General features: G+C 31.7%; 43 protein-coding genes (1 of these 43 only partly in view). 38 read left to right on the plus strand and 5 right to left on the minus strand.

The genetic code is table 11. The features are described from left to right. The 16 genes from ACX6CF_RS18675 to ACX6CF_RS18750 all read left to right on the plus strand — a co-directional run. A protein-coding gene (locus ACX6CF_RS18675; protein WP_458786884.1) for a substrate-binding domain-containing protein crosses the window boundary here: on the plus strand, positions 1-639 show its 3' portion. Its footprint begins 333 nt before the window's first position; 639 of the gene's 972 nt are visible here — the last part of the coding sequence; the start codon falls outside the window, past its left edge; the stop codon is at positions 637-639. A 60-nt stretch (positions 640-699) separates the two neighbouring features. Beyond that, a complete protein-coding gene (gene deoC, locus ACX6CF_RS18680) occupies positions 700-1,347 on the plus strand; it encodes a deoxyribose-phosphate aldolase (RefSeq protein WP_458786885.1) in 648 nt (215 codons plus the stop codon). 199 nt (positions 1,348-1,546) lie between these two features. Beyond that, positions 1,547-3,340 (plus strand): sensor histidine kinase, encoded by a 1,794-nt coding sequence (locus tag ACX6CF_RS18685; protein WP_458786886.1) that lies wholly within the window; start codon positions 1,547-1,549, stop codon positions 3,338-3,340. Positions 3,341-3,355: 15 nt separating this feature from the next. Next, entirely contained in the window at positions 3,356-4,171 is an 816-nt protein-coding gene (locus tag ACX6CF_RS18690) for a response regulator transcription factor (RefSeq protein WP_458786887.1), read from the plus strand. 266 nt (positions 4,172-4,437) lie between these two features. Continuing rightward, a complete protein-coding gene (locus ACX6CF_RS18695) occupies positions 4,438-5,775 on the plus strand; it encodes an ABC transporter substrate-binding protein (protein WP_458786888.1) in 1,338 nt (445 codons plus the stop codon). A 239-nt stretch (positions 5,776-6,014) separates the two neighbouring features. Continuing rightward, positions 6,015-6,890, plus strand: a complete 876-nt coding sequence (locus tag ACX6CF_RS18700) for a carbohydrate ABC transporter permease (RefSeq protein ID WP_458786889.1) — start codon at positions 6,015-6,017, stop codon at positions 6,888-6,890. A gap of 35 nt (positions 6,891-6,925) precedes the next feature. Further along, on the plus strand, positions 6,926-7,783 hold the full coding sequence (locus ACX6CF_RS18705; protein ID WP_458786890.1) for a carbohydrate ABC transporter permease: 858 nt from the start codon (positions 6,926-6,928) through the stop codon (positions 7,781-7,783). 59 nt (positions 7,784-7,842) lie between these two features. Further along, complete coding sequence (locus ACX6CF_RS18710) at positions 7,843-9,264, plus strand: phosphoglucomutase/phosphomannomutase family protein (RefSeq protein WP_458786891.1); 1,422 nt, start codon at positions 7,843-7,845, stop codon at positions 9,262-9,264. Between the two features lie 101 nt (positions 9,265-9,365). Beyond that, positions 9,366-10,976, plus strand: a complete 1,611-nt coding sequence (locus tag ACX6CF_RS18715) for a glycoside hydrolase family 3 protein (protein ID WP_458786892.1) — start codon at positions 9,366-9,368, stop codon at positions 10,974-10,976. A 71-nt stretch (positions 10,977-11,047) separates the two neighbouring features. Continuing rightward, positions 11,048-13,660, plus strand: coding sequence for a GH36-type glycosyl hydrolase domain-containing protein (locus ACX6CF_RS18720; protein ID WP_458786893.1), 2,613 nt, complete (start codon positions 11,048-11,050; stop codon positions 13,658-13,660). 400 nt (positions 13,661-14,060) lie between these two features. Continuing rightward, positions 14,061-15,530: a hypothetical protein gene (locus ACX6CF_RS18725; protein ID WP_458786894.1), complete on the plus strand. Its 1,470-nt coding sequence runs from the start codon at positions 14,061-14,063 to the stop codon at positions 15,528-15,530. A 15-nt stretch (positions 15,531-15,545) separates the two neighbouring features. After that, entirely contained in the window at positions 15,546-16,193 is a 648-nt protein-coding gene (locus tag ACX6CF_RS18730) for a hypothetical protein (RefSeq protein ID WP_458786895.1), read from the plus strand. Between the two features lie 158 nt (positions 16,194-16,351). Beyond that, positions 16,352-16,786 (plus strand): hypothetical protein, encoded by a 435-nt coding sequence (locus ACX6CF_RS18735; protein WP_458786896.1) that lies wholly within the window; start codon positions 16,352-16,354, stop codon positions 16,784-16,786. 948 nt (positions 16,787-17,734) lie between these two features. Next, positions 17,735-20,497 carry an AAA domain-containing protein gene (locus tag ACX6CF_RS18740; protein WP_458786897.1) on the plus strand — a complete coding sequence of 921 codons (2,763 nt, stop codon included), beginning with the start codon at positions 17,735-17,737 and terminating at the stop codon, positions 20,495-20,497. 428 nt (positions 20,498-20,925) lie between these two features. After that, complete coding sequence (locus tag ACX6CF_RS18745; protein ID WP_458786898.1) at positions 20,926-21,825, plus strand: helix-turn-helix transcriptional regulator; 900 nt, start codon at positions 20,926-20,928, stop codon at positions 21,823-21,825. A gap of 71 nt (positions 21,826-21,896) precedes the next feature. Further along, the gene (locus tag ACX6CF_RS18750) at positions 21,897-22,607 is read left to right on the plus strand and encodes a pyridoxamine 5'-phosphate oxidase family protein (RefSeq protein ID WP_458786899.1); all 711 of its coding nucleotides are present in this window, start codon (positions 21,897-21,899) and stop codon (positions 22,605-22,607) included. Positions 22,608-22,669: 62 nt separating this feature from the next. Here the strand turns inward: ACX6CF_RS18750 and ACX6CF_RS18755 are convergent, their stop codons facing one another. Further along, positions 22,670-23,815 carry an ROK family protein gene (locus ACX6CF_RS18755; RefSeq protein WP_458786900.1) on the minus strand — a complete coding sequence of 382 codons (1,146 nt, stop codon included), beginning with the start codon at positions 23,813-23,815 and terminating at the stop codon, positions 22,670-22,672. A gap of 420 nt (positions 23,816-24,235) precedes the next feature. On the opposite strand from ACX6CF_RS18755, the gene ACX6CF_RS18760 reads away from it, so the two are divergent. From ACX6CF_RS18760 to ACX6CF_RS18820, 13 genes are all read left to right on the plus strand, one after another. Further along, a complete protein-coding gene (locus ACX6CF_RS18760) occupies positions 24,236-24,862 on the plus strand; it encodes a hypothetical protein (RefSeq protein WP_458786901.1) in 627 nt (208 codons plus the stop codon). Next, the gene (locus tag ACX6CF_RS18765; protein WP_458786902.1) at positions 24,850-26,334 is read left to right on the plus strand and encodes a sodium:solute symporter family protein; all 1,485 of its coding nucleotides are present in this window, start codon (positions 24,850-24,852) and stop codon (positions 26,332-26,334) included. The genes ACX6CF_RS18760 and ACX6CF_RS18765 overlap by 13 nt, the downstream gene beginning before the upstream one ends. Positions 26,335-26,404: 70 nt before the next feature. Further along, the gene (locus ACX6CF_RS18770) at positions 26,405-27,631 is read left to right on the plus strand and encodes an AGE family epimerase/isomerase (protein WP_458786903.1); all 1,227 of its coding nucleotides are present in this window, start codon (positions 26,405-26,407) and stop codon (positions 27,629-27,631) included. Between the two features lie 2 nt (positions 27,632-27,633). Beyond that, on the plus strand, positions 27,634-28,890 hold the full coding sequence (locus tag ACX6CF_RS18775) for a neutral/alkaline non-lysosomal ceramidase N-terminal domain-containing protein (protein ID WP_458786904.1): 1,257 nt from the start codon (positions 27,634-27,636) through the stop codon (positions 28,888-28,890). A 3-nt stretch (positions 28,891-28,893) separates the two neighbouring features. Then, on the plus strand, positions 28,894-29,646 hold the full coding sequence (locus ACX6CF_RS18780) for a sugar isomerase domain-containing protein (RefSeq protein ID WP_458786905.1): 753 nt from the start codon (positions 28,894-28,896) through the stop codon (positions 29,644-29,646). Continuing rightward, complete coding sequence (gene nagA / locus ACX6CF_RS18785; RefSeq protein ID WP_458786906.1) at positions 29,647-30,831, plus strand: N-acetylglucosamine-6-phosphate deacetylase; 1,185 nt, start codon at positions 29,647-29,649, stop codon at positions 30,829-30,831. Between the two features lie 14 nt (positions 30,832-30,845). Beyond that, on the plus strand, positions 30,846-31,598 hold the full coding sequence (locus ACX6CF_RS18790; protein WP_458786907.1) for a 6-phosphogluconolactonase: 753 nt from the start codon (positions 30,846-30,848) through the stop codon (positions 31,596-31,598). Between the two features lie 347 nt (positions 31,599-31,945). Next, complete coding sequence (locus ACX6CF_RS18795; protein WP_458786908.1) at positions 31,946-32,137, plus strand: elgicin/penisin family lantibiotic; 192 nt, start codon at positions 31,946-31,948, stop codon at positions 32,135-32,137. Positions 32,138-32,299: 162 nt separating this feature from the next. Next, positions 32,300-35,449 (plus strand): lantibiotic dehydratase, encoded by a 3,150-nt coding sequence (locus ACX6CF_RS18800; protein WP_458786909.1) that lies wholly within the window; start codon positions 32,300-32,302, stop codon positions 35,447-35,449. A gap of 5 nt (positions 35,450-35,454) precedes the next feature. Then, a complete protein-coding gene (locus ACX6CF_RS18805; RefSeq protein WP_458786910.1) occupies positions 35,455-37,323 on the plus strand; it encodes an ABC transporter ATP-binding protein in 1,869 nt (622 codons plus the stop codon). After that, the gene (locus ACX6CF_RS18810) at positions 37,298-38,635 is read left to right on the plus strand and encodes a lanthionine synthetase C family protein (protein WP_458786911.1); all 1,338 of its coding nucleotides are present in this window, start codon (positions 37,298-37,300) and stop codon (positions 38,633-38,635) included. Before ACX6CF_RS18805 ends, ACX6CF_RS18810 begins: the two co-directional genes overlap by 26 nt. 274 nt (positions 38,636-38,909) lie before the next feature. Further along, positions 38,910-40,385 carry an alkaline phosphatase gene (locus ACX6CF_RS18815; RefSeq protein ID WP_458786912.1) on the plus strand — a complete coding sequence of 492 codons (1,476 nt, stop codon included), beginning with the start codon at positions 38,910-38,912 and terminating at the stop codon, positions 40,383-40,385. A 126-nt stretch (positions 40,386-40,511) separates the two neighbouring features. After that, entirely contained in the window at positions 40,512-41,633 is a 1,122-nt protein-coding gene (locus ACX6CF_RS18820; RefSeq protein WP_458786913.1) for a YibE/F family protein, read from the plus strand. A gap of 82 nt (positions 41,634-41,715) precedes the next feature. Here the strand turns inward: ACX6CF_RS18820 and ACX6CF_RS18825 are convergent, their stop codons facing one another. Together ACX6CF_RS18825 and ACX6CF_RS18830 are read right to left on the minus strand one after the other, a co-directional pair. Beyond that, entirely contained in the window at positions 41,716-42,138 is a 423-nt protein-coding gene (locus ACX6CF_RS18825) for a hypothetical protein (protein ID WP_458786914.1), read from the minus strand. Between the two features lie 94 nt (positions 42,139-42,232). Next, positions 42,233-44,020 carry an aminopeptidase P family protein gene (locus ACX6CF_RS18830; protein ID WP_458786915.1) on the minus strand — a complete coding sequence of 596 codons (1,788 nt, stop codon included), beginning with the start codon at positions 44,018-44,020 and terminating at the stop codon, positions 42,233-42,235. Between the two features lie 237 nt (positions 44,021-44,257). Here ACX6CF_RS18830 and ACX6CF_RS18835 point away from each other — a divergent pair, with 237 nt between their 5' ends. Beyond that, on the plus strand, positions 44,258-44,551 hold the full coding sequence (locus tag ACX6CF_RS18835) for a hypothetical protein (protein ID WP_458786916.1): 294 nt from the start codon (positions 44,258-44,260) through the stop codon (positions 44,549-44,551). A 108-nt stretch (positions 44,552-44,659) separates the two neighbouring features. Here ACX6CF_RS18835 and hcp read toward each other — a convergent pair whose 3' ends face one another. Then, complete coding sequence (gene hcp, locus ACX6CF_RS18840; protein ID WP_458786917.1) at positions 44,660-46,309, minus strand: hydroxylamine reductase; 1,650 nt, start codon at positions 46,307-46,309, stop codon at positions 44,660-44,662. Between the two features lie 175 nt (positions 46,310-46,484). Between hcp and ACX6CF_RS18845 the strand changes: the two genes are divergently transcribed. The 5 genes from ACX6CF_RS18845 to ACX6CF_RS18865 all read left to right on the plus strand — a co-directional run bounded on the left by ACX6CF_RS18845 (position 46,485) and on the right by ACX6CF_RS18865 (position 52,794). Continuing rightward, entirely contained in the window at positions 46,485-47,138 is a 654-nt protein-coding gene (locus ACX6CF_RS18845; protein WP_458786918.1) for an SGNH/GDSL hydrolase family protein, read from the plus strand. Positions 47,139-47,283: 145 nt separating this feature from the next. Then, complete coding sequence (locus ACX6CF_RS18850) at positions 47,284-49,371, plus strand: sigma-54 interaction domain-containing protein (protein WP_458786919.1); 2,088 nt, start codon at positions 47,284-47,286, stop codon at positions 49,369-49,371. A 404-nt stretch (positions 49,372-49,775) separates the two neighbouring features. After that, positions 49,776-50,951 carry a MalY/PatB family protein gene (locus tag ACX6CF_RS18855; protein WP_458786920.1) on the plus strand — a complete coding sequence of 392 codons (1,176 nt, stop codon included), beginning with the start codon at positions 49,776-49,778 and terminating at the stop codon, positions 50,949-50,951. Between the two features lie 96 nt (positions 50,952-51,047). After that, a complete protein-coding gene (locus ACX6CF_RS18860) occupies positions 51,048-52,280 on the plus strand; it encodes a dicarboxylate/amino acid:cation symporter (protein ID WP_458786921.1) in 1,233 nt (410 codons plus the stop codon). A 145-nt stretch (positions 52,281-52,425) separates the two neighbouring features. Then, positions 52,426-52,794 (plus strand): RidA family protein, encoded by a 369-nt coding sequence (locus ACX6CF_RS18865; protein WP_458786922.1) that lies wholly within the window; start codon positions 52,426-52,428, stop codon positions 52,792-52,794. Here the strand turns inward: ACX6CF_RS18865 and rpoN are convergent, their stop codons facing one another. Beyond that, a complete protein-coding gene (gene rpoN / locus ACX6CF_RS18870; protein WP_458786923.1) occupies positions 52,795-54,162 on the minus strand; it encodes an RNA polymerase factor sigma-54 in 1,368 nt (455 codons plus the stop codon). It lies immediately after the preceding gene. Positions 54,163-54,322: 160 nt separating this feature from the next. Between rpoN and ACX6CF_RS18875 the strand changes: the two genes are divergently transcribed. The 3 genes from ACX6CF_RS18875 to ACX6CF_RS18885 all read left to right on the plus strand — a co-directional run bounded on the left by ACX6CF_RS18875 (position 54,323) and on the right by ACX6CF_RS18885 (position 57,508). Next, a complete protein-coding gene (locus ACX6CF_RS18875; RefSeq protein WP_458786924.1) occupies positions 54,323-55,594 on the plus strand; it encodes an L-cysteine desulfidase family protein in 1,272 nt (423 codons plus the stop codon). Between the two features lie 89 nt (positions 55,595-55,683). Further along, on the plus strand, positions 55,684-57,000 hold the full coding sequence (locus ACX6CF_RS18880) for an L-cysteine desulfidase family protein (protein ID WP_458786925.1): 1,317 nt from the start codon (positions 55,684-55,686) through the stop codon (positions 56,998-57,000). A 19-nt stretch (positions 57,001-57,019) separates the two neighbouring features. Beyond that, the gene (locus tag ACX6CF_RS18885; protein ID WP_458786926.1) at positions 57,020-57,508 is read left to right on the plus strand and encodes a GNAT family N-acetyltransferase; all 489 of its coding nucleotides are present in this window, start codon (positions 57,020-57,022) and stop codon (positions 57,506-57,508) included. Positions 57,509-57,671: the final 163 nt, after the last annotated feature.

Here is a 57,671-nt window from a genome sequence, read left to right on the forward strand (position 1 = left end):
GTAGCCGCAATTGAAACAGCTAATGAAAAAAAAGTACCTGTCATTACAATCGATAGAGATGCAAAAGGCGGAGAAGTTGTAGCACATATGGGATTCAATGCAATCCATTCTGGCAATATTGCAGGAGAATATTTAGTTGATGTACTTAAAGGAAAAGGTAAAATAGTTGAGATCATGGGTATAATGGGTACTAACGTTGCTCAAGACAGAAGCAAAGGATTCAATGAAATAGTAGATAAGACAGAAGGATTTGAAGTTGTTGCTACTCAAAGTGCTAATTTTGATAGAGCTGAAGCAATGAAAGTTATGGAAAACATTTTACAAGCCAATGCTGAGATTGATGGAGTATACGCAGCTAATGATGAAATGGTTCTAGGTGCTCTAGAAGCTATTGAAGCAGCTGGAAGATTAGATGACATAGTTTTAATTGGTTGTGATGCTATTGATCCATCATTAGAAGCTATAAGAGGCGACAAATTAGAAGCAACAATTGCTGAACCACCTTTCTTCTTAGGAAAAAATGCAGTATTAATGGGATTAGATTATCTTAATGGAGAAGAAATAGAAGAAAATATCATATTAGATTCAACATTAGTAACTAAAGACAATGTTGATGATATAGTAACTAAAGAAGATTAATAATCAAAGTTAAAAGTACTTAGAATAGCTTAATGAATCTAGTACTAAAAGGAGATTACAATGAATTTATCAAAATATATAGATCATACAATATTAAAACCAAATGCTAGTGAAGCAGATGTTAAGAGAATATGTGATGAAGCTAAAAAATACAATTTCGCTTCTGTATGCATTAATCCTTCTTACGTAAAATTTGTGGCAGAATCATTAAAAGAAACTGATGTCATGACTTGTACAGTAATAGGCTTTCCTCTAGGAGCAACGCCAAAAGAGGTAAAAGCTTTTGAAACAGCAGATGCCATTAAAAATGGTGCAGATGAAGTAGATATGGTTATTAACATAGGTTGTCTAAAAAGTAAAAAATATGAAGAAGTAGAAGAAGATATCAAAGCCGTAGTGAATGCTGCTGAAGGAAAAGCTTATGTAAAAGTTATCATCGAAACATGTCTCCTAACAGATGAAGAGAAAGTAAAAGCTTGTGAATTATCTGTAAAAGCTGGAGCAGATTTTGTTAAAACTTCAACTGGATTCAGTACAGGTGGTGCAACACTTGAAGATGTCAAATTGATGAAAGAAACTGTAGGCGAGAAAGCAAAAGTAAAAGCATCTGGTGGAGTAAGAGATTATGAAACTGCTGTAGCTATGATTGAAGCAGGAGCTGATAGAATAGGTACAAGTTCTGGAGTAGCTTTTGTTAGTGAAAAGTAATAAAGTATACACATAAATAGTGATAAAAAGCTGGTAGGATTTTATATCTTATCAGCTTTTTTCTGTATTTTATGCAGATTTTTGTCATATTATTATGTTATTTACTTGATTTTTTATGATGGTTGTTATTATAATAAAGTAAGATATAAGATTAAAAATTTATAATATTATGCATAAATATTAGGTGAGGAGAAAATAAGTGAAAAATATTGCGGATGGTTTCCATAATATAGCCATTAAGAAAAAAATAATAGTACTTGGACTAATTATGATATTATATCCTATTATATTAGTTATTATATTTGGTATGTACAATAACGAAAAAATAATAAAAGATCGTTTTGTAAGTTATGTTGAAAATGATGTCATGAATGCTAAGGTCAGGATGTCTAATGATCTTGATTTCATGGAACAGATATTTCAGGAAGTCCTTTATAATATTGATGCTTACGATTTATTCAGGTCCAAGCCAAAAGTTATTGATATTAATAATACCATGCTTGATTATAAATTCCAAAAAGACATGAATAAATATCTAAAATCAACTATATTTGCTAAGCAAGAATTTGATTTAGTCACCATGCAGTTCCTAAGTGATGACAGTGTTTATTATGCCGCCAAAGAAAAAGGGCTGGTTGATATAGGAAAAATTCCAAAAGAAAAATTCAAGGAAGTAACAAAAGACAATAATCAAGTATTATACTATTTTGATAAAGAAGATAATGGGCAATATATATATTTGGTACGCTCCATATATGATATCAACAGTTTTGAAAAGATTGGTATAATGTCATTTCGAATTGATAATAACTATCTACAAGAAATTCTGAGCCATACATATAGAGAACCAGCTGAATCAACTTATTTATATACCTATGATGGTGATAAAATCGTATATGCTGGCAGAAATTATAATAATGAAATTGTAGAAAACAAGAAAATATATCTTAATGAGAAAGGGACATATGAACATACTATCAACGGAAATAACTATTATGTAATTGTTGAAAACATAGATGATGTCAATCTGAAAATAATTAGTGTAATAACTACAGACATGCTGATATCAGATACTAGGAAGGTATTTGATCTTATCATAATCCTGTGTATCGTTAGTATGCCTATATATATCATCATAGCAAATATGATATATAGTGAAATAATATCACCATTTAATTTATTGGTATCTAAGATGAAAGATATTGAAAAAGGAGAATTAAACACAAGTATAGATATTATAAGAAAGAACGAAATAGGTTATCTGTATAATTCATTCAATAGTATGGCTAAGAAACTGAAGTATCTTGTTGAATGTGTTTATGAAGAAGAAATAGCAAGGAAAAATGCAGAGATATCAGCTTTACAATCACAGATTAATCCTCATTTTCTATATAATACTTTAGAGACTATCAATTGGAAAGCACAATTATTAGGAGAGCAGGATATTGCAGAAATGGTACAAGCATTATCTAAGCTTATGGATGCCAATATGAACAGAAGTGGAGAAAAATTCTCTACTATAGAACAAGAGATACTATATATGGACAGTTACTTATTCTTAATACAAAAAAGATTCGGAAAGAAAATAGAATACAATAAAATCATTGATAAAAAAACACTAAAAGAAAAATTACCAAAACTAATTATTCAGCCTTTAGTTGAAAATGCTATAAAACATGGTATTGAACCTGTAGGCAGAGGTAAAATAATATTACGTATAACTGAGAAAGATGAAAAATTGATAATAGAAGTAGAAGATAATGGAGCAGGTATAGAAATACCAAGACTACAATCTATCAATATTGAGTTGAGTGAAAATAGATATATTGCAGAAGAACAAGAAAATTCCAAGAGTATAGGGCTTAAGAATGTTTATAGAAGACTGTTGCTTATATATGGGAAAAAGGCACAGATTTCCATAGAAAGTACATATACAGAAGGTACAAAAGTGACACTTAAGGTTCCAAAAACAGTATCACCTACAAACAATTAAAAGGAGGAGTTTTCAATGTATAAAATATTGCTTATTGACGACGAAGAAATAATAATTGAAGGATTAAAAAAACTTGTTCCATGGGATGAAATTGAATGTGAAGTAGTTGGTGTTGCGGAAGATGGTAAAGAAGGTTTAGAATTAGCTAATGAGTTAAAACCGGATATTATTATATCTGATATTCAGATGCCAAAATTATCAGGGCTAGAGATGATCAAGAAGATAAAGGAAAAATGTAAAGACACAAAATTCATCATATTAACTGGATATAGAGAGTTTGAATATGCAAGAGAAGCTCTCACTCTAGGTGTCACTCAATTCTTATTGAAACCAACTAACCTAGAAGATATAAAAAATGCAATATTAGAGGCAATCAATATCTTAGATGATGAAAGGACAAAAGTAAAAGACATAGAGAATCTAAGAAAAAAGCTATACAAATTCAATGCGTTAAGTGACGTTAAAGAGGAAAGTAATGATAATGAAGATGATAAAGTCAGGTTTTTGACAGGACAGGCTATCAAATATATTAAAGAGAATTATAGTAGTAAACTAGATTTGCAAACAGTAGCAGACCATTTATACATAAGTTCTTGGTACCTGTGTAAGATATTAAAAAAAGAAGTGGGTAATAGTTTTATAGAATTATTGAATGAAGTTAGAATACAAGAAGCTAAAAAATTATTGACAACTACTAATTATAAAGTATATGAAATCACAGAAATGGTGGGTTATTCAGATACTCCATATTTTTCTAAGACTTTTAAAAAGCATGTGGGTATAACTCCAAACCAATACCGAAATAAAAAATGGGATAAAGATAGCAAGTGATTATTACGGAATCTACAGTTTTTCATAAAAAAGTATGCATTAAAACTGCATGCTTTTTTATGCTATAGGTAAGTTTTTATATAAGAATAAAATGGAATAGTTACTTTTTTTGCATGTTGTCGAAGTTATTAAGGGTATAAATATTATATTAAACAAAATTATACAATAAAGTGCAAGATTGACTTCTAGGAATTGTTTAATGTGCATGATATTATATTACTGTAATAAATATAAAAAAATAATAACAATCAGGGAGGAGTCACATTATGAAAACAGGTTCTAAGATTATGGCGTTATTAATATCAATATCATTATTATGTGTATTGGTTGTAGGTTGTGGTGAGAAGAAGGCTACTGATTCAAATCAAACAACAGTAGAGGATACCAATAATAAAGAACAAGATAATAATGATAATAAAGAAGTAAAAAAAGTGGAATTAAGAATTGCAACTATGTTTGGTGGAACTGATCCATCAACAGGAACATTTGAAGAATCTATAAAAGAATTTATGGAATTACATCCAAATGTTAAGATTAAAAATGAGTCAATGACATCTGTTGGGGACGAATATAGAACAAAAGTAAAAACAGATTTTTCATCAGGTAATGAAGCAGATATTACTTTCTTCTATACAGGTGCAGATGTAAAAGGAATTATTAATAGTAAAAAAGTTATGTCATATGATGAAATATGGAAAGATTTCCCTGAAGTAGGTAAAGACATTACAGATGGAATCAAAAATTCTATTCGTGAAGCAGATGGAAACATATATGCATTACCTTTAACTGGATTCTATGAAGGACTTTTTGTCAACAAAGAATTATTTGATAAGTACAACCTTGATTTACCAACTACATGGGATAAATTCCAAAAAGCTGTTGAAGTACTAAAAGAAAATGATATAGTTCCATTTGCTGGACCAATAGCTCAATCACATTATATGATAGAACATTTTGTATTATCACAAGCTGGTGCTGAAGGTCACTTGGATGTATTAGAAAATGGTGCTCCTGAGGATTGGGTGAAAGCATTCAATAATATTAAAGATCTATATGAAAAAGAAGCTTTTGCAAAAGATTCACTAGTAATGGACATTGAAATGGCTCAAAACTTGTTTAAACAAGAAAAAGCTGCAATGATACTTGAAGGTTCATGGTTCATTGGAGGATGTGAGGACGAATTAAGAGATAAAATGGATGTAATTCCAATGCCAGCTGCTAGTGATAAGATGGATTCAACATCCATTATTGCAGGATTCTCAACTGGATATTATGTAAGTAGAAGTTCATATGAAGATAAAAATAAACAACAAGCAGTTATTGATTTAGTATCTTTCTTAACTTCAGCTGATAAAATTAAAGCTATCGCTGCTGCAAATGGTGGTTCACCATCAGCTAAAGTAGAAGTTGAAGGATTACATGAATTATACATAAAAGGTCATAAAATGGTAGCAAATGCAAAAACATTGAATATGCCTATTGACTCTAGATTATCACCAGAAGCATTTAATGTAATTGTAAAAGATGGAATACCTTTCATAGTTGAAGGTCAAAAAACTCCTGAAGAAGTTCTACAAGCTGTAAAAGAAACTAACGAAAGATAAAGAATCTATAAAAAAACTAAGATAACATAACCAATAGAATTAATAAAGGGGCTGTATTAAATACATTTTACGTTAATATCCCAGTAAGCTAAACATAGTCTATCTTACAAAAGTCGATAGTCATAAAAAATGTATTATGATACAGCCCTTATAAAAATAAATTGAAAATTATGAAATTAATTGATATGGTAATAAATTATCGTAATATATTAGACATAATTAGTTAGGAGGATGCATTAATGAGAGGTAACAGTAGAAGTAGGAATATAATAATAGTTTCATTTTTATTACCTGCATTAATATTTTTAGCTGTTTTCATGTTTTATCCATTCATTATGAACTTTATAAATAGCTTTTATAAATCAGATGGATTTCTAGAATCTACATTCATCGGGCTAGACAACTATAGGAGATTATTAAATGATGATACTATAAAAATAGCTGTTAGGAATACTTATGAAATCATGTTATATGTTTGTGTATTTGAAGTAGGAATAGCTATCATATTAGCTTGTATGGTGGATAGTATAACAAAAGGACAAAAGTTCTTTAGAACAGTTTATTTTTTCCCTATTGTCATATCTGCAACAGCAATAGGTATGATGTTCAAATTAGTCTACTCATACGATGTTGGACTACTTAATTCCATAATGGAAGCATTAGGACAAGAGAGAAGGAATTGGATTACATTAAAATCTGCTGTCAAGATGGTTTCCATTCCCATAGTTTGGCAGTACATAGGATTCTATTTCATAATCATTCTTACAGCAATTAAACAGATTCCAAGAGAATTGTATGAATCGGCACATTTAGATGGCATAAATGGATTTACAAAAACAATTTATATTACATTACCATTGATTAGGAATGTAATAATTACTTGCCTTATTCTTGCTATAAATGGAGTTCTAAAAGTCTTTGACATGGTTCTTGTAATAACTGAAGGAGGACCATTAAATAAATCACAGATATTAGGATTGTATATGTATAAAAAAGCTTTTGCAGATAATACTTTCGGATACGCTGCAACTATTTCAGTACTAATTGTAGTTTTAGGATTATTAACTATTTTCATAGTTAATAAGATATTTAAAAAAGATACTATTACATATTAGTGTTTTATTTATTATAAAGAAAGGATGTAGTACATATGGGCAAGAAAAAAGTTATAGGCATGAAGAAGAAAAAATTTGGTATTGGAACACTCTTAATCTACATATTCTTATCTTTGTTTGCGATAACGACTATTTATCCTATGATATGGGTAGTGCAGAATGCTTTCAAAACATCAAACGATATAATGAATAGTTCATTCACAATGCCAACAAGTCTGTTATGGGATAATTTTAAGACAGCTATTGTAAGAATGAATATATTTAAAGGATATGCAAATAGCTTAATAATCTCTGGATCAGTTGTTATATTCGCAGTGTTTTTGGGTTCATTAGCTTCTTTTGTTCTCGCAAGATTTGAATTCAAAGGACGAAAATTAATAAAAACATTAGTTGTCGGAAGTTTATTGATACCAATATTCGCAACTATATTACCAGTGTTTAGAATGTTATTAGGATGGAGACTCATTGATACTTATAGAGGAGTTATTTTACCACAGATTGCTAATAATCTACCCTTTACTATTATGCTTTTAACAAGTTTTATGGAAACAATTCCAAAAGAACTTGAAGAAGCGGCTATTGTAGAAGGAAGTAGTGCATGGCAGGTATTTTCAAGAATAATTATGCCGATTACAAAACCAGCTATAGCAACTACAGCAACATTTGCTTTCTTATGGTCTTACAACGATCTATTTACTTCATTGATAATAATAAGATCAAAAAGTAAATTCCCTATCAATAGATTATTAACTGAAATAAGTAGTCAGTATGGTACAGATTATGGGTTACTATGTGCGGTAATAGTTCTTATCATAATTCCAGTATTAACAGTTTATATAATAGCTCAAAATCAGATAGTTGAAGGTATGACAGCAGGTGCAGTAAAAGGTTAGAAGTATTAGTTTTAGTAATAGCTACATATAAGAAATAACTTAAAAAGGAGAGTTAGAGTATGGTTCATTTTGGAACTGGTGGCTGGAGAGCTATAATAGGTGACGAATTCATAAAGAGCAATATAGTAAAGGTAGGGCAAGGGATATCTAACATCATAAAAGAAGAATGTATTAATAAAAGCATTGTCATAGGATTTGATAGAAGATTCATATCTGATATATCAGCTAAGTGGTTAGCAGAAGTATTTGCTGGAAACGGTATTAAAGTATACTTTATCAATAAAATAGCACCGACACCTATGATTATGTATAGTGTGAAAACTCTTGAGCTAGATTATGGTATGGCAGTAACCGCTAGTCATAATCCTGCGGAATATAACGGAATAAAGATATTCACAAAAGGCGGTAGGGATGCAACTATTGATGTAACCAATGTAATTGAAACATCAGCTAATGAAATAGAAGAAGATAAGATCATATGGATTCCATTCGAAAAAGGAATAGAAACAGGAATAATACAAAAAATTAATCCACTTAATGACTATGTGGATACAATAATCAACAAATTGGATCTGAAAGCTATTAGGAACAAGAATCTAAAGATTCTACTAGACCCTATGTTTGGGGTATCAAAAACAGCTTTACAGCTTATATTAGTTACAGCACGTTGTGAAATTGATGTAATTCATGATAGACATGATACTATGTTCGGTGGCAGATTACCTTCACCAACAGCTGTCACATTAAAAAGATTACGAGAAATAGTAGTCGATAAAAAATATGATTTGGGTATAGGGACAGATGGGGATGCAGATAGATTAGGTATCATAGATGAGAATGGGAACTTTATACACCCTAATAAGATAATGTCATTGTTATATTATTATTTGTTGAAGTATAAAGGATGGAAAGGTCCAGTTGTCAGAAATGTTGCAACAACACACTTATTAGATGAGATAGCAAAAAAATACGGTGAAAATTGTTATGAGGTACCAGTGGGATTCAAACATGTTAGTTCCAAGATGGAAGAAACAGATGCTGTCATCGGCGGTGAGAGCAGTGGCGGTTTAACAATAAGGGGACATATAAAAGGAAAAGACGGTGTATTTGCAGCAGGTTTACTTGTAGAGATGATAAGCATAACAGGTAAAAGATTAGCCAGAATGTTGGATGAACTTGATAATGAGTTTGGTAGATTTGAGATGGTTGAATTTGACTGCAAATTCGCTAACGAAGATAAAGAGAAGTTAGTGGATATATTATATAAACAAAAAAAGCTTCCAAAATTTAATTATGAAATAGGTGAAGTAAGTTATTTAGATGGAGTAAAGGTATACTTTGAAAACGGAGGATGGTTAATTGCTAGATTTTCAGGTACAGAACCGTTAATACGTATATTCGGAGAAATGGATAATAAAGAAAAAGCCAATGAAATAGTAGATGATATGGTGAAGTTTTTGGGAGTTGCTGATAATAAGTAGAACTTGTAGGTGGTCGGTCATAAGTAATTATTAAATATTCATATTGGGTTATTAAATGAGTATGTTTAATGTGAATTAAAACAAAATTTGAGGTGAGAAATTTGATAGATGTAAACAAGATATTAGCTGAGATGACTCTAAAAGAAAAGATAGCGCAGATGTATATGCAATATTATCAAGGTTATGATGATTTACCTGAAAATCTAAAGGAACTCAATAGAAAAAATCTACTTGGTGGAGTAATATTTTTTTCAGGCAATAATGTTAGAGATATAGAGCAATTACATAATATGACTAAAAAAATTCAATCTTATGCTAAAGAAAATAAATATAACTTACCGTTTTTATTAACTATAGACCAAGAAGGCGGACAGTTGACAGCTATTTTTAACGGTACTACAATTTTCCCTGGTAACATGAGCATGGGATTCGCCAATGATGAAAATTTGGCATATCTTCAAGGAAAACACGTAGGAAAAGAATTAAAATATGCAGGAATAAATATATGTTATGCTCCAGTTCTAGATGTTGATTATGACGTCAAAGAAGGTGTTCCAGTCGTAGATAATAGAAGATTTTCTACAGAACCAGAAGTTGTAGCTGATATGGGTTCAGCATTCATAAAAGGACTTGAAGATGAAGGAATCCTTGCCTGTGGCAAACATTTTCCAGGTATGAGGATTACTAAAGTAGATACTCACTTTCAAGTTGATAGAAACCCATATGATAGAGAAAGATTAGAAGATGTAGAGATATTACCTTTTAAGAAAGCCATAGAAAAAGGTGTAAGTTGTATAATGACACATCATGGTATATTTGAAGCACTGGATGTGGAATATCCAGCATCATTATCTAAAAAAATATTAACATATCTGAGGAAAGATCTTGGGTTCCAGGGATTAATAGTTAGTGATGACTTAATAATGAAAGCTGTACTTAATGAATACGGTGAAAAAGAATCCATTAAACTAGCCATCAATGCAGGAGTGGATTTAATTATATCAACTTGCGCTAGTGAATGGTTTGTAGATTATGTATATGATTGTGTCATCAATGGTGAAATAGAACAATCCCAAATAGAAGAATCTGTGATAAGAATTCTTGAGTATAAGAAAAAAGCAAATGTAGGTGAAATACCAGATAAAAAAGAATACGATAGCAACTATGGGAAAGAACTATCAGCCAAGATAGCAGCAAAAGGATTAATACTATATAAGGGGAACCAAGAAGAACTGCCAATAAGGATAGATAAAGAAGATAAAATAGGTATAGTACTAGGTAATCCAGCTAGACTGGTAATGTCAGATGCTACTAATCTATATGATATATCATTAAGAGATATTATTAAGAAAAAAGGTTATCATAGCAATATAAAAGAGGCAATTATGCCTTGGCATCCTACAGATGAAGAAATCATATCATTAGCAGATGTAGGAATTATATCTGATGTACTAATATTTACTACTGTTAATGCTTATCGCTTTGATAGACAAATTGAAGTACTAAAGGAATTTAGAAAATTTTGTCCTAATAAGAAGGTTATATCCATTGCTACTAGAAGTCCAATGGATGCAAAAATCTTAGCAAAATACTCAGATTATGTGATTATAACAGGTGGTTTAACTCCAAGTATATTAGAAGGAGTCTCTAATGCTATCTTTGGAAAAGAAAAGTTCGGATATAATAGAGCTAAAGAATTTTTTTGTAAGTAAATAACGATAGGTATGAGAAAAAATAAACTAGTCAATTATTTTCTCGTGTCTTAATAAGGAAGAGGAAAACAATGAAAGATATTACTATGATCGTTAAAGGATTTTCAAATGAATATCATAATATAAAAGATAGTAAATCAGGATATACCATCAATAAAATGCCTGGTAATACATATTTTATTGATGATAGTAATATACTGGTGATGCCTAGAGATGATGGAGAATGCAGATATCCTTACGGGCAGAAAGGTTTTAATTTCTGGGCTTATTCTTCTGGATACATGCATTGTAATGAAGGATTATTCTCTCCATTCATAAGGGCATCCGAGGGTGCAGAACCTAAAATAGCTTTTTTTGCAGGAATTAAAGATAATAATAGATATAGAGTTATACCTTTATTATCAGTACCAGTCATTGAGGAAGCTGAACATTTAGAGGTAGAAAGATATACAATATTCACTAAGGGTGCAACGTATTACATGACAGAATACGATAATATGCTATTTGCAGTCAGAGTATTTGTTGATGAGAAAAACAAGGTGTATTTTACAATAACAGCTGATAATAATAATGAAGATAATAAAGAAATATTTATTTCATCTTATCTCAATCCATTCTTGAAGAATGCTATTGTTGAAAACTCTACTGACAGATGGTTCAGGCAGGTTAGTTATATAGATGTAGGGGAGGCCAATAAATTAGGAAGCTTTGTAGTAGAGACATACGAAGAACTGGATAGATCATCTATGAAGGCTAATTATGGTGTTATTAATAGATATTTCAAGTTAGATGAGAATTCAGAACTAATAAAATCTGAACTAACCACTTCTAGATACAAATATGTTGGTGGTATCAGAAAAAGTCTTCATACACCATCTGCATTATATAAGGGTACTTTTGGTGAACATCAACCTATTTGTACTTTTACAGAAACAGCTATTGCAGGAGATTTGATGAAAATAAATATCAAAGAAAACGCTAGGATAGATTTAACTGTTGGTTATACTTTTTCTGATGATGCAAAAAGAAACTTATTGGAGGATTATAATTCTTGTGATGACATTGATGGTTTATTGCAGGAAATTGAACAAGAAGAAAGGGATAGACAATCAAAGCTTAACTTAGCATTTGGAAAAGAGACTAAGGATTCATTGGTAAAACCTTATGTACTTAATTCATTTTTTGAACACCTCAAAAAACAAGTTGAATTTTGTTCAGTTATTAAAGGATACATTCAATTATCAAGCTTTTCCCTGATTGGAATAAGAGATATATTCCAAGCTATAGAAGGACTTTTGTATTGGCAGCCTAAGGTGGCTAGAGATAAAATGCTGGAGGCACTTAATTTCATTGCACCTAATGGAAGATGTCCAAGACAATATTCTCTTCCCAAAAGGGAAGGAGAACCTCCTGCAATGGATTTAAGACCATTTATTGACCAAGGGGTCTGGGTTATAACTGCAATATCAAGTTATTTGAAGTTCACAGGTGATTTTGATTTCTTGGATGAAGTATGCGGTTATTATGAAATCATAGAGGATAAAATTCATAGTGTGCAAAAAAGTAATAAGCAAAGTACTGTTTTACAACATTTATTTGATATTATGGATTACTTGTTGGTCAACAGGGATCATGAAAATACAAAATGTGTGTGTGCGTTATATGGTGATTGGAACGATGCACTTGACGGTTTGGGTGTTAGTAAAGATAAAAGTAAGGAGTACGGAACAGGTGTATCTGTCATGGCAACCTTACAAGTTTACCAAAATATTAATGAGATGATAGAGCTTCTAGAATTATTAGATGCAAATAAATATGAAGATAAGATAAAACAATATAAAAAAGTAAGAATTGAGATTGAGCATGGGTTAAAAGAACATGCTGTCATTTCAAGAGAAGATGTCAAAAAAATAGTTCACGGTTGGGGAGATGAGAAAAGCTATTATGTAGGCAGCTTCAATGACCCTGATGGTGTAGAAAGAGATGGACTTACTTCTAATGCTTTTTGGGTACTTTCTGGTCTGTATGACCAAGATCCAAGTATAGGAAGTACCATTATTAGAGCTTTTGCAAGGCTTGATTCCAAATATGGACTAAAAACATTTGAACCTCATTTTGAGAGAGGAATTAAGGGTGTTGGTAGAATACCTAATTTACCAGCGGGTACAGCAGAAAATGGTGCTTCATATATCCATGCTTCAATGTTTGGTATAATGGCACTATTTAGAATGGGAAGCAGTGAACTAGCATGGGAGCAACTCAACAAATCTCTACCCATAACCCATGATAAGATTTCTTGCTCGCCTTATATAATGCCTAATTCCTATGGTTATAATGAAGAGAAATGCATTGACGGGGAATCAATGCATGATTGGCAGACAGGAAGTTCCAATGTATTGTTAAAGATATTCATTAGATATATACTAGGATTCCAACCTGAATATAAGGGTATATGGATTCAACCATCTAAGAATATACCTTTTGAAAGTTTTGATTTCAGTATTCTGATGGGTGAAACTGAAGTAATAATAAAATATGAGAACAAGGGTTATGATAAGAGGGAATTTTACATAGATGAGGATAGAAAACAGGGGACATATGATAGTATAATGAAACTAGATAAACTTTGGTTAGATAAATCTTTATTGGTTGAAGATAAGATTATTGTTAGGGTAACAGATTAATACTTTTTATTTTTCATAAATCCTACCTTGCTATAAGGGTCTATGTTTTTGTTTGAGATTTACTGTAATGGTATATAAGGATTGTATTGTAGACTCTTTAGCGTAGAGCGGTAAAATTACAAGAATTTGTAATTTCACCGCTCTATTTGTGTTAAGTATATCAATAGAAGTAGTCTCATATTTTAAGGATACACTTATAGTAAATAAGAAATCGTAAGTTGATATTATTAGGTAATAAACTTATAATATCTTTATATAATTCTTAGTAATGAAATTTTATAACATACAAAACATATGTCATAAAAATATGTATTCTATCCCATAAATCATGTCGTTCGTCAGGATTTGTTGAAAATTAATTATAGAAAGATATAATAATGAAAGATGGAAGGAGCTAATCATGGGACAAACAAAATACAATTTGAATACTTTATCTGAAAAAGAAAACGACATAATAGAAGTAAATAAAAGAATAGACTATATTTTTGATAGATTCAAAATTATTAAGAATTCTGTTGACACTGATATCATAAGAAGAGATAATATTAGTAACCAATTTAATACTTTGGTAAATGATTTTCAAAATCTTATAGAAAATACTTATAATACAAGTCAAATTATTAATAAGGCAATAACGGAATATAGTGATGGTGAACAACAGATACAAAATCTTCTTAATGGATTATTAGGTATAAATAATAATTCATGTGGAACAGAGATGAATGAAATAAAACATAAGGAAGTAAATATGAGTGGGGGCAGTATTTTACAAAACTGGTTTGAAAAATTATATGATCAATTTATAAGTAAAGTAACTCATATAAAGAGGTTTTTTGAGGATAATGGAATTTGTGTAAATAATAAAGATTACTCAAAGACAGTAGTTGAAGATAGAGATGCGTTGAAAAGTGATGTATTGGGTGATTTAGAGATAGGTACATACGGCAAATTAGAATCAGAGAGAATTTTTAGGAAAACATCTGAAAAAGAACAATATTATCAAGAAACAAATGGGCAGTGTAAAGATTATGGCAATGGTTTTATAACAAAAAATGGTCTTAAAATGCCAATTTATATACCACCAAAATACATTGAGGGCTCTAATTCAAATTTTAATGATGAAGGATGGAAAGTTAATAAAGAGTTATCGGAACAGATAACCAATTTAGAATTAGATTGGTCAAATGCAATAGGTCATTTTGGTGATACTCTTGAAGAAGATAAAGGAATAGAAAATGTAGAAGTGAGAAAGAAACAAATTATTCACTACTCTAATCATAGAGGAAGTAATAATAAAATAGGTGCTTTACCTCAAGGAGGTTTAATAGCTTTAGAAATCGTAAATACAGTTATAGATAACACCACAAGAAATGTACTTTCAATTACAGTACAAGAAAAAGGTGAACAAAAAAGAGCTATTATTCAAGTTGGTAGTTATAATAATACTTTAATGAAAAAAGCAGGTAAAACATATAATAAACTTGCCTTTGGTTATTGGGCAGAACCTGGACATAATACAGCTGTAAAAGGATTAAATGATTACTTAACATCACGTGGATATGGTGAGTATGTGGAAGGAGAAAAGCATACCAATATTCGATTAACAGTTGACAGTAGTCATGCTAATGATCCATTTGTGGGGTACATTGGAGTTAATGATGATGAACAATTAACAATGACGCCTAAATTATATAAAGATGATAATGCTCAAATAGTAAGTGAAAGAACTATTCTTTATCAGTATTATTATGGAGAATATGATGTAAAATATGATATGTATAATGACCTAAGAGAATCTGGAACAGGTGTAATAAAGAATAATAAGATAGTAAAAGATGCTAACAAACAATTTGAATTTAGTAATAAGTAGGAGGGTATATAGAAAGTGGAAAATCAAAAACAAGATGAAAATATTCAAGATGTAAACGAATGGATGGAACATCAATATGACCCAGGGCACTATTTAGGGGGGAATGTTCCGCCTGCCTATAAAAATCCGGCTAACAAAAAAGCAATGGGTTTATTGCTTCTAATAATGGGTCTTGGTGTAGGAATAATATATACTATAATATTTATTAAGGCATTAAGTGAAATGAATGAAAAAATAGGTTTGATTTCATTTTCAATCTTTGCTTATGGTATTTTTATTTTACAGATTATTGGTGGTATAAGAACTTTATCTAAAATATATACAGTTAAACAAAAAGAAAAAATTAAAAAGTGGATATTTTTCAGCACTATAATAATTATTATTGCAGTTAGTATAAGTATGTGGATTATATCTCAATTTAAAACAACTGTAAGTCTAGAAATTACTAGTATTAATCAATTTAAAATTAGACAAATTAAATTTAAAGATTATATATATCTAGAAGATAAAGAACTTAATTGTGATAAAGAAAGCAGTAATATATTAAGATGTTATAAAGCAGTACCTAAAGATAACGTAAAATACATAATAACATATCAATATTATGAATTTAATCCTAAAAAAGGAAAAGTTTTAAAAGTTGAGGAGATAAGAAAGGAATAATAAATGTTACATAAAAGCAGAATATATAGAAACCATTTGCTTTTTGGAAAGGAATGACTATTTCTGGTCTTCTTTTTAATTAACTATATCTATTATAATGCATATTTATATGCCAAAACCAGGTCATATATCCTAAATAATAAGGAGACAACTTATTCATGAGATTTACACAGATTAGCTTGAAACGTAAAGTAATAATAATTATAGCAATAACACTTTCGTTAATTTCAATAGTTATTATAAACAATACAATCAAAAAAAACAAATTTGATAGATTTGTTAACGCTTTTGAAAATGATATGGCAAAGTTAATGGTATCTATTGATATTTATGATATTAAAGAGACGTTATTAACTAACGAGAACAAAGAGATTATGAAGAATGTTAAAAAAATTATAGAGGATACAGCGCTCTCTGAAGAAGAGAAAGATTCTGTTCCTTATTTATCTCGTAAAAAAGAGTATCTACTAATGGAAAATATCTTTGAAAGAATATCAGACTGGGATAATCAAACCAGATTTGAAAAAAATCGGATAGTGGATCATATATTAGGTCAACAAGTTATGTATAAAGCATATTTGGAGAATCAATAAAACAAGAACTTATATGTAAATCATCATTCTAGGCTATAAAGGTTAGAATGGTATTTTATTCCATAGTGTATAAACTTAGCTTAGAACACTCATAGTATCGCTAGTATAATAATAGTATAGTTAATTTATGAAATAGCCACTTTGACAAGGGGATGAGTAATCTTCTATTAAAATACGCAAGAAGTCTTTTTAACATCTATTATAATTATATGTAAACAGCTATGCTGTGAAAGCACAATGTTATATATATGTATTCAGAAAAGATAATACGCATCCAAAGTTTATATTATATCGTATATATTTGAGTGTAATAATTCTATCGACATATGACTGAAAGAAATTTTTAACAAAGTGCTAATGTTACTAGTGATCTAAAATCAAATAAGAAAACTGGAATACCTAGTTAATTTCATTAGTACTAGGGATTTTTATATTTATACCTTCCGTCACACACTTTCAACTTCGTTGAAGCTTGTGTAGTTGGGACTATGCTACTGATAATAGGAAATTTTCTGCAACACCAAATTTTTCCGCCGCCAAGATATATCTCCTATATTTCTGCTACCTTGAATTATCTACAAAGCTATCGGAGCAAACGCTTGACTGGCTGGGCTATTGCAAATCTATACGTATGAGACCGTACCTTTTCTAATACAGTTACAGCATACCTCATACGTATCAAAAGCTTGGTTCATTGGGTGAAAAGATCGTGTTTAGAAGTGACTTTGGAGAACCTACTTGGTACATTATACTAATTAAGTTATTTCAGAAAACGTGTTATTGTTTAAATTCATCACATAATATGGTAAGATAATACAAATATAAGTGTTTGATATATTAACTAAGGGGAGGCTTAAATGGAGCAATAATTGTTTGATGATGATTGCACTAAATGAGAAATGGTAAATTAACTATAGTGAGATAATTTTATAATGGAGTCTAATACATATGAATGAGGAAAAGTATTTAATAATTGATAATAAGAATAGAAATAGAGATATTACTTCAAATGTTGCAAGCATACGAATAGGAAATAGTATGACAGAAGTAAAATTCTTAAGTGGAAAAATATGCAATTACAATAACAGAAATATAACAGTTTTCAATCGTTCTCAAAAAGTAAAATTAAAGGATAACTTAGTTATCTGTGATGGTATTCCTTTTACTAATGTAAAGCTAATGTTGAGATTTGGGGATATTTATAAAGTGTTTTTTGAGAATGGATTAAATCGTATATATGAATGCAAACAAATTGAATTTGACAAAAACTTAATGATTGAATCAGAGAAATATTTACTCAATTATTATTCAAAAATAGCTAAACTAAATATAATTAAGGATTTAAACAAATCAGTTTTATATGAGACATTTAGGAAAGTAAGCCATATAGGAAAAGAATCTATCCTTAATTCATATTTTAAGAACATTCCACCGATTAATCGGGAATATGACACAAAGAATATTATATTTCCATTTAGAGTTAGTTTAAGTCAAAGAGAAGCAATCTTAACTGCTATGAGCAATAATATATGCGTTATTGAAGGTCCACCAGGTACTGGTAAAACCCAAACAATTTTAAATATAATAGCGAATCTAGCAATAATGAATGATAAAAGTGTGGTTATTGTATCAAATAATAATTCAGCTATTGAAAATATCCATGAAAAACTAACAAATAATGGATATGGATCTATTGTTGCATCTTTAGGAAAAAGTAAGAAAAGAAAAAATTTCCTTAAACAGCAAAGTAATGCAGATATAGATAAATTTAAAAATGTTAGTTCAGACAAAGAAATGTGGGATGAACTTGAAAAAATAAATAGTAAGCTGACAGATTTATTAGCAATTAATAATGAAATAAAAATTATTACACAGAAAATTCAAGCATATAAATTAGAGCAAAGATATTTTGAAGATTATTTAAGTAAACAAGATTTTGAAAAAATTAAATCATTACCATTTTATAAAAAGTCATCAGATAGAATCGTTAAATTTATGGTGGATTATTATGCATTAAAGTATAAAAAGGGATTTTTAGAGGTAATACATAAAATAAAATTGTTTGTTAAATATAGATACTTTGATAACAATACCATTGATTCCGAAAAGTCTCAATTAGTATTGAATCTTCAAAAAGATTATTATGAATTGAAAATTCAAGAGTTAAATAAACGTTTAAAATTATTAAGTAGAAAACTCGTAAATATTGATTTTGAAGAGTTGCTGAAAAAACATCAATTAATCTCAAAGATTATTTTGGAGGAGAAATTATATCAAAAAATTAGTCCAGTTGCAACTGCAAGGTTTAGTAGTATTAATGGTATAGCAACCTATAATCAATTGTTAAAGCGTTACCCTGTAATCATTAGTACAACTCACTCACTATTAAATTGTATGCCTCAAAATTTTATGTTTGACTATGTTATTGTTGATGAATCTTCTCAGGTTGACCTTGTGACAGGTGTGATGGCAATGTCAGCAGCGAAAAATATTATTGTTGTTGGAGATATTAAGCAATTACCGCCGATTGTGGATAAAGATATAAAAGCAAATTTACCTAAGGATGATATTCAAGAGGAATATCATTATGAGAAACAGAGTTTGTTATCTTCTTTGGTAAATATATATGGTGAAAAGCTTTCAAGAGTATGGTTAAAAGAGCATTTTAGATGTCATCCTAATATTATTAATTTTTGCAATAAGAAATATTATAGTAATAAACTTATAGCATATACAGATAATATAGATAGTGAAATGCTTAATGTATACCATACCAGTAAGGGAAACCATGCTCGAAAAATTTACAAAGGATTACACAATGGGAGATATAGTCAAAGAGAGCTTGATATAGCCAAAAGTATTATTGACACCACAGAAATAAATAAACAAAAGGAAATTGGATTTATTTCACCCTATAGACTTCAAGCAAATAAGGCAATCAGCTTATTTGGAAAAGAAGTAGAATGTGATACAGTTCATAAATTTCAAGGTAGAGAAAAATCGATGATTATCTTATCTACAGTACTAGATAATAATGCTGATAATGAATGGTATGATGTTGGTAGTTTTGTAGATAATCCAAACCTTATAAACGTAGCTGTCTCAAGGGCTATAAATAGATTTGTGCTGATTACAGATAACTCATATTTTACTAATTATGGGACAGAAGTTAGAGATTTAATTAGATATATTAAATATTCAACTTATGATGAGGGCATTACAGAGAGCCCTATCATTTCTGTATTCGACTTATTATATAAGGATTATTCCGAGAAACTTGAACCCTTTAGAAAAAGATTACATGGAAAATCAAAGTATAAATCAGAAAAGATAATTGAAACGATAATTTGTGATATTTTATTAGAAGAAAAATACAATATGCTGACTTATACTTTTCAAGTATATGTTAAAAATTTAATTGATAGTTCTAGAGAAATTTCTTTAGAAGAAGAAGCCTATGTGAAAAATAATGCATCAGTAGATTTTGTAATATATCATCAAATGGATAATCAGATTATTTTGGTGATTGAAGTAGATGGTACATTTTCTCATGAAAATAATTCAAAACAACAAAATAAGGATAAACTTAAAAATAATGTATTAAAAACATATGAGATTCCTTATCTAAGATTACCGACTAATAGCAGTGATGTAAAATATAAGATAACTGAAGCACTTGAAAATGTGCTTGGAAAAATGGATGAAGATTAAGGTTAAGTGAATTATTCAAAGTTGCTCTGTAAGTATCTTTGAGAGTGACCAAGGGTCTTTTCACCCAATGACCCAAGCTTTTGATACGTATTATGCTGTAACTGTATTAGAAAAGGTACGGTCTCATACGTATAGACTTGCATTAGCCCAGCCAGTCAAGCGTTTGCTACGATAGCTTTGTAGATAATTCAAGGTGGCAGAGATGTAGGAGGTATATCTTGGCGGCGGAAGAATTGGGTGTTGCAGAAAATTTCCTATTGTCAGTAGCATAGTCCCAACGGAACACGCGTGTAGAAAGATGGATCTTACGAATAAAGTTATTAGAGAGGCTAAGTCATGATTCTCTTCATTTTACCGTGAAATTAAACCAAGATTGTGTAAAACAATTAAACTTGATATAATGGAAAAAATGTGTGGAGTTGATAAATATGAAAATTGATAGACTCATGGGAATATTGTTAATCTTATCAAGAATAGATAAAGTAACAGCCCCATATCTGGCTGAATACTTCGAAGTATCAAAAAGAACCATTAATAGGGATATTGAAACACTCTGTATGGCGGGTGTTCCTATTATAACCCAACAAGGAAGTAATGGAGGCATATCAATTCAAGAAGGCTATAAATATGACACAACCATTTTTAGTAAAGAGGAAATAACTAAAATAATAACAGGATTAAATGCACTCGATAGCATTGAGAGTTCATCAGATAAAAACACTATTTTAGAAAAATTACATCATGGGAATAGTGATGTCAATAACATTATTGATATTGAGCTAGGTTCTTTTTATAAGGAGACTGTGTCCGAGAAAATAGGACAAATCAAAGATGCTGTTAAAACATCTAATAAAATACGCTTTCAATATTACAGTAAGTCCGGAAATTCAATAAAAACAGTTGAGCCCTATAGAGTAGTGTATAAGTGGCAAAGTTGGTACTTATACGCATTTTCTGATGAGAATAATGATTTTAGATGGTATAAACTTAATCGACTATGGGGCTTAGTGATAACCAGTGAGCATTTTGAAGCCAAATCCATTGACGAAAAGGTTATGGAAAAGATAAATGATATCTTTCCAAGTAATTACATTCTCAAGGCGTTATTTGATAAAAGTGTTGAATATATTTTGGTAGAGACTTATGGAAATCAAAGTTATACTGAACGTGATGATGGGTGGTTATACTTCGAAAGAGATTTTACTAATTTTGAGTATATGTTAAGTTGGGTATTAAGTTTTGGTGATAAAGTGATTGTCAATGAACCCATTAGTGTGATTGAAAGAATTAAAGAAATAGCAGAATTTCATCGTAATCAATATGAATAATACAGACATGACATACAGTTGTCATGTTTGATATGCTATGATTTAGGTATAAATACGGTGGAGGTATGCATATGAAATTACATGAACTGCTAAAGAAGACAAATGATATTTTAAAAGTAAGTGATACCGGATATGTTGGTTATATAAAAAATACTGGTTTCCCTAGTGTTGCACCACGTTCTTTTTGTATAGCCCCTAATATTATACATAGTTATATTAGTACAGGTAGTAATGGCAATTTAGCAACAGCAATAGTGGATAATAACAAAATGAGTATTTGTGTTAATAGTGGAAATGATAATATTACAATGATAGGTACTGCTCATATCATAACGGATATGAAAGTGAAAAAAGAGATGTGGGTGGATTGGTTTATTAATCACTATCCTCAAGGTGTTCAAGATCCAGATTATTGTTTAATTGAGTTTAACACAGAACGATTATCATTATGGGTTGATAGAGAATCAGTAGAAGTAAAAATGACAGATATCATGAAGGTGCAATCTAGATGTGGTTCAATGTGTGATACATGTGAGTATCAAGAAAGTCATAATTGTAAAGGTTGTATTGCAGTTAAGGGAAAGCCTTTTTGGGGGACATGTCCAGTTGCATCATGTTGTAATGATAAAGGTTATGACCATTGTGGACAATGTATAGAGATGCCATGTGAACTATTAACTAGTTTTTCATGTGGAGATGATGCAGAGTGTGACAAACCAAAAGGCTCAAGATTGGAAGTATTAAAAATATGGGATACAATGCAGGTGGAAGACAATAGATAACAATAATATTATTTCCTAAAAACATGCCTTTACAGCAAAACGTAAAGGCATGTTTGAAAATATTACTTATTACTATTTTTGATATAAAATTCTATATCAAAAAAATCTCTAAGGAGTAAATAAGCCCCTCCTATTGCTCCTGATCTATTATTAGAAAAAATAATCAAACGTTCATAATCAGATACTTTTGAATTTAACTTCTGCTTGAAAATCTCTATAAAATTAGGAATGGAATCAATAATTTCACTGGATAAAATCATATATTTAGGATTGAAAATATTTATAACATTATTGGTTGCGATGGCAAGATATTTATAAAAATCATTTACTACCTCAAGTACATCAATATCATTTTGACTATACAAATATTTAAAATCATTAATGGTTATAACTTTATTCTTTTTAGTAGACAATCTTTTTAAAATTTCTAGAGTACTAATATAACTCTCAAGGCATCCATGATTTCCGCATGGGCATGGAATTCCATCTGGTTCAACAATAATGTGTCCAATTTCACCAGCATAACCATGATAACCTAAGTATATCTGATTATCTTCCACAATCCCTAAACCAACTCCAGTTCCCATTGTTATTAAAGTTAAATCACTATTGTCTAGATGAACACTATTATAATAAGCACGAGCATTAGCTTCATTGTTCAGATTTATTAGACAAGTGAAATGTTTTGATAAATCGTCTAAAAGATTCATAGATCGCCAAGAGTCATAATCAAAATATTTTATCACATTATCTTTTGAAACGGTACCTCTAAAATTTATTGATATTCCTATTAAGGGTTGCTCTTTTGGCATTTCTTTAATCAATGAATAAATCGTCTCTAATATTATATTAAAAGAAGCAGCATATTCTTTGTTTGTTTCAGAACAAGAATCAGAGATCATATTAGCATGTAGATCAAGAAGAGTTCCACTTATGTACGTGGGAGTAATTTCTAAGCTAATGAGATATCCACCATTTTTTTTAATATCATATAAAATGGCTTTTCTGCCCCCTGTTGATTTTGCGATACTAGACTCGGCAATTAAGTTCTTTTTAAGTAATTCTTCTGAGATAGAAGAAACAGTTGCTTTGGATATATTTAACTTAGCAGCTACATCAGTTCGTGATATAGGACCATATTGCAAAAGAGTTTTTATTACTTTTCGTCTATATAAAGGTCGGAGTGTTCGGTTTGATAAGCCTTTCATTAATTCACCTTCTTACTGTAAAAATATAGAATACACTTACTATTATAAGAAAAAAAACATTTTTAGGCAAACTAAATAATAAATATTTATAGAAAACTTAATTCATGTATTGAATTAAGTTGAATTATAGTGTATTATAATAATATAATTATTTTTTGGAGATTATAGATATTGTTATATTTAGAGATTGGTTATATACTTATATACACTTTGTTCAAGTGTTGTATAAAGTCAAATATTGAAAGGTTGATTATGATGAACAAGCATAGCATATTGTATCTTATCATCTTAATACCATTTATTATTAGCTCAGCTATATTATCATTTTTATTAAGAGAGCAAAATATAATATATATTTTTTTGACAATATTCTTTATGATAATTGGCATAGTTTTAGTATTTAAGTTTAGTAATATGCCAATGAAATTAAAAAAATATGAATTAGGAGAAGAAATAGATATACCCCAATTAGGTATTAATGATGAAAATATAAAAGTTTATCAATCAAAGACATTGGATGAAGTTGATTTCATGATTCGTTCAAAAGATGTTGTCTTAAATATATTTGACAAAAAAACTTATATTGTCATAAGTCAAGCATTTTATGCAAATAATAAAAAGTCAATAACTGAAATGATTATAAAATCAGAGGTTAAAAGAGTCCAAGGAAATTATTATTTAAAATCAATGATGATTTTGTTATGGCCTACATTTATTGTAGTGAATTTGTTTTTGTTATCTATTCATATAAATGTTGAATTGGTACATATTGTTAGTTCTAACTTGAAAATGTGGTTAATACCTACAATGATTGTGCTGTCTGTCATTGGTAATATTAAGTGGTTTAATAACTATGTATCAAGGGTTGATGAAAAATTAGATAACGAATTACTATCAATGTATTCCTATTCTGAGGTTACCGATTATATTGATTTTACTGAAAAATATATAGGAGGTGTAAACGAGGATAAAATCGGTATCTATGAAGGTGTAGTTAGAGCACGAAAAAAAAATCTTGAAAAGGGGAAAAACATATGCAAACTTTAGATTATGTAGCAGTAATAGGTTTCTTTGTGGTCATGCTAGGAATTGGATTCTACTCGCTTAAAAGTGTTAAAAACTCAGAAGATTTCTTTGTTGGGGGAGGTAAAATACCATGGTGGTTATCAGGTATTTCTCATCATGTATCAGGTTATAGTGGTGTGGTTTTTGTAGCTTTTGCAGGAGTAGCATATCAATATGGATTGTCCTTATATTTTTGGTGGGGTGTAAATATTGCTCTTGCTGTAATTATTGGTTCTAAGTTATTCATACCTCGTTGGCCAAGACTAAGACGTGCACTAGGGATTCAATCACCAACTGAATATTTGAAACTCCGTTATAATAAAGCATCACAATTAATTATTGCAATTGCTGGAGTTATAGTGAAATTATTTGATGTAGGTGCAAAATGGGCAGCAATGGGACTTTTATTAAATGGTTTCACAGGACTTCCTGTATGGACAGGCATCATCATATCAAGTGTTGTATCACTTGTTTATATTGCCGTAGGTGGTTTGATTGCTGACTTATGGACTGATTTTGCACAATTTGTGGTTCAAATTATTGCAGGACTTGTATTATTTGTTTCAACTATTATACATTTAGGTGGTATTGATTCAATCTTTACTATCTGGAAACAGTTACCAGCAGAAAACTCTAGAATGTTCGTTGAAGGGACAGGGTCATATTCATTTGTTTGGTCAATACTATTCTTCTTTGTTATTCTATTAAGTTATAGTGGTGGTACTTGGAATCTTGCAACTCGTTTTATTTCTGTTGAAAATGATGTAGCTGCTAAAAAAGCAGGACGTCTATCAGCAATATTATACTTAGTATGGCCTTTAATCCTGTTCTTCCCAATGTGGGCTGGACCAATTATAATGCCAGGTTTAGAAGATCCTGCTGCACAGCTTTACCCAGGATTAACAAAGATGTTCTTACCCCAAGGGCTTGTTGGATTAGTACTTGCTTCAATGTTTGCTAATACACTTTCAATGTGTACTTCAGATGCAAATACAATTTCCGCAGTTCTTACTAGAGACATATTGCCACAAATAAGCGATAGATTTAAAAACCTAACGGGTAAAAGATCATTATACTATGCACGTATTACTACTATTGCGTTTACAGCTTTAACTATTATTTTTGCTCTTTATAGAAATGTTTTTGGAGATGTAATTGGACTTGTACTTCGTTGGTTCTCTGCTTTACTTGGACCAACAGCTATTCCTTTATTACTTGGTTTGTTGCCACAATTTAAAAAAGCAGATGGAAAAGCTGCTGTAAGTTCAATATTAGGTGGATTGTTGGTATTTGTTATTACAAACTTTGGATTAATAACTATTCATCCAACTATTAATTTAATCGCACCATTAACAGTTTCATTTATTATATATTGCTTGTTTGCATTTGTTATTAACAAAGACAAAGAAGTTAAACCAGAAGTTGAAGAGCTTATGCAATCTCTATCCAAGTAATTAGAAATATATATTAGTGAATATGAGAAGGAATAATTCTCATATTCATTAATTTTAAGGTGGTATGAATATGAGAGAAACTAATTATTATAAAGAACAGATAGAAAAAGATTTTTGGCCATATTGGGAGAAATGTGTAGATACTACTTACGGTGGTGTATTGAATTGCATAAATAATTATGGTGACAAGATAATTAATGAAAAAAAGTATTCATGGTCTCAAGGAAGGTTTTTATGGGTATTAAGTTCACTTTATGAACTATCATTAAAAGGTCTATTAGATATTGATAAAAATAGATTGAGAAATTATATGGATAAAAATTTAAAGTTCATTCTTGATAATTGTCTCCTTGAAGATTATAGTACTGTATTTTTACTAGAAAGAGATGGTACAAGAATAAAAGATGAAAAGACAGGTAGATACGATACAAGCATATACTCAGACTGTTTTGTCATTATTGGAATTTGTAAATATGCTCAGAATATAAAAGACGAATCTTTAATTAGAACAATATTAAATATCTTGAATAACACAACCAATAAGATATCAAGTAAACACTTTTATACAGAACCATATCCTATTCCAGAAGAATATGAAACTCATGCTGTTAATATGATAATGGTCAATACATTATATGAAGTGATACAAACACTTGATAAATATAGTATCAAGTATGATAAATATATTGAGCAGGCAAATGAAATGATAGATACTATATTGTATAAGTTGTGTGAGGATGGATTGATAAGAGAATTCGTAAATAAAGATGAGTCAAAAGAAAAGAAATTGTTAGAGTGTCATGTTACTCCAGGTCATGCCCTTGAAAGCATGTGGTTTATTCTTGAATACCTTGAAAAATATCAAGATATCAGCAAACACATAGATATAATTGGGGATATTTCAATAAAATCATTTGATATAGGTTGGGATGAAGAATGTGGAGGAATTTTAAGATTTGTAGATAGAGAGGGAGGATTTCCTAAAGGAGAATCACAAGAAACGCCATTTGAAAATCTGATAATGGATACACATGATATGAAAATATGGTGGCCACAATCAGAAGCATTAATCATATTCCATAAATTATATCAACTAACTAGAAATGAAGAATATCTTGAGAGATATAATAGAATGAAGGAATATGTGTTTGGAGTTTTTCCAAATAAAGAGATTGGAGAATGGATTCAAATTAGGCTTCAAGATGGATCTCCACTAGAAAAGGTTGTAGCTTTACCGGTAAAAGATCCATTTCACATCATGAGAGCCTTCATTAAGATTATTGAGAGCGAGGAATGATAATGCAACTAGGGGTATCAAAAATTAATATTACACCGTCAAAAAAAATAAGACTTGCAGGATATGCAAATCGTCTTGAGCCATTTATTGATGTTCTACATGATATTTATACAGTAGTTTATTATTTTAGAACAAGTAAAGAAGATAAAGTAATTATATATGGTGATTTGCTTTGGTGGGGTAGTGACTTCATAGATACAATGAATAAGCGAATAAGTCAAAAATATAATATACGTTATGAAGATATTGTTTTTACTGCATCACATAACCATTCAGGACCAGGTACAAGTGAGAATTTTACAGAGTTATTAGAAGAAGTAGATTATGAATATTTGAGAGAATTGCAAGATAATGTATTAACTGCTATTCATGAATCACAAAAAAAACTACAAGAAGTAAATTTAAAGAAAGCAGAATATTACCTTGATCTTAATGTATATCGAAGAGTAACTATTGATAATGAAATCAAGATGATGCCTAATCTTGAAGTAGAAGTTGATAAAACAGTAACACTATTAAAATTCGTGAACCAAGAAGATGAGCCAATTGGTTTTATTGTTCATTATCCGTGTCATGCTAACGTTGCGAATATTAATTATGTAAATGGGGATTATCCAGGAGTATTGATGGAATTACTAGATAATCATTACAATACTACAAGTATGTTCATGCAAGGATGTACAGGAGATATACGACCTAAGATTATAGTGGGAAATGAATTTTTCTCAGGAGATATTGAAAAAGTAGAGCAGTTCGCTAATCAATTCTATGACTCGATCATTACTCAAGAAGAAAGACTGAAATATGAAGACATTGAATTAGATGAATTAACTGTTAAAAAACATATGTTAAATCTGGATATAGACTTATATTTGAATAACCAAGAATTAGAGAAAGAGCTAACTAGTGAAGATGAGCTGAAAAGTCAATGGTCAAAAGTTATTACTAAAAAGAAAAATAGAGATTATGAAACACTAATTATTACAGAAATCAGATTGGGAAAAGAACTTACAATTCTTGGATATAATGGAGAAATGTCTGATGAGTATTCAAGATATGCAGGAAAAATCACTAATAAAGACGTATTATCAATAGGTTATACCAATGGGATGATAGGCTATATTCCAACCGCTATACAGTTGAATGAGGGTGGATATGAACCAGAAGGGTCAACTTGGTACTTTGCTTTGAGTGGTCAACTAAAGAGTAAAAATGAAGAAAAAATAAAAGAAAAAATAAGAAAAATATTGGAGGATTGAGTTATGAGTATAATGAATCAATATCATGAACATGTATTTGGAATTATTAATCGTATTCATAATGAGGAAAAAGAAAGAATTATAAAGGTTGCTCAGGTTATAGCAGAACATATAAAAAAAGACAAGTTAGTCTATGTCTGGGGACCTGGTGGTCACTCTAATCTAGCGACAATGGAGATTTTCTTTCGAGCTGGAGGGTTAATGCATATTAATGCAATATTAGATGGGGGAACCATGTTGAATCATGGGGCACTTCGCTCAATGCAAATCGAGAGATTACCAGGATATGGAAAAGTTGTTATCAATGATTATGGAATCACAGAAGGAGATTTAGTAATTATAGTCAATGCATATGGAATTAATGCTGCAACAATTGAGGCAGCGTTAGAATCCAAAAATAATGGTGCTACAACAATAGGTATTTGTTCATATGAACATGCTGAAAGTACACCACAAAATCATATTGCTCGTCATCCATCAAAGAAAAATCTACATGAAATAGTTGATTATGCTATTGATAGTAAAATACAGGTGGGAGATGCAGTAATAAAATTAGATGATTTTGAACAAAAGATAGGTGCATTAAGTACATTTGCAAATGCATATGTAATGAATTGTATTGTGATTGAAGCTATTGATATGCTAGTGAAACAAGGAATTAAACCTCCAGTATGGATGAGCGGAAATGCTGATGGTGGAGATGAGTGGAATAATCAATTTCTTGGAAAATTCAAAGATAAAATCAAGGTGTTGTAGATGAAAACAATATTAATAAAAAATGGGAATATAATAGAAAAAGACGGAATTAAAAAAGGTTCTGTACTAATTAAAGATAAAAAAATTGAACAAATATTTTATACAGAAGATTTTAATTGCAATTATGACATGATAATAGATGCAAAAGAACAATATATATCTCCTGGATTCATAGATATACATACCCACGGTGGTGGGGGGCATGATTTTATGGATAATACCGAAGAAGCTATATATGATGCTGTCTATGCACATATGCTACATGGAACAACGAGCATTGTTCCAACTACCTTAACCAATACTGAAGAGAATCTTAACAATTTCATGAACATCTTTAATAAGATTAATCTAAACAAAAAAGGTTATCCAAACATTCTTGGATTACACCTTGAAGGTCCATATTTTTCTTATGGACAACGTGGAGCTCAAGATCCAAGATATTTGAGAAACCCAGAACCCCAAGAGTATAATAAGATTCTTTCATTAACTGATCGAATCATTAGATGGTCGTTAGCACCAGAACTAGAAGGGGCACTTGGATTTGCACAAGTATTAAGAGAAAAGAATATTAATTGTTCTATAGCTCATACAGAAGCAACATGTGAAGATGTCAGGAAGGCTTATAAAAATGGATATACATGTCTTGTTCATTTCTATAGCGGTATGAATAGTGTTATTAGGAAAAATGCGTATAGAGTAGCAGGAGCTGTTGAAGCTGGTTATCTACTTGATGATATCTATGTAGAAGTTATTGCCGATGGAAGTCATTTACCAAAAGAACTTTTAGAATTAATATATAGATTCAAGAGAAAAGATAGAATTTGTCTAGTAACAGATTCTATGAGAGCCGCAGGAATGCCTGATGGTATATATACATTAGGCGGTAAAGATTCAGGATATGACGTTATTGTAGAAGATAATGTTGCAAAATTAACAGATCGAAGTGCTTTTGCAGGAAGTGTTGCAACGTCAGATATTCTTCTTAAAACAATGTATAATAATACAAGTGCATCATTGAACGAAGTGGTAAATATGTTGACCATGAATCCTGCAACATTACTAAATATTGAAGATCGAAAAGGTTCAATAGAAATAGGTAAAGATGCTGATATTATTATTTTTGATGATAAGCAAGAAATTTCGTTAGTGATGGTTATGGGAGATATAAATATAAATAAAATATAATAGGGGAGACAATAATGAAATTTCAAAAAGATAAACTAGTGGTTGAAGTCTACCAAAATAGAGAAATCATGGGAAAAGCCGCAGGGGAAGATATTGCTGATTCAATCAAAAAATTACTAGAAAAACAAGATGAAGTTAATATTATTTTTGCTGCAGCTCCATCTCAAACAGATGTATTCAAATATTTAAAAGAAACAGATGATGTAGATTGGAGTAGAGTAAATGCAATGCATATGGATGAATATCATACCTTGGATAATAGCCATAGTGCAAAGTTTGCTAATTTTTTAGAACGAGAGTTATTCTCCAACATCAACTTGAAAAATATATATTATATAAAAGAAAGTAATGAAACAAAAGATGAAATAATTGCTAAATATCAAAAATTACTAAAAGAAAAGAAAATAGATATAGTTATTTGTGGAGCAGGAGAAAATGGACATATTGCTTTTAATGACCCACATGTGGCCAAATTCAGCGATAAAGAATTAATAAAGGAAATTATGTTAGATGAAGCATGTCGTATTCAACAAGTAAATGATGGATGTTTCTCATCACTCGATGAAGTACCAAAAGAAGCTATTACATTGACTATTCCAGCATTAATGAGTGCTGATCAAACATTTTGTATAGTACCTGGAAAATTGAAGCATCAAGCAATCAATAAATTACTTAAGGGAGAAATTACTGAAGAAGTTCCAGTATCAATCATTAGAACTCATAATCATGCAAAATTATATTTAGATGAAGATGCTTATATAGGATGAATTTAATTTAAAACATATTAATTAATTTAAGTATATGTACCCCTGTCAATGTGTGGCAGGGGTATTTTTTGGCTTGAAATAACTGAAATATTAAAAAAATATTTCTTTAATATATAAAAATCATAAAACATTAAACAATAATAGCAAAATAAGACTTTAAAAGTAATAATGAAGTATTTTGTCAAAATAACAAGAAAATAAAAAAAATTAACAATTGACTTTTAATAATAAAATATGTATACTAATTGTGCATGCATTTTAGAGGTATAATTTGACAAGTGAGTACATAATCTCATTTATCTTATATCCTTAATTAAGGAAATTACAAATGAAAGGGGGATTGGACAATGGCTAAAAATCCATTCGATTTAGAAGTGAAAGTTGATAAAGTTAATGGGGCAGAATTAGACGGGCTTTATACGTCTACTTGCTATTCATCAACTTGTTATTCATCAACTTGCTATTCATCAACTTGTTATTCATCAACTTGTTATACTGGTCAGAATATGTGTGGATACACTCATACTTCAAGTTGTTAAAAATATAAAGTTTAAGATATTTTACATCAAAAAACATCTAATCGATGTTTTTTGATGTTTTATAAGCTTGTTGACATGATCTAATAAACTAAAAAACTGATACAGATCATCAAGTATATTAAGACTACATACTAAATATTCATAAGATGAAAGGAGAATATAATGGATACACAGAGTATTTTCAGATGTCTTGATTTTTTTATATTACGAACGCCTATACTATCTACAAATGTATTTGAAAATAAGTTAACATCTTTTAAAGCACCTATTTTAGACGAATTATGGGAATTTACACAAGACCCTTTGATTAGAGAAGCAATTGCTGTCTCAAGTATATCACTTCTGGATGCTCTAACTTACCTTTCACCAGATAGTCCTATTCGTAAAAGAGAACAAGTAGCCAAAGCTTTTTTGCGCTATTTGATTAGAATGTCTACTAGACCAACACCTTTTGGTTTATTTTCTGGAGTGGCGTATGGAGAGTACGGAGAGTATTATAATGTTGCACTAAGGAGTACTAAGTATCATGAAAAACGTACTCGTCCCGATATGGAATGGTTATTTAAAATAATATCACAGTTAGAAAATGATTCTAATGTTATTAAGCAGTTGTTAGTAATGACAAATACAATGGCTTACGAAGTAGGGAATAGAACATACCTTCCATACTTAACAAACATAGGTCAAGCTCCAAAAAGTGGTACTGATTTTGAAATGGAAAGTACATCAGTACGCACTACAAGTGCCGTCAAACAAGCACTTGAATTTGCAAAGACACCTTTGACATATGAAGAATTAATTTCAAAACTTAATTGTGAATATAGAGATACGCCCCACGAGCAAATAAACCAATTTGTATATCAATTATTTAAACAAGAGATGTTGATTTCCAACTTACGTCCACCTCTAATAGAGGTAAATCCATTGAGCTACTTATTAGAACAAATAGAACATATAAAAGGTATAGATAAGTTGAAAAATCAGTTGCAAGAGATTTCATTCATGATAGATATGTATGATAGGGCTCAATTGGGAGAAGGAGAAGAATTATATCGTAACATAATAAAAAAGATGAAAAAAATAGCTGACAGTAAAAATTTACTTCAGGTTGATCTTAGAGTTCAAACAAATGAAGTTGTTCTACCTATTTCAGTTAAACAAGAAGTGGAAAAGGTAGCAGGAGTGTTATGGAAAATCAGTAATAATGAACTAGGATTATCCCACATGAATGAATATAGAAACGAATTTCTGAAAAAATACGGAATGGAAAGAGAAGTTCCATTATTAGAATTATTAGATGAAGATATTGGATTAGGGGCACCGGCTACATATGAATATCCCCTCTCCAAGCGAATGATAGGAGAGAATAAAACAGAGTTTTTGCAACGCAAGAAATATTTATTATCCCAATGGTTAACAATGTCCTTATTAAAAGGAGAACAAGAGATTCTTTTAGATGATGATAAGGTAGCAGAATTGGTGGGAGAAGAGATTGATACCCGTTATGTTCCACGCTCTTTTGAACTATATTTTTCTTTGGTTGCTGATTCGAAAGAAGCTATGGAAGCTGGAGACTATAAACTTATAAGTGGAGCCACAGCACTTTCTTATGGTGCAGGAAGGTCAATTGGACGTTTTGCAGATATTATGAGTTGTGAGTTTCAAGACAAGCTTAAAAGTATTGGGGTGTCAGAACAAGAGATGTGTTCAGATACAGTATTAGCTGAGTTGGTTTATTTACCTGTAGATGGTAGAGCTGCTAATATAGTATTGACTTATGGAAATCGTAACCATGAGATTGTTATGGGAACCACATCTTCGAAAGAAGTGGAGAATACCATACCGTTGTCTGATTTGGTAGTTGGAGTAGATGAGAAAGGGTTTTACCTTCGTTCATTGAAGCTTGGTAAAGAGGTAATAGCTGTTACTAATCATATGTTCAATGCATCCAATTCACCAAATGTTTATAGATTTCTTAGAGAATTGGCTCAGGAGAGGCAAAGGAATATCGAAATTTTTCATTGGGGAGAATTCAACTCACTACCTTTTTTACCTCGTATCAAGTATGGACGTTGTGTTTTATCACCTGCCAGATGGATTCTTAATGAACAAACGTTTCCTTTTAAGGCAAATAGTAATAAAGATGAGTGGATAAATGAATTTCATACATATAAAAAAGAGTGGCGACTTCCTCGTTATGTTTATTTAACACAGACAGATAACAGGTTATTGTTAGATTTAGACGAGAATGTGCATATTGATGAAATACGTCGTGAATTTGGCAAGATAAGTTTTGGTAAAGGAATCATATTAACTGAGATGGGACATACAATGGAAGAACTTCCAGCAAATGATAATAATAGATATTATAATGAATTTGTGTTTCCTATCATAAGAAATTCAATGTTAGACAATAGAATAATGATACCCGATAAAAAGTGTAGACCTATTACTTATTCAGAACGTTATAAATTTCCAGGTAGTGAATGGATGTTTATAAAATGGTATGGATTAGGTAATCGTACAGAGGAATTTTTGGGAGGACAGTTAAGAGAGTTTTGTCATATGGCAGAACAGAATGGTTGGGTTAAGTCAAGTTTTTTCATGAGGTATGCTGACCCTGATAAACATATAAGATTACGTTTTTTTGGTGAGCCTGAGAAGTTACAGAGTGAATTATTACCACAAATTAATAAGTTTGCCAACAATTGCTTACAGGAAGGTATGCTTTCACGAATGGTAATTGATACATATGATCCAGAAATTGAACGCTATGGCGGTCGGGAATTAATAAAAATTGCTGAACAGTGGTTTTGCATAGACAGTAGAATAATAATGGATTGGATAAAATTAAGTGAACAAGGTCATTTGCCTATAGAAAAGGATTTATTGGCAGTGATAAGTATAATTGATATTATGGAGCAATTCGGAATAACTTTTGAGGATCAGCTTGCCTTCTTAGATAAAATTGTGAACTATAAGGATTATCTTGATTTGTTTAGGGCAAAGCGATCCATATATACAAAATTAGGGGATTCTAGAGATGGATTCGCTAATTTGAAGAAACATGATGCGGGACGATTTCTTTTACCTGCATTTCAGGCAAGAGGTCATGTACTGAATTACTATGGAGAACAACTGGCAAAGAGAGAACAAAGTGAAGAATATTATATCAAGGGTCTTGATGTGATGCATAGCATAATACATATTCATATCAATAGATTATATGGTATTAATAGAAGTGATGAAACAAGAATTCTTACTTTGACTCGTCATACGTTACACAATTTAGTATATATTCGTAGGAGGTGAATATAATGGCGGCAGATAGAGAAGATTCAAGTATAATTTCAGTAGCGAACATTTTAAAATCATTCCGTTATTGGCCTCGAATTATGGGTTTATTGTGGGCTACAGATTCAAAAAGTTTAATTGCAATAATGATATTGAATCTATTCCATGGTATTTCACCTATAGTCGTTTTGATTTTAACCAAGGATTTAATTAATTCTATTACTTATTCTTGGACAAGTGGGTTTAATGTAATTCTAAAGGCATTTGCAATATTAGTTGCATTTACACTATTAAGTCAGTTGATTAATTTGATTCAGAGCTATATAGAGAGCTTATTCAAAGTACTTTTGATGAATAGAATCAATAAACTTATTATGGAAAAGTCAGTATCATTATCATTAAAGGATTTCGAGAACTCAGATGTTCAAGATGCCCTGAAGCTCGCACAAAATGAAGCGGGTCATCGTCCCTTCCAGATTATGCAACAGATGCTATCACTCATAAGTGGTATAGTGACACTAATTTCTGCGGCTGGGATGTTGATTATTTTTAGATGGTGGATGGCTTTTATATTGCTTATTATACCATTTACATCATTTTACTCATTTCTTCGTATAGGGCAGCAAGAATTTTTAGTACAATATAATCGTATACCCAAGATGAGAAAAGCATGGTATTACTCTTACTTAATGACAAATGATAAAAATTTTAAGGAAGTGAAGCTATACCAACTGGGAAAATACCTGCTTAGGCGCTACAATGGTTTATTCAAAAGTTTTTATAAAGAAGATCGTAAAATTGCTAAAAAGAGGTTGAATGCTGGTATTTTATTTCAAATCATCAATGTTGTAGCCAATGTCTTAATGATGATAGTTGTACTTAGATCGGCATTCCTTCGCGAAATAGAAATAGGTACTGTAGTGGCATTGACTCAAACTATAACCATGACACAGAGTAATTCACAAGCACTTATTTCTGGGATACTTTCATTATGTCAGCATAATCTTTTTCTAAAACAGTTATTTGTATTTTTAGATTTGAAAGTTAGTCAGAATGATAAAGAAAAACGTACTGATATAATGGATATTGAAACAGTTGAATTTAAAAATGTATCCTTTATGTATCCAGACACTTCTAGATATGCTCTTCACAATGTGAGTTTTAAGTTGAAGCGTGGGGAAACCATGGCAATTGTTGGACGAAATGGATCAGGGAAAACTACTTTGATGAAGATATTAACTGGGTTATATGATGAATTCGATGGTGATATTTTAATTAATGGAATTTCAATTCGTTCATTTGATCAAGAAGTTTTACGTAATCATATAGCAGTAGTATGTCAGGATTTTGTGCAATATGAATTGAACATGAGACATAATATAGGTTTTGGTAATGTAAATAGACTTGAGCGGGATGAAGAATTATTAGAAGCAGCAAGAAGAGCTGGAATTGATGATTTAGTAGAACAGTTGCCACAAGGATTGGATACACAGATAGGTAGATTGTTTGAACAAGGCAGTCAATTATCAGGCGGACAATGGCAACGAGTTGCAATTGCTCGTGCTTTTATGCGTAAAGCAGATTTGTATATACTTGATGAACCTAGTTCCATGTTGGATCCTGAATCTGAATTGCAGGTATTTGAAAAATTCAAGGAGTTGATTCACCACAACATAGGAATATTCATTTCACATAGATATACGTCAATAAAGTATGCAGATCATATAATAATGATGGATCAAGGAGAAGTTGTTGAACATGGAAGTCATCATGAATTAATGAAAAAGGACGGTATGTATGCTTATCTATATAAAATGCAGCTTGCTGCATATAGTGATAATGATAAGGATAAGGAGGAAGTACATTATGAAATGGTCTCAGGTGACAGATGAAATAATTCGTGACAGGATATTAAAAATTGTAAATGAAGGAGCACATAGATTAATAGAACCTAAAAAAATTCAAGATGATATGTTGAAGTTGATAAAATTACGCAAGGAATCAGGGGCTGATTATATACCATGGTCAGCCATTGATTTAGCAAGGGGGTATAGTGGCTTTTGTGTGTTGTTTGGAGCTTTGGATAGGGTTAATCCAGAAGATGGTTGGGATCATATTGGACATACTTATTTACAAGAAATACAAAAAATAATTATGAAAGAAGGCATAAGAGAATTTAGCCTTTGGACTGGACTAGCTGGTGAAATAATAGCAGCTAGGGCATTATCAAGAAATGGAACTAGATATGAAAATTTTATTAAAGAGTTGAACTCATTTTTTCTCAAATCTTTTTCTAATATGATGGAGTATATGGAATCTAAACTGGAGGAAGGGACTTCATTACAAGAGTTTGATGTAATTCAAGGGATAAGTGGTATTGGACGTTATGTACTTTGCTTTATAGAGGAACAAGAGATGAAACTGGCAATGGAGCAGATTCTCATATATTTAGCTAAGTTGTGTGAAGATCGTGAATATAAAGGTATGGTTGTACCAGGGTGGTTAATATCTTATGATATGTATACTGGGTACGATCGTGAAGAATATCCAAATGGTCACTTTAACTGTGGAATGTCACATGGTATTCCGGGAGTGCTTGCATTAATGTCTATAGCTTTGATTAAAGGAATAGAAGTACCTGGGCAGCGTAAAGCTATACATAAAATTGTAGAATGGATTATCAAGTGGAAAGGTCAGGATGAGTATGGACCAATTTGGCCAGCTAGGGTTTTATGGGAAGAAAATATTGAAGGAAGACTTAAGAGTGTTGTCCCACGGGAAGCATGGTGTTATGGAAGTCCTGGAGTTGCACGTGCGCTATGGTTAAGTGGTATAGCAATCAACAACGATGAATGGAAGAGTATAGCACTAGATACATATAGAGGAACTGCTCTGAGACCAGAAGGAGAGTGGAATATAGAATCTGATACTTTTTGTCATGGACGGGCAGGTTTACTTCAAATGGTACAGAGAATGTATTCTGAAAGCGGAGATGAGCTAATTGGAGAGTTGCGAAATAATTTACTAAAACAAGTACTGGATTTATGGAATCCTGATGAACTTTATGGATATCAAGAAAAAGAACATTCGGATAGACAGAACATTGCTGGATTGTTGGATGGAGCAGCAGGAGTATTTGCAGTTCTAATAGGATTAATCAAGGAACAGGATTCAGATTGGGATTTAATATTTTTGATTAGTTGATAATTGGAATTAAAATAGTTTTTATAGAAAAATAAGTAAGGGAAAATATATAATACTAATTTGGGGAATTCATAATGAATTCCTTTTTTTATATGTAACTTTGATTAAATCCATGAAGAGGCTAGGATTAAAAAATAATAAAAAATAATAATATAGGGGGAGTATATAGTAGTGGGTAATATCATGATTTTACATCCATTTAACAACTATATAATAATAACTTTATACTGATAAGTTATATTTATATAGTAAATAAACCAAGGAGGCAGAATTAATGAAAAAGAAAATTATTGGTATTACATTAATGACTATGATGATATTATCATTATCGTTACAATCGAATGACATATTAAAGGCAGTGAGTAGTAATGTATTAGCTAACACAGGTGCTAAGACACCAAAGTACATATTTTATTTTATTGGAGATGGCATGGGTACTTCTCAGAGACAGATATCAGAGTATTATCTACAAGAGATAACAGGGGATAAAGATAAAAAACTTATTATGAATACATTTACTAATTCAGCTATAAACACAACACATTCATTAGATACATTAATAACAGATTCAGCTGCGGCAGGTACAGCACTTGCTACAGGTCATAAAACCAATAATGGTGTAATATCAAAAGATATTGATGGAAATGATTTTAAAACTCTTATAGAGGGTGCAGAAGAAAAAGGTATGGCAACTGGACTTGTTTCAACTACACGTATAACTCATGCGACACCTGCTGTATTTGCTTCTCACAATGAAAACAGAGGTAATGAAAATGATATAGCAGTTGATTATTTAGATAGTGGAGTTGACTATATTGTTGGTGGTGGAGTAAGAAATTTCTTACCTAAGGATTTTATAGATAATCAAACAGATGCTTTTGGGGGCACAATTTATTCTAAGCGTAAAGATGATAGAAATGTATTAGCAGAATTCAGAAAAGCAGGATACAAAGTAAGATATGGGGTAAAAGGAGCAGAAGAGTTTAAGACAGATGTATTAAAAAAAGGGGATAGATATTTGAACTTATTTACATCATCACATTTACCATATACTATAGACGATGATAACAATGCTGAATGTGATGTACCAACCTTAGCAGAGATAACTAGTAAAGGGATAGACTTATTATCAAAAGATGACGAAGGGTTCTTCTTTATGATAGAAGGTGGACGTATTGACCATGCATGTCATCCAAATGATCCATCAGGAGCTATTATGGATACACTTGCTTTTGATAAAGCAGTAGGGGAAGCATATGAATTCTATAAAGAAAATCCACAAGATACTTTAATCATTGTAGTTGGCGACCATGAAACAGGAGGTCTTGGAATGGGTGTCAATACTGACTATTTCTTGAATCTACAAGAATTAGAAAAAGTAACAATGTCAATAGAAGAATTTCAAGGTAGCTATACCGATGATAGAAAAGAATATTATAAGTTGATTGGAGAAAAATTCGGACTAACTGATCTAAAAGATGAAGAAAAAGCTATTATTGATAAAGGAATGGATATGGTTGACAAAGGGATAATTGACCCTGGTAATGCATACAAATACGATGAAGCTGCGATGGCTGTGACTCATGTATTATCAGAAAGAGCTGGTATTTATTGGACATCTTATGCTCATACGGCTACACAGATACCAATGTCAGCTGTTGGTGTAGGCTCAGAAAACTATAAAGGATTTTTAGATAATACAATGATAGCTAAAATAACTGCTGATATAGTAGGATTAAAATTAAATTAACCTAACCTAATACTACAAGGTATCTATGAGATTAGGGGGCTGAACATAATGAATTTATTCATATAAAATTATCTGACAGTCCCTTAATTTTATGGATATTATTTTTAATATAGAGGAGTATTAATAATGAATAAAAAATTAAGAGTATCTTTTATATATGGTATATTTTGCATCATCATCTTTCTGCTTTTTATACAATCAAATAATTCTTTTAAGAAGTATAATAAAAATGTTATGGAAATAAAAGCGAAAGTTATAGAAGTAGATGATAGTAATGTTGTCAAGGCAGGTGTTTCAGCTATTGGTTTTCAAGATTTGGAAGTTATAGCAATTAACAGTGAATATAAAGGTAAGAACATAAATGTCAAAAACCAACTTGTAGGAAAATTGGATTATGATAACTATTATGAAGTTGATGATAAAATAATTATTGCAGTCAAGACAGAAAATAATAAAATTATTGATGCTAAAGCAATAGAACTATACAGGCAGAACTATCTATTATTCATTTTTTTAGTATTTGTAATTCTACTTATCATATATGCTAGAAGCATTGGGGTTAAAGCATTACTTTCTTTTATATGTACCATGTTCATATTATGGAAATTTCTTATACCTAATTTATTACAAGGAAAAAATCCGTTGATAGTAGCCTTTGTGACTTTATTTGCTTTATCTGCTATTATATTATTTACTGTAGCAGGATTTAACAAAAAAGGTATTTCAGCATTCTTGGGTACTTTATCAGGTTTGTTAATAACTTTAGTATTAACGATGGTAGTTGGGAATAAATTAGGATTAATGGGAATGACTTCCCCATATGCAGAAACTATTGTTTTTAGTGGCTACTTTGATCTTAATATGCGTTATATTTTTTATGTAGCCATTATAATCGGTTCTTCTGGAGCTGCAATGGATATAGCAATGGATGTATCTTCAGCTTGCCAAGAGATAAAATGCAAAAAAGAAGATATAACACAAAGAGAACTTATTAAGTCTGGGTTTAATATAGGGAGAGACGTGATAGGTACAATGACAACTACATTACTTCTTGCATATTCTGGAGGTTATCTAACACTGTTAATGCTATTTCAGATAAGGGATTCTAGTTTTACTAGAATCATAAATATGAAGATAATATCAGCTGAAATAATGAGAACTTTGATTGGCAGTATTGGTCTAGTAATAGTAGCTCCAATAACTGCTATTATCGCTGGGCTTTTAATGGGAATGAAAGTAAAAGAGTGATTATTAGGAGTTAGGGTATACCCCTATACTATTGGAGGGACTGATAAATACAGTTCAATAAAAAAAAGACTAAAGCTAGGCTTTAGTCTATTGGGTAATGATATTGTAATCTTTCAAGTTCTCTATCTAACTCAGAATTTATCTGCTTATCTATTTCTTTTTTATATTCTGTTATAAGTTTTGATTTTTCTTTATCTAATTGTTTTATAGTTTCATCAACTTTGTCATTGACTACTTTTTTAGCAACTTCTGCTTCAGATTGTTTATAAGCTTCTAGATCATTTTTAATATCATTTTTATAATCTTTAACATAATTATCTAATTTTTTCATAGCTTCATTTGTATTTCTTTCTAATCCTGAATCTTTCTTTAATACAGCATCTTTCACAGCTGTTATTCCTTTTATTATACCACTATATAAATCAATATTAGCTGCATAAGCGACTGTGTTGATGAGGATAAAAGAAAGTATACTTATTGTAACTATTTTTTTGAATTTTTTCATTTATAATTCCTCCCCATTTTTTCTGACAGGACTTATTATAAATGATTGGTAAGTAGAATACTACATGTATATGTTGGTAAATGAACCATATATATTATATGCTTTTTGTCTGAGATTGAAGCCATGAGCATTCTTCTTCATTAAGGTAAGGAGAAAGCTTATTGTATACTTGGGTATGGTAGTTATTTAACCAATCTTTTTCAGCAGTGGTAAGCATTGTAATATCAATACCTTTTATATCAATAGGACAATATGAAATTGTATCAAACGCCATGAAACGACCATCAGAATTATTCATGACTTCCTTAACTAATATAGAATTTTCTATACGTATACCATGTTTGTTTTCTTTGTAGATACCTGGCTCGTTAGTAAGGTACATTCCTTCTTCGATTATTACATCACTTGATCCTTTTCGTATTCTTGCAGGTCCTTCGTGTACACCTAATAAAAATCCTACAGAATGGCCAGTTCCACACTTGTAATCCATATATTCTTGCCAAATAGGCTGCCTTGCAATAACATCAATATTAGAACCTGTTGAACCATACAAGAATATTAGGCGAGCTAGGGCAATATGTGATTTAAGAACTAAGGTATAATCATGTCGTTCTTCTTCTGTAATGTCTCCTAGAACAATAGTACGGGTTATATCTGTTGTACCATTATGGTATTGTCCGCCAGAATCTAGTAAGAAAAATCCTTTTGAGTTCAATGTCTTGGTATTTGCCACATCAGGTTTATAGTGCATCATAGCTGCATTTTCTTGATAAGCAGGAATGGTTGCAAAACTATCTTCAATATATAGTGGATTTTCTTTTCTGAAGCTTGCCAATTTTTCTGCTGCTGTAATTTCTGTTATATTTCCACTTGGAACAGCTTTCTCTAACCAATATAAGAATTTTACTAATGCTACACCATCTTCTGTTTCACAGTCTTTCAAATTCTTGATTTCAGTCTCATTCAGTTTAGCTTTTACGAGTGCTGTAGGTTCAAGTGTTTCTACAATACGACTTGAAGAGTCAATCATTGATTTTAAGCCATAATTTAACATAGTAGGGTCATATATAACTGTTAAATCCTTAGTAAGTATTTTTATATCATCAAAAATATCATCATAAGATTTTAGTACTATATTTTGTTCTTCAAGTATTTTACTGACATCTTCAGGAACTTTGTCAAGTTGTACATATAGAATCGCTTCAGTCATGGTTATTATTCCATAAGCATATGTAATAGGAGTATGTAAAATATCATTGCCTCTTATATTAAATAGCCAGGCAATATCATTGAGAGAGCTTATTAAATATATTTCTGAATCTTTCCTTTTCATTTCAGTACGAATAATATTTATTTTTTGTGTAGAATCAAGACCTGTATATTTTATGTCGTGATGATATATTGGACTATTAGGTAGAGGTTGTCTATCTGCCCATATTTTTGATAGAAGGTCAATATTACCTACAAATTCTATTTTATCATTATGTATAACATTTTTAAGTATTTTCATGTCATTTACAGAAAATAAGCGTTGGTCAAATCCTATACGCTCACCAGTCTTAACGGTATCTTTTAACCATTCTTGATAAGTAGGTACACCTGGTTCAAGCATTTTATACAGAACAACTTCACTGTCACTGATTTGTTTTTCTGCTTGAATAAAATATCTTCCATCAGTCCATAGACAACTGTCTGACATAGTGATAATAACTGTCCCAACTGAGCCGGTAAATCCAGATATATAAGCTCTACTTTTATAATGTTCTGCTACGTATTCGCTTTGGTGGGGGTCAGCACTGGGTATAATATACGCAGATAATCCTTCTTTTTTCATTTCTTGACGTAATAATTTTATGCGTTCATTTACAGTAATACTAGCCATTTTTATACATCCTTTCATAACTTTTTGTAACGTAAAAATAATCGTTAATGATATTGTATCAAATTACACTTTTTATTAAAAGTCTATACTACAAATAATATCATTTAATTAGGATAAAACATAAAAAAATAATTTATAATTACTTATTCAACTTTTCCACTACAATAACCTATGTAGTCACTTTCACTTTAGCAATGTCAAATGCATATAATAGTAAAAAAAGCAGAAGGATAATATATGTTTAACGAAGAAATTGAAGCTACCAGATATGGCAGAGGCAGACGACCTTACCGATACCGATATCCTAATTATTATCCATCATATTACAGGAGATATCCTAACTATTATAGAAGAAATCCCTATTACGTAAGATATCCATATTATAGAAGACCTTATTACTATGGAAGACCTTACTATTATGGAAGACCTTATTACAGACCATATAGAGGCAGAGGCAGAGGCAGAGGCAGAGGCAGAGGCAGACTATATGGCATGGAAGAAGATAATTACTCAGATATCATATATGTATAGAAGGATGATAATATAAAAGCACAGAGAAATCTGTGCTTTTATATTTACATATATTGAACTTAAATATCTATACATACATTTAAATAAGTTCAATATATATCCAGTATATTAACCTAGGATTGTTTGTAAATCATGGTCGGGAGTTGAAATTGATTGGAGATTAAATTTGTTAACTAATACTTGAAGTATATTAGGAGTTATAAAAGCAGGTAGTGTAGGTCCCAAATAAATATTTTTAAGACCAAGATATAACATTGTTAATAGTACAGCAACTGCTTTTTGTTCATACCAAGTTATGATATATGATAATGGAAGATCATTAACATCACATTCAAATGCTTCTGATAATGCCAAAGCTATCTTAATAGCTGAATATGCATCATTGCATTGTCCTACATCTAATATTCTGGGGAATGGTCCAATAGAACCTAGGTCTAATTTATTAAATCTATATTTACCACATGCAAGAGTTAATATAATAGTATCTTTAGGTGTTTTTTCAGCAAACTCGGTATAATAATTTCTTCCTGGTCTAGCTCCATCACAACCGCCAATCAAGAAGAAATGTCTTATTTTACCTTCTTTTACAGCATTGACAATAGCATCTGCATTACTTAAGACAGCTTTTCTGGCAAATCCCATAGGTATTCTTTTTTCTGATTCATCGTTAGTGAAGCCTTCTAATTCTAAAGCTTTTTCTATAACAGGTGTAAAATCTTTGTGACCATCCACGGTAGGGATGTGGGTTACATCAGGCCAGCCAACAATACTTGAAGTGAATAACCTGTCTTTATAACTTTCCCTAGGTTTCATTAAGCAATTACTGGTCATTAATATTGCTCCAGGCAAATTATCAAACTCTTTTTGTTGATCCTGCCAAGCACCACCAAAGTTACCTATTAGATGTTTATATTTCTTTAATCCAGGATAAGCATTACAAGGAAGCATTTCTCCATGTGTATAGATATTGATACCTTTTCCTTCTGTCTGTTCAAGTAGATCACCTAAGTCATTAAGGTCATGACCTGATACAACAATAAAGTGTCCTTTTTTCTTGGTTATAAGCATTTCAGTAGGTTCAGGGTCACCAAAAGTACCAGTATTAGCTGCATCTAATAGTTCCATACATTTAAAATTAACTTTACCTAGTTCCATATTAAGGTCAAAATAATCTTCAATAGTTAAATCTATCTTTAAAGTAGCACCAAGGGCTTTGAATATGAAATTTGATATTTCAGCATCATATTTTCCTAGTACATATGCATGATGGAAATAAGCTCCCATACCTTTTATACCGTATATTAATAGTTCTCTCAGTGAACGTATATCCATATCTAAGTCTTCGTCGTCCATTACTCCTAAGTTCTTCATATGGGGAATGTTAAGAATCTCTCCTTTTGTTTCTGGAGCAAAATAGTCTGCACCCTCAGGTGCATTAGATGTATTTCCAAGTTTGTTCATGAGTTCTTTTTTATAACAATTTGCTTTTTTGATATATTGGACAAATCTTTCAGGTGCAAAGTTAACATTAGTAAGTGTTGCAAATACACATTCTGTACTGAACTCTCCTAATTCTCTAGATATTTCTTGCCCATTTTTAATTAATTCTGTAGCATAATAGCCTAAGCCTTTTGCTAAAAAAATTAGAACATCCTGCATTTTAGCTACATCCGGGTCTTTCGTACAGATTCCCATTCTGGTACATCCTTTGCCACCAGCTGTTTGCTCACATTGATAACAAAACATAGCGTCATCCATATATTATCCTCCTTTGTATGGTTTCCATTTTTTATGTTTTCTTCATAGTTATCTTAAGCTAATTTCATATATAATATTCTATAAATAACAGATTAATTAAATTATGTTATAATGATGCTATTATTTAATTCAACTTTTATAGACAGCAATTCTAATTAAAGAAAGGAGTAGTATTATGATAAATAATATTAAAAAAGGTTCATTAGTTTTATTTCAAGGGGATAGTGTTACAGATTGTGGAAGGACAAGCAATGAATATTTAGATCTTGGCTATGGTTATGCCAATATGGTTTCTGCGTGGCTAACAGCACTATATCCAGAAAAGCAACTCCGCTTTTTAAATAGAGGTATAAGCGGTAATAGGGTATCTGACCTAAAAAATAGATGGAAAGAAGATTGTATAGATTTAAGACCTGACGTAGTTTCCATATTGATAGGTATCAATGATTGTTGGAGAAGATATGACAGTAATGATCCTACTTCTGTAGTAAGTTTTGAGACTATATATAGAGAGATTATCACTAGTATAAAACAAAAAATAGATGCAGAAATTATCATCATGGAACCTTTTTTATTGCCAGTTATAGAAAAATCAGAAGGTTGGTCAAAAGGGCAGAATGAATGGAGAGAAGACTTGGATCCAAAAATTCATGTTGCTAGATCTTTAGCAAGAGAATTCAATGCCACTTTTGTACCACTTGATGGAGTATTTGCAAGGGCAGCCACAGTGCAGCCTATGGAAAGATGGACGGAGGATGGAGTGCATCCAACACAAGCAGGACATGCACTAATCTCTAGACAGTGGCTAAAAGCTTTTGGTGCAATGTAAATTATTTAGTACAAGAGAGAATACGAGGTTGAAATTAGACCAATAATTGATAGTAGATGTAAGCCATTAAGTTAAGTGTAACAAAATAATTGATTATTGATTTTTTGAGTCGATACAAGTATGAAGGGAATAGATATTTGTGTTTATGAAAAAACAGATAGCACTAGTAGTCTTGGATCCATTGGCTGGTGCGTCATATGTAGAAGAAGTAGAAAGTTTGTTCGGTGAATATGCTGAAATTGTTGTATATAGTGTACGTGATGGGTCTGCCATAGGAAAGTTACCAGAAGCTGATTTGTTTGCCGTTTCAACAGATGCTTATGGCTCTACAGAAGAAGTTGATCGTCATGTTCCCATAGATAGCGAAGTCATGTCAATTGAAGTTACATTTCTGTGGAAAACATTGGAACAATTATGGAAAATTCCAGAAGAGACATCTGTGTTGTTGGTAAATGTAACGGAAACTATGGCTCGTGAAGCAATCACTCAACTGAATGCCCTTGGAGTGAATCATTTGCGGTTTATTCCATTTTATCCTGGAGCCGTATTAGATGAGAAGGTTGATATCGCATTGACACCAGGAGAATCGCGTTATGTGCCTGATGCAGTTAAAATGGTTATAGATTGTGATCACCGTCCATGTTCATATGGGATGATGATTGAGATGGCGCTTCGACTTAATCTGGAAAATTTATTGGAAACAGAGCCATTTTTGAATTATGCTAAAATTGTTGCCTCAAATCATTATAGTTTCGATTTGATGTATGCGAAATCTCGAAGTAGAGAAAGCCAGTTTCATGTTCTTATGGAAATATTGAATGAGGGATTGATAGGAGTAAATGAAAAGGGAGAAATATTCGCTTGTAACAAAAAAGCATGTGAAATTGCCAAGGTGTCAGAGCAATTTGTGCTTTGGAAAAGGGGTGAAGACGTATTTCCCTATATTCCGTTTTATCAAGCGTTAAAAAATAAGAAAGAAATTCCTGAATCTGTAACCAAGCTATATGGTTCAAATATATCTATCGCTGTTATCCCGGTTATGAGAAAAAATGAATGTATTGGTGCTTTTGCTATGCTTCAACGTTTCAATGAGCAGGAATCACGACAAAATGAATTGAGAAAGCAGTTGCTACAAAAAGGGCATTATGCCAAATATACATTTGATGACGTAATTGGTGTGTCAGAACCTATTAAGCGTGTCAAAGAAATACTAAGAAGAATGGCTATTACAGAGAGTCCAATTTTGATCGTGGGAGAAACAGGGACTGGTAAAGAATTGTTGGCACATGCGGTTCATCAAGCATCTAAGCGTTCAAATGGCCCGTTTATACCTATAAATGTCGCAGCGATGCCTGAGAATTTGTTGGAAAGTGAGTTGTTTGGTTATGAAGAAGGGGCGTTTACAGGAGCAAAAAAAGGAGGACGCCTTGGATTATTTGAATTTGCTCATCAAGGAACCCTTTTTTTAGATGAAGTTGAGGGTATGAGCCTTGCAATGCAAGTTAAGTTGCTTAGAGTTTTACAAGAAGGAGAAGTTATGAGGGTTGGTGGTAGTCACATTGTGAGAGTTGATGTACGTGTTGTAGCTGCGACTAATGAATTTTTGGAGGAAAATGTTGAAAATGGAAGTTTCAGAAAAGATTTGTATTATAGACTAAATGCGTTGACAGTCTTGGTACCTTCACTTAGAGAACGTGGTATGGACATTTTGATGCTTCTTGATAACTTTAAAACTGAGTTTAATGGAACTTTTGAGTTATCAGAAGAAGTTAAGAAATTTCTGCTGCAGTATTCTTGGCCGGGTAATGTTAGGGAGCTTCAAAATGCTGTAGAGTATTTCAACTATCTGGGAAAGCAGATTGTGGAGATTGAAGATTTACCACCAACTATGTCTAAAATGAAAAATATAATTTGTGAAAAAAAAGAAGAAAAATTAACTAGAAATAGTGACCAATTAAAGAAGAAAATTCCTTTTGAAAATTCCATTTCATTGTTTGATTTTGTGTTGGAGCGATTGTATGAAGCAAGTGAAAAGGATGAATATATCGGTAGAGAAAAAATTCTACAAATGGCGAAAGAACAGCATTTGGTTATTTCTCAAAAACAGGTAAGAGAAATATTGATACAGTTGGCAGATCTTGGTTTTGTGATTATTGGTCGGGGTAGAGGAGGAAGTCGGATTACAGTTAAGGGTAGAGAGTATTGGCAAGAACAAAATAATAAAGGGGTATAAAAAAGATGAGGGTGTGGAACTTGATGAGTGAAGCATCCTCATTTTTTTATAGTTGAAGTATGTTGTTGATTAAAATGGTTAAAACCAATTAAAAATTTAACCATTTAAACGTATATAACCAATATAACCAATTTTACAACAACTAAAAATAATAAATCATACATTATTACTTGCTAAATAAAATAATAAAAGTCAACTTATTATATGATAAGGAAGAAATGGGTAAGATTGAATATATATTGAGCTTTCAAATCATTAGCCATTCATCCAAACAAAGGTTATACATATTAATTTATTGATTAATCTAGAGCACAATATGGTACTCCTAAAAATTTGGCACGGTATTTGCACTATATATAAATGTAAGAGATAAGAGGGTATCAAAGAAAGGAGGATATTTATTTATGAAGTACAATTTTGATGAAGTAATTGACCGTAGCAACAACCGATCATCTAAATATGATGAACGTTTCAAGAAATTTGGAACGTCGGATGTAATTCCTCTCTGGGTAGCAGATATGGATTTTCAAACAGCTCAACCGATTATTAACGCTTGCATGAAAAAAGCGATGGAAGGAATATGGGGCTACACTTCACGGCCAGAAAGTTATTTTGAAGCAGTAAAAGAGTGGGAAATGAAGAAGTACAATTGGGAACCTGATACATCCCTAATGAGTTGGAGTCTAGGTGTTGTTCCTGCGATGTCAGCAATTATTAAGTTTTTTAGTAATGAGGGAGATAAGCTTATGATTCAGACTCCAGTATATTCCGAGTTTTATGACATTACTGAAGCATTGAATCGTATAGTTGTAGAAAATCAGTTAGTAGAGAAGAATGGAAAATGGGTTATTGATTTTGAGGATTTTGAAGAGAAAGTTAAGGATTGTAAAATTTTCATGCTTTGTAGCCCTCATAATCCATTGGGGATTGTATGGAAACCAGAAGAACTCAAAAGAATGGCTGAAATCTGTATTGCTAATGATGTGTTGGTGATATCTGATGAAATTCATTCTGATCTGGTTTTCCATGAAAAAAATCATACTCGTACTGCTACAATCTCAAAAGAGATAGCGAACAGCATTGTTACATGTGTGTCTGTAACCAAGACGTTTAATCTAGCTGGATTACAGGCTTCTACTACCATTTTTCCTAATATTGAGATGAAGAGAGCATTTGACGATTTCTGGGGGAATATGGATATTCATAGAAACAATGCATTCAGTTCAGTAGCAATGGAAGCGGCGTATAGAGAAGGAGAGGAGTGGCTGGAACAAGTTTTACAATATATCTCGGATAATTTTGATTTTATTGTGGAGTATTGTGCAGCTAACATACCTAAGATTAAGCCTAATTTACCAGATGCTACTTATTTAGTTTGGCTGGATTGTCGTGAACTTGGAATGAGCAATGAGGAGCTCCGAAATTTCATGATCAACAAAGCAAAAATCGGTTTGAATGAAGGGTATACTTTTGGACGTAGTCTATCAGGCTTCATGCGTCTAAATGCTGCTTGTCCAAGAGAAACATTGAAAATAGCACTAAAACAGCTTAAAGATGCCGTTGACAACTTAGAAAATTAGTAACTTGGCAATGTAAAGATGGGATGAAAATCAGTATAAAAAAACTTTGGGGTTAGAAGAAATCAGCAATTACTTATTGAAACGGAGGAAAAAGATATGAACAAGAAAGAAGTTTGGAAAAGCTATCGTTTTCCGCTGATTCTATTGGCGGGTATTGTTACAGGAGCTATTATTGGTGCGGTTATGGGGAAAAAAGCAACAGTTCTTGCACCACTTGGGGATATTTTCATTAATCTTATGTTTACAATCGTTGTTCCAATGGTATTTGTGTCCATCACAAGCGCAGTGGGTAGTATGTTGAATATGAAACGACTGGGCAAGATTCTTGGAAGTTTAGTAATAATTTTTATCGCAACTGGATTAATTGCTTCAGTGTTGGTGTTGGTAACGGTAAATATTTTTCCACCAGCAGCTCATACAACCATTTCAATGGGCAGTGCAGAGATGGGGGAAGCTACTAGTATCGGTTCCATGATCGTTAAGACATTGACTGTTAATGATTTTACTGGTCTTCTTAGTAGGAAGAATATGTTGCCGATTATCGTATTCGCCATAATGACTGGTTTGGCAGTAGCAGCAACAGGCGGAGAAGAAAGCCCTGTAGGTAAACTTCTAAATAATCTTAATAAAGTTATCATGAAGATGGTTAGTATGATCATGAAGTTAGCTCCAATTGGTCTAGGTGCATATTTTGCTAATCTGGTAGGTGAATTTGGACCTCAACTTATTGGGGACTATGGACGAGTGGTGTTAGTCTATTATCCATTATGTCTTATATATGCAGTAGTATTCTTTCCGCTTTATGCATATCTTGCAGGAGGAAAACTTGGAGTGAAAAGGATGCTAAAAAATATTATAAATCCTGCAATAACAGCTTTTGGAACACAGAGTTCTGTGGCAACTCTTCCAGTAAATATGGAAGCATGTAAGAAAATTGGAGTTTCTGAGGATGTAAGTAATATTGTGCTTCCTATGGGAGCAACGATGCATATGGATGGATCTGTGCTTTCATCAATTACAAAGATAGCTTTTCTATTTGGAATATTCCAGATTCCATATGCAGGAGTAGGAACTTATGCAATGTCCATCGTTGTAGCAATTTTGAGTGCTTTTGTCCTCTCGGGTGCGCCTGGAGGCGGTCTTGTAGGAGAGATGTTGATTGTAAGTTTGTTTGGTTTTCCGGCAGAAGCATTTCCACTTATTGCTACCATTGGATTTTTAGTTGATCCACCAGCCACCTGTCTCAATGCTTCAGGTGACACCATTGCATCAATGATGGTTACTCGTGTGGTCGAAGGGAAAAATTGGTTGACCAAAAAGGCTAGTTAAGATGTATTAATTAGAACTAGTCTTAATAGATATTATTATTATGTTAATGAGACGGGGGAGTATTGTCAGAGAACTTGCCCGTCTTATAGCAAAAAGAGAAATACTAAAAAAATCTTAACATCTAGTAAATAAAGGAGGATTTTCTATGAAAGTAATTAATACAGAAAAGGCACCTGGTGCAATTGGTCCCTATTCTCAAGCATTTGAGGTAAATGGTGTTATTTATACATCAGGTCAGATTCCAGTAGACCCTAAGGACGGTATGGTTCCAGAGGGGATAACAGCACAAGCAGAGCAAAGCTGTGAAAATGTAAAAGCGATTTTAGAATCAGCTGACAGTAAAATGGAAAAAGTGTTCAAGACTACCTGTTTTCTGTCAGATATGGCAGATTTTGCTGCCTTCAATAAAGTTTATGCCAATTATTTCCTATCAAAACCAGCTCGTAGTTGTGTGGCAGTCAAGACGCTTCCAAAAGGAGTTTTGTGTGAAATAGAAGCTATTGCAGTAAAATAACTAATAGATTTTTCGACCGGTGGTTCCAGGTATTGATAGTTCTTTGCGATATTTAGTAATAGTTCGGCGTGATATTTGGAACCCTTGTTCGGAAAGTAATTCGGCTAAAATCCGGTCACTATAAGGCTTTGATTTATCTTCTTGTTCAATGAGTGTACACAGAGCCTGTTTAACATCCAAAGTTGTGACAAGTGAAGTATTTGAATCAGATTTGGTGACAGAAGCTGCTCTTACAAAAAAATGATTCAATTGAAAAGTTCCCCAAGAACATCTTAAATACTTTTGGTTACATGCTCTACTTATAGTTGATACATGGACGCCAAGAATATCGGCTATATCTGATTGTTTTAAAGGCTTTAAATAACTAGGACCATTATGGAAAAACTCTTGCTGCATGCTTAACAACGTCTTGATAATGGAGGTAAGTGTAGAAAAACGCTGTTGGATACATTGCTCAAGAAGTTTGGCTTGTTGGATTTTCTTTTGTAGATAATCGTGTACTTCGCTATTTTCACTTTCCTGATAGAGGTTGATATAGTAGTCGTTAAATATAATTTTAGGAATGATGGAATCATTTAACTGTATTTCAAATCCGTTTTCGGTGTTGATGACTGTAACATCAGGTGTGATATATAATGTTTTTTCAGATGAGGAAAAAAGAGCCCCTGGCCATGGATTTAAATTTTGAATTATGTTAAAGTAATTCTTAACAGTACTTAGGGGAAGTCCTGTATTTCGTGTAATGGCAGCAAGTTGGTTTTTTATTATAAGATTCAAGTTGGAATGAATGAAAGTTAGAAAATCAGAAGTTAGGATTCCTTGGCGACTTAATTGCAGGCATAAACACTCTTCAAGATTTCGTGCACCAATACCAGCAGGATTCAAGCTTTGAACCAAGGTCAGCATTTCTTCTGCTTGATTTATGGAAATGGAATATTGTTTAGTAAGTAATTCGAGAGAGTCTATAAAGTAACCTTTTTCATCTAGGCTATCAAGAATATAGCGAAGGGGAGTTTCCCAGTTATTCGGCCAGAAACGGGTAAGTAGTTGACTCCACAGATGATTTTGTAAAGTCTCTTGATTTTCTTGAGTTTCAACCCAGTTTACAGTATCGTTGTTGCTGGATTCAAAATTCCTTTTGTGATAACGATCAGGTTCATCGTGTGAACTAATCCGTTGATTGATTTCCAAAACTGCGGGATCATCGTTATTTTGATATGCAGGCATAATATCAAGTATGGGATTATCTAAAGTTTGCTCGTATAGATATTGTTCTAAGTCCGTATACGGCATTTGAAGAATATCGGAAGACAAAATTGTTTTGTATGAAGTTATTTGTTTTTGCTCAATATTGAGTCCAAAATCCATCAGTTGTTTTGTCCTTTCAAATGAAATCATTATAACTAATGTTTAGTATAACATAACAAATATTAATTTTAAAGATATAAAAAGTTTAACTAAGTCATGCAACATAATAATATTCCCATAGCTTTTTGCTATGATTATATTATACTAGAGGAGGAAGAATATGCACATATTATCTCAATTAATCAAAGAAGATATGAGACCGGCACTGGGCGTTACAGAGCCAGGAGCAATTGCATTAGCAGTATCTACAGCGAGATGTCTGATAAAGGGTGATGTAGAGAAAGTTTTCCTGAAATTGAATAGTGGAATGTATAAAAATGCCTTTACATGTGGTATTCCAGGTAGTAATGAGGTCGGTAATTATCATGCTGCAGCATTGGGAGCAGTAGCTGCTGATCCAAAAAAGGGTCTGGAATGTTTAGAAGGCATCAAGGAGATGGAAGCGAAAAAAGCTAAGCAGCTTGTTGAACAAGGGAAAATTGTTGTAGATATGAGTGAGATATCCAGTCGAATTTTTATAGAAGCAAAAGTTATTGGTGAAGATTCTCATGCAACAGTTACAATAAGGGATACACACACAAATATCGTTAAAATTACAGAAAATGAAAAAGTTATATATAAAAAGAAGCAACCTGTGGTGAATCAAGAGGAAGATGGTCACCTGATTCATAAATACACATTAGAGCAACTTTACAACTATGCAAATACAGTTTCTCTAGATGAAATTCAATTCATCAAGGAGGCTTATGACTTGAATTGGGAGCTGTTGTTGGAAGGTATCAATAGCAATAAAACTACATTTGCACGTTATCTGCTTGAAGCAAATGGAGGAGAAATTATCTCAGATGATGAACAAAAGACAGCTTCACTGTTGTGTAACGCTGCTATTGAGGCTCGTGTGATTGGGCTTTCAAAACCAGCAATGAGCATTACTGGGTCAGGGGCACATGGAATAATTGCCACTATGCCATTGTTTGCCTCGTATAGAGTAAATAAATATTCTGAAGAAGCCTTGTTAAGAGCAACTACATTGAGTTATTTGATTTGTATGTATATCAAAGAATACTCTGGAAAGTTGTCAGCTTTTTGTGGTTGCGCCATTGCAGCAGGAACAGGTATGGCATGTGGTCTGGTCAATCTGCGAGGTGGTGACAAGGAAAATATGGTAATGACGATTAATAACATGGCAAGTAGTATAACAGGCATGATTTGTGACGGTGGAAATCAGGGTTGTACCATGAAAGGAGTAGTTGCAGTGGATGCAGCATATTCTTCGGTAAGTATGGCAATGAATGGTGTATATATACATAATGTACATGGAATAAATGGAACCACACCAGAAGAAACCATGAAAAATATGGGGATGATTGCTTCACCAGGTATGGTAGCGACCGAGAAAACGATTGTAGAGATACTTGAAGATAAAAAATGAAATATGACTTGCCATTATTATGGTAATGAGCTTGATATGTTTAAGAAGATTACATACAATTTTAATAATGACAGAAGTGGAGTGATAGTATGAATAAAGATGATAGAAGATATGTAGCCTATGTACAGATTTTAAGGGAAGAATTAGTTCCAGCTATGGGTTGTACAGAACCTATTGCAATTGCATATGCTGGCGCAAAGGCTAGAGAAGTTCTAGGTAATTTGCCTGATCGGGTAGACATTGGGGTCAGTGACAATATTGTAAAGAATGTCAAGAGTGTGGTGGTTCCAAATACAAACGGTATGAAAGGTATTGAGGCCTCTGTTGTGTCTGGTATTGTAGCAGGTAAGGCAGAAAAAATACTTGAAGTTATCTCAGAAGTATCTGAAAAGCAAAAAGAGGATATGCAGAAGTTTCAAAAGGATGTGCCGGTTAATGTATCAGTACTTGATAACGAAATAATATTTGATATTATTGTAACGCTCTTTTATAAAGACGAATCAGTTAAGGTAAGAATCAGTGACTACCATACGAATATCGTGTATGTAGAAAAAAACGAAGAAGTTTTGGTAGATTTGGAGAATGCGGATCAAGAGTCAGTCAACGATGAATGTCTCGAAGAGAATGGGCTTATGGATAAGAGACTTTTGAACATTAAGGATATAATCGACTTTGCTGACTCATGTGAAATAGATGATGTAAGGAAAGTACTGGATATGCAGATTTATTATAATACCCAGATCTGTGAAGAAGGGATACTTGGAGATTATGGTGCGAATATTGGATCTACCTATTTTAAATATTATGGCAATGATGTGAGAAATAGAGCAATAGCAAAGGCTGCAGCAGGTTCAGATGCACGTATGAGTGGTTGTGAGTTACCGGTTGTCATTAATTCAGGAAGTGGAAATCAGGGAATAACAGTATCTATTCCAGTTATAGAATATGCTAAGGAATTGTCTGTATCAAAGGAGAAGCTATATAGAGCCCTTGTAATTTCAAATCTCATTGCAGTACATCAAAAAACAGGTATTGGAAGACTATCTGCGTATTGTGGTGCTGTCAGTGCAGGTTGTGCTGCAGGATGTGGTATTGCCTACCTTCAAGGAGGTGGCTATGATGAAATAGCACATACATTGGTTAATTCTCTTGCTATAGTTTCTGGAATCATCTGTGATGGAGCAAAACCTTCCTGTGCTGCGAAAATTGCTTCCAGTGTTGAAGCTGGTATCGTAGGATATCATATGTATAAAAATGGTCAGGAGTTCAAGAGTGGTGATGGTATTGTAACCAAAGGGGTTGAAGCTACCATTAAGAACGTTGGTCGTCTTGGGTGTGAAGGAATGCGTCAGACAGATAAAGAAATAGTAAAAATGATGTTGGAAGGAAAAGCTGAGTGCATATAATAATGAAAGGTTGTGCAGTATGATGAATAAGATTAGGCAAGTCCTAAAAGAGGATTTGTATGACATAGTTGAAATTGAGGCAATTTGTTTTCCAGCGGCAGAGGCTGCAGAAAAGAAATCTATTGAAAGCAGAATAGATACATTTCCAGAGAGTTTTTTTGTGGCTGAAAAGGATGGCAGAATTGTAGGATTCATTAATGGAGCTGTCACAAATGAGAGAACAATCCAAGATGAAATGTTTGAAAATGTTGAATTGCATATGGAAGATGGAGCGTATCAGAGCATATTTGGTCTTGATGTAATACCGGAATTTCAGCATCAAGGAATCGCTGGAAGATTGATGAGGCATATGATAAATGATGCAATGATAAAAGAACGTAAAGGACTGATATTAACATGTAAAGAACATTTAATTGGTTTTTACGAGCAATTTGGATTCTCTAGTTTAGGGTTGTCTGAATCTGTACATGGAGGAGCAGTTTGGTACGATATGATACTGTATATTTAAATTAATTAATTTTGCTTAATTACATATTAATATGTCAAACTATAAAGTAAAAAATGAAAAGTATTAAATCATATGTAATGATAATCACTTAGTTGCACTTATTGAGTTTATCTGATTTTAAAGTAAAAGCAACTAGCTGTAAAAATTTTTTTTATCATTATAT

The sequence above is a fragment of the Vallitalea sediminicola genome (assembly GCF_054408565.1).

Coding starts and splice junctions, on each gene's coding strand:
- ACX6CF_RS18790 (WP_458786907.1), top strand. CDS start 30,846: ATGAAATTTCAAAAAGATAAACTAGTGGTTGAAGTCTACCAAAATAGA.
- ACX6CF_RS18770 (WP_458786903.1), top strand. CDS start 26,405: ATGAGAGAAACTAATTATTATAAAGAACAGATAGAAAAAGATTTTTGG.
- ACX6CF_RS18720 (WP_458786893.1), top strand. CDS start 11,048: ATGAAAGATATTACTATGATCGTTAAAGGATTTTCAAATGAATATCAT.
- ACX6CF_RS18860 (WP_458786921.1), top strand. CDS start 51,048: ATGAACAAGAAAGAAGTTTGGAAAAGCTATCGTTTTCCGCTGATTCTA.
- ACX6CF_RS18765 (WP_458786902.1), top strand. CDS start 24,850: ATGCAAACTTTAGATTATGTAGCAGTAATAGGTTTCTTTGTGGTCATG.
- ACX6CF_RS18855 (WP_458786920.1), top strand. CDS start 49,776: ATGAAGTACAATTTTGATGAAGTAATTGACCGTAGCAACAACCGATCA.
- nagA (WP_458786906.1), top strand. CDS start 29,647: ATGAAAACAATATTAATAAAAAATGGGAATATAATAGAAAAAGACGGA.
- ACX6CF_RS18805 (WP_458786910.1), top strand. CDS start 35,455: ATGGCGGCAGATAGAGAAGATTCAAGTATAATTTCAGTAGCGAACATT.
- ACX6CF_RS18740 (WP_458786897.1), top strand. CDS start 17,735: ATGAATGAGGAAAAGTATTTAATAATTGATAATAAGAATAGAAATAGA.
- ACX6CF_RS18865 (WP_458786922.1), top strand. CDS start 52,426: ATGAAAGTAATTAATACAGAAAAGGCACCTGGTGCAATTGGTCCCTAT.
- ACX6CF_RS18835 (WP_458786916.1), top strand. CDS start 44,258: ATGTTTAACGAAGAAATTGAAGCTACCAGATATGGCAGAGGCAGACGA.
- ACX6CF_RS18875 (WP_458786924.1), top strand. CDS start 54,323: ATGCACATATTATCTCAATTAATCAAAGAAGATATGAGACCGGCACTG.
- ACX6CF_RS18795 (WP_458786908.1), top strand. CDS start 31,946: ATGGCTAAAAATCCATTCGATTTAGAAGTGAAAGTTGATAAAGTTAAT.
- ACX6CF_RS18760 (WP_458786901.1), top strand. CDS start 24,236: ATGAAATTAAAAAAATATGAATTAGGAGAAGAAATAGATATACCCCAA.
- ACX6CF_RS18690 (WP_458786887.1), top strand. CDS start 3,356: ATGTATAAAATATTGCTTATTGACGACGAAGAAATAATAATTGAAGGA.
- ACX6CF_RS18830 (WP_458786915.1), bottom strand. CDS start 44,020: ATGGCTAGTATTACTGTAAATGAACGCATAAAATTATTACGTCAAGAA.
- ACX6CF_RS18725 (WP_458786894.1), top strand. CDS start 14,061: ATGGGACAAACAAAATACAATTTGAATACTTTATCTGAAAAAGAAAAC.
- rpoN (WP_458786923.1), bottom strand. CDS start 54,162: ATGGATTTTGGACTCAATATTGAGCAAAAACAAATAACTTCATACAAA.
- ACX6CF_RS18815 (WP_458786912.1), top strand. CDS start 38,910: ATGAAAAAGAAAATTATTGGTATTACATTAATGACTATGATGATATTA.
- ACX6CF_RS18880 (WP_458786925.1), top strand. CDS start 55,684: ATGAATAAAGATGATAGAAGATATGTAGCCTATGTACAGATTTTAAGG.
- ACX6CF_RS18780 (WP_458786905.1), top strand. CDS start 28,894: ATGAGTATAATGAATCAATATCATGAACATGTATTTGGAATTATTAAT.
- ACX6CF_RS18825 (WP_458786914.1), bottom strand. CDS start 42,138: ATGAAAAAATTCAAAAAAATAGTTACAATAAGTATACTTTCTTTTATC.
- ACX6CF_RS18700 (WP_458786889.1), top strand. CDS start 6,015: ATGAGAGGTAACAGTAGAAGTAGGAATATAATAATAGTTTCATTTTTA.
- ACX6CF_RS18755 (WP_458786900.1), bottom strand. CDS start 23,815: ATGAAAGGCTTATCAAACCGAACACTCCGACCTTTATATAGACGAAAA.
- ACX6CF_RS18705 (WP_458786890.1), top strand. CDS start 6,926: ATGGGCAAGAAAAAAGTTATAGGCATGAAGAAGAAAAAATTTGGTATT.
- ACX6CF_RS18710 (WP_458786891.1), top strand. CDS start 7,843: ATGGTTCATTTTGGAACTGGTGGCTGGAGAGCTATAATAGGTGACGAA.
- ACX6CF_RS18850 (WP_458786919.1), top strand. CDS start 47,284: ATGAAAAAACAGATAGCACTAGTAGTCTTGGATCCATTGGCTGGTGCG.
- deoC (WP_458786885.1), top strand. CDS start 700: ATGAATTTATCAAAATATATAGATCATACAATATTAAAACCAAATGCT.
- ACX6CF_RS18800 (WP_458786909.1), top strand. CDS start 32,300: ATGGATACACAGAGTATTTTCAGATGTCTTGATTTTTTTATATTACGA.
- ACX6CF_RS18810 (WP_458786911.1), top strand. CDS start 37,298: ATGAAATGGTCTCAGGTGACAGATGAAATAATTCGTGACAGGATATTA.
- ACX6CF_RS18845 (WP_458786918.1), top strand. CDS start 46,485: ATGATAAATAATATTAAAAAAGGTTCATTAGTTTTATTTCAAGGGGAT.
- ACX6CF_RS18885 (WP_458786926.1), top strand. CDS start 57,020: ATGATGAATAAGATTAGGCAAGTCCTAAAAGAGGATTTGTATGACATA.
- ACX6CF_RS18735 (WP_458786896.1), top strand. CDS start 16,352: ATGAGATTTACACAGATTAGCTTGAAACGTAAAGTAATAATAATTATA.
- ACX6CF_RS18745 (WP_458786898.1), top strand. CDS start 20,926: ATGAAAATTGATAGACTCATGGGAATATTGTTAATCTTATCAAGAATA.
- ACX6CF_RS18695 (WP_458786888.1), top strand. CDS start 4,438: ATGAAAACAGGTTCTAAGATTATGGCGTTATTAATATCAATATCATTA.
- ACX6CF_RS18775 (WP_458786904.1), top strand. CDS start 27,634: ATGCAACTAGGGGTATCAAAAATTAATATTACACCGTCAAAAAAAATA.
- ACX6CF_RS18750 (WP_458786899.1), top strand. CDS start 21,897: ATGAAATTACATGAACTGCTAAAGAAGACAAATGATATTTTAAAAGTA.
- ACX6CF_RS18820 (WP_458786913.1), top strand. CDS start 40,512: ATGAATAAAAAATTAAGAGTATCTTTTATATATGGTATATTTTGCATC.
- hcp (WP_458786917.1), bottom strand. CDS start 46,309: ATGGATGACGCTATGTTTTGTTATCAATGTGAGCAAACAGCTGGTGGC.